Annotated in this window: 57 protein-coding genes and 1 pseudogene (1 of these 58 only partly in view); 35 read left to right on the top strand and 23 right to left on the bottom strand. The window is 60.5% G+C overall.

Annotated elements, in window-relative coordinates; translation table 11 throughout:
* The 6 genes from HX817_RS07790 to HX817_RS07765 form a co-directional block, all read left to right on the top strand.
* Positions 1–883: the 3' portion of a glycosyltransferase family 4 protein gene (locus HX817_RS07790; RefSeq protein WP_177008088.1), read on the top strand. Its footprint begins 335 nt before the window's first position; the window shows 883 of its 1,218 coding nt (coding positions 336–1,218); its start codon lies beyond the left edge, outside the window; the stop codon is at positions 881–883.
* Positions 880–1,476: a sugar transferase gene (locus HX817_RS07785; RefSeq protein WP_177008087.1), complete on the top strand. Its 597-nt coding sequence runs from the start codon at positions 880–882 to the stop codon at positions 1,474–1,476. The genes HX817_RS07790 and HX817_RS07785 overlap by 4 nt, the downstream gene beginning before the upstream one ends.
* On the top strand, positions 1,473–2,099 hold the full coding sequence (locus HX817_RS07780) for an acetyltransferase (protein ID WP_177008086.1): 627 nt from the start codon (positions 1,473–1,475) through the stop codon (positions 2,097–2,099). Before HX817_RS07785 ends, HX817_RS07780 begins: the two co-directional genes overlap by 4 nt.
* Before the next feature lie 99 nt (positions 2,100–2,198).
* Complete coding sequence (locus HX817_RS07775; RefSeq protein ID WP_177008085.1) at positions 2,199–3,377, top strand: DegT/DnrJ/EryC1/StrS aminotransferase family protein; 1,179 nt, start codon at positions 2,199–2,201, stop codon at positions 3,375–3,377.
* Positions 3,378–3,541: 164 nt separating this feature from the next.
* Positions 3,542–5,536, top strand: coding sequence for a nucleoside-diphosphate sugar epimerase/dehydratase (locus HX817_RS07770; RefSeq protein ID WP_177040071.1), 1,995 nt, complete (start codon positions 3,542–3,544; stop codon positions 5,534–5,536).
* 111 nt (positions 5,537–5,647) lie between these two features.
* Entirely contained in the window at positions 5,648–5,980 is a 333-nt protein-coding gene (locus HX817_RS07765) for a ComEA family DNA-binding protein (RefSeq protein WP_008437725.1), read from the top strand.
* Positions 5,981–6,008: 28 nt separating this feature from the next.
* Here the strand turns inward: HX817_RS07765 and HX817_RS07760 are convergent, their stop codons facing one another.
* The 3 genes from HX817_RS07760 to eat form a co-directional block, all read right to left on the bottom strand.
* A complete protein-coding gene (locus HX817_RS07760; RefSeq protein ID WP_177019484.1) occupies positions 6,009–6,587 on the bottom strand; it encodes a TetR/AcrR family transcriptional regulator in 579 nt (192 codons plus the stop codon).
* Positions 6,588–6,686: 99 nt separating this feature from the next.
* Positions 6,687–6,854 carry a DUF2897 family protein gene (locus HX817_RS07755; protein ID WP_008437727.1) on the bottom strand — a complete coding sequence of 56 codons (168 nt, stop codon included), beginning with the start codon at positions 6,852–6,854 and terminating at the stop codon, positions 6,687–6,689.
* A gap of 110 nt (positions 6,855–6,964) precedes the next feature.
* Positions 6,965–8,329, bottom strand: coding sequence for an ethanolamine permease (eat, locus tag HX817_RS07750; RefSeq protein WP_003218757.1), 1,365 nt, complete (start codon positions 8,327–8,329; stop codon positions 6,965–6,967).
* 343 nt (positions 8,330–8,672) lie between these two features.
* On the opposite strand from eat, the gene kdpF reads away from it, so the two are divergent.
* From kdpF to HX817_RS07720, 6 genes are all read left to right on the top strand, one after another.
* On the top strand, positions 8,673–8,762 hold the full coding sequence (gene kdpF, locus HX817_RS07745; protein ID WP_003218754.1) for a K(+)-transporting ATPase subunit F: 90 nt from the start codon (positions 8,673–8,675) through the stop codon (positions 8,760–8,762).
* Positions 8,763–8,771: 9 nt separating this feature from the next.
* On the top strand, positions 8,772–10,466 hold the full coding sequence (gene kdpA / locus HX817_RS07740; RefSeq protein ID WP_003218753.1) for a potassium-transporting ATPase subunit KdpA: 1,695 nt from the start codon (positions 8,772–8,774) through the stop codon (positions 10,464–10,466).
* Positions 10,467–10,478: 12 nt separating this feature from the next.
* Entirely contained in the window at positions 10,479–12,536 is a 2,058-nt protein-coding gene (gene kdpB / locus HX817_RS07735) for a potassium-transporting ATPase subunit KdpB (RefSeq protein ID WP_177019481.1), read from the top strand.
* A 67-nt stretch (positions 12,537–12,603) separates the two neighbouring features.
* Positions 12,604–13,149, top strand: coding sequence for a potassium-transporting ATPase subunit KdpC (kdpC, locus tag HX817_RS07730; RefSeq protein ID WP_087693688.1), 546 nt, complete (start codon positions 12,604–12,606; stop codon positions 13,147–13,149).
* Between the two features lie 143 nt (positions 13,150–13,292).
* Positions 13,293–15,944 (top strand): sensor histidine kinase KdpD, encoded by a 2,652-nt coding sequence (locus HX817_RS07725; RefSeq protein WP_177040070.1) that lies wholly within the window; start codon positions 13,293–13,295, stop codon positions 15,942–15,944.
* Positions 15,945–15,981: 37 nt separating this feature from the next.
* A complete protein-coding gene (locus HX817_RS07720; protein ID WP_003218747.1) occupies positions 15,982–16,677 on the top strand; it encodes a response regulator in 696 nt (231 codons plus the stop codon).
* Between the two features lie 128 nt (positions 16,678–16,805).
* Here HX817_RS07720 and HX817_RS07715 read toward each other — a convergent pair whose 3' ends face one another.
* Positions 16,806–17,843 (bottom strand): patatin-like phospholipase family protein, encoded by a 1,038-nt coding sequence (locus HX817_RS07715; RefSeq protein ID WP_087693690.1) that lies wholly within the window; start codon positions 17,841–17,843, stop codon positions 16,806–16,808.
* Between the two features lie 217 nt (positions 17,844–18,060).
* Here HX817_RS07715 and HX817_RS07710 point away from each other — a divergent pair, with 217 nt between their 5' ends.
* From HX817_RS07710 to HX817_RS07700, 3 genes are all read left to right on the top strand, one after another.
* Positions 18,061–18,339, top strand: a complete 279-nt coding sequence (locus HX817_RS07710) for a hypothetical protein (RefSeq protein ID WP_003218744.1) — start codon at positions 18,061–18,063, stop codon at positions 18,337–18,339.
* 80 nt (positions 18,340–18,419) lie between these two features.
* Positions 18,420–19,184 carry a CHAD domain-containing protein gene (locus HX817_RS07705; RefSeq protein WP_177036261.1) on the top strand — a complete coding sequence of 255 codons (765 nt, stop codon included), beginning with the start codon at positions 18,420–18,422 and terminating at the stop codon, positions 19,182–19,184.
* A 101-nt stretch (positions 19,185–19,285) separates the two neighbouring features.
* Positions 19,286–20,083 (top strand): acyl-CoA thioesterase II, encoded by a 798-nt coding sequence (locus HX817_RS07700; RefSeq protein ID WP_008437738.1) that lies wholly within the window; start codon positions 19,286–19,288, stop codon positions 20,081–20,083.
* Between the two features lie 19 nt (positions 20,084–20,102).
* Here HX817_RS07700 and HX817_RS07695 read toward each other — a convergent pair.
* The 3 genes and pseudogenes from HX817_RS07695 to HX817_RS07685 form a co-directional block, all read right to left on the bottom strand.
* Positions 20,103–20,360: pseudogene (locus HX817_RS07695) on the bottom strand (terminase); the annotation flags it as partial.
* 108 nt (positions 20,361–20,468) lie between these two features.
* Entirely contained in the window at positions 20,469–21,950 is a 1,482-nt protein-coding gene (locus HX817_RS07690) for a methyl-accepting chemotaxis protein (RefSeq protein ID WP_102605081.1), read from the bottom strand.
* 95 nt (positions 21,951–22,045) lie between these two features.
* Positions 22,046–22,852, bottom strand: coding sequence for a TatD family hydrolase (locus tag HX817_RS07685; RefSeq protein WP_003218739.1), 807 nt, complete (start codon positions 22,850–22,852; stop codon positions 22,046–22,048).
* Between the two features lie 238 nt (positions 22,853–23,090).
* On the opposite strand from HX817_RS07685, the gene HX817_RS07680 reads away from it, so the two are divergent.
* The 3 genes from HX817_RS07680 to HX817_RS07670 all read left to right on the top strand — a co-directional run bounded on the left by HX817_RS07680 (position 23,091) and on the right by HX817_RS07670 (position 25,615).
* On the top strand, positions 23,091–24,512 hold the full coding sequence (locus tag HX817_RS07680; protein ID WP_102368437.1) for a transglycosylase SLT domain-containing protein: 1,422 nt from the start codon (positions 23,091–23,093) through the stop codon (positions 24,510–24,512).
* 104 nt (positions 24,513–24,616) lie between these two features.
* Positions 24,617–25,051, top strand: a complete 435-nt coding sequence (locus tag HX817_RS07675) for a DoxX family protein (RefSeq protein WP_003218737.1) — start codon at positions 24,617–24,619, stop codon at positions 25,049–25,051.
* A 255-nt stretch (positions 25,052–25,306) separates the two neighbouring features.
* Complete coding sequence (locus HX817_RS07670) at positions 25,307–25,615, top strand: hypothetical protein (protein WP_010211889.1); 309 nt, start codon at positions 25,307–25,309, stop codon at positions 25,613–25,615.
* A 4-nt stretch (positions 25,616–25,619) separates the two neighbouring features.
* Here HX817_RS07670 and HX817_RS07665 read toward each other — a convergent pair whose 3' ends face one another.
* From HX817_RS07665 to HX817_RS07655, 3 genes are read right to left on the bottom strand one after another with little or no spacing between them, the layout of a single operon-like run.
* Positions 25,620–27,425: a Gldg family protein gene (locus tag HX817_RS07665; RefSeq protein WP_177040068.1), complete on the bottom strand. Its 1,806-nt coding sequence runs from the start codon at positions 27,423–27,425 to the stop codon at positions 25,620–25,622.
* A gap of 15 nt (positions 27,426–27,440) precedes the next feature.
* The gene (locus HX817_RS07660; protein ID WP_008437749.1) at positions 27,441–28,166 is read right to left on the bottom strand and encodes an ABC transporter permease; all 726 of its coding nucleotides are present in this window, start codon (positions 28,164–28,166) and stop codon (positions 27,441–27,443) included.
* A complete protein-coding gene (locus HX817_RS07655) occupies positions 28,163–29,089 on the bottom strand; it encodes an ABC transporter ATP-binding protein (protein ID WP_177040067.1) in 927 nt (308 codons plus the stop codon). Before HX817_RS07655 ends, HX817_RS07660 begins: the two co-directional genes overlap by 4 nt.
* A 303-nt stretch (positions 29,090–29,392) precedes the next feature.
* On the opposite strand from HX817_RS07655, the gene HX817_RS07650 reads away from it, so the two are divergent.
* Both HX817_RS07650 and greB read left to right on the top strand, forming a co-directional pair.
* Positions 29,393–30,622, top strand: a complete 1,230-nt coding sequence (locus HX817_RS07650) for a hypothetical protein (RefSeq protein ID WP_177040066.1) — start codon at positions 29,393–29,395, stop codon at positions 30,620–30,622.
* A 152-nt stretch (positions 30,623–30,774) separates the two neighbouring features.
* Positions 30,775–31,248, top strand: a complete 474-nt coding sequence (gene greB / locus HX817_RS07645) for a transcription elongation factor GreB (protein ID WP_008437752.1) — start codon at positions 30,775–30,777, stop codon at positions 31,246–31,248.
* 46 nt (positions 31,249–31,294) lie between these two features.
* Here the strand turns inward: greB and HX817_RS07640 are convergent, their stop codons facing one another.
* Both HX817_RS07640 and HX817_RS07635 read right to left on the bottom strand, forming a co-directional pair.
* A complete protein-coding gene (locus HX817_RS07640; RefSeq protein ID WP_003218728.1) occupies positions 31,295–33,805 on the bottom strand; it encodes an ABC transporter permease in 2,511 nt (836 codons plus the stop codon).
* Positions 33,805–34,488: an ABC transporter ATP-binding protein gene (locus HX817_RS07635; RefSeq protein WP_003218726.1), complete on the bottom strand. Its 684-nt coding sequence runs from the start codon at positions 34,486–34,488 to the stop codon at positions 33,805–33,807. Before HX817_RS07635 ends, HX817_RS07640 begins: the two co-directional genes overlap by 1 nt.
* Positions 34,489–34,498: 10 nt before the next feature.
* Between HX817_RS07635 and HX817_RS07630 the strand changes: the two genes are divergently transcribed.
* The 3 genes from HX817_RS07630 to HX817_RS07620 all read left to right on the top strand — a co-directional run bounded on the left by HX817_RS07630 (position 34,499) and on the right by HX817_RS07620 (position 36,497).
* Positions 34,499–35,104 (top strand): arylesterase, encoded by a 606-nt coding sequence (locus tag HX817_RS07630; RefSeq protein WP_177040065.1) that lies wholly within the window; start codon positions 34,499–34,501, stop codon positions 35,102–35,104.
* 58 nt (positions 35,105–35,162) lie between these two features.
* A complete protein-coding gene (locus HX817_RS07625; protein ID WP_003218723.1) occupies positions 35,163–35,456 on the top strand; it encodes a hypothetical protein in 294 nt (97 codons plus the stop codon).
* A 72-nt stretch (positions 35,457–35,528) separates the two neighbouring features.
* Positions 35,529–36,497: a L,D-transpeptidase family protein gene (locus HX817_RS07620; RefSeq protein ID WP_017477366.1), complete on the top strand. Its 969-nt coding sequence runs from the start codon at positions 35,529–35,531 to the stop codon at positions 36,495–36,497.
* 132 nt (positions 36,498–36,629) lie between these two features.
* On the opposite strand, the gene oprI is transcribed toward HX817_RS07620, so the two are convergent.
* The gene (gene oprI, locus HX817_RS07615) at positions 36,630–36,881 is read right to left on the bottom strand and encodes an outer membrane lipoprotei OprI (RefSeq protein WP_003172710.1); all 252 of its coding nucleotides are present in this window, start codon (positions 36,879–36,881) and stop codon (positions 36,630–36,632) included.
* A 626-nt stretch (positions 36,882–37,507) separates the two neighbouring features.
* Here oprI and HX817_RS07610 point away from each other — a divergent pair.
* Entirely contained in the window at positions 37,508–37,789 is a 282-nt protein-coding gene (locus HX817_RS07610; protein ID WP_003189869.1) for a GNAT family N-acetyltransferase, read from the top strand.
* A gap of 115 nt (positions 37,790–37,904) precedes the next feature.
* On the opposite strand, the gene HX817_RS07605 is transcribed toward HX817_RS07610, so the two are convergent.
* Positions 37,905–38,981 (bottom strand): 3-deoxy-7-phosphoheptulonate synthase, encoded by a 1,077-nt coding sequence (locus HX817_RS07605; RefSeq protein ID WP_003218719.1) that lies wholly within the window; start codon positions 38,979–38,981, stop codon positions 37,905–37,907.
* Between the two features lie 133 nt (positions 38,982–39,114).
* Positions 39,115–39,549, bottom strand: a complete 435-nt coding sequence (locus tag HX817_RS07600; RefSeq protein ID WP_177040064.1) for a PilZ domain-containing protein — start codon at positions 39,547–39,549, stop codon at positions 39,115–39,117.
* On the opposite strand from HX817_RS07600, the gene HX817_RS07595 reads away from it, so the two are divergent.
* The 5 genes from HX817_RS07595 (at position 39,548) to cysB (ending at position 43,474) form a co-directional block, all read left to right on the top strand.
* Positions 39,548–39,940, top strand: coding sequence for a thioredoxin (locus HX817_RS07595; RefSeq protein WP_102605075.1), 393 nt, complete (start codon positions 39,548–39,550; stop codon positions 39,938–39,940). The genes HX817_RS07600 and HX817_RS07595 overlap by 2 nt on opposite strands.
* A complete protein-coding gene (locus HX817_RS07590; protein ID WP_102368441.1) occupies positions 39,937–40,899 on the top strand; it encodes a putative 2-dehydropantoate 2-reductase in 963 nt (320 codons plus the stop codon). The genes HX817_RS07595 and HX817_RS07590 overlap by 4 nt, the downstream gene beginning before the upstream one ends.
* Positions 40,900–40,913: 14 nt before the next feature.
* The gene (locus HX817_RS07585) at positions 40,914–41,831 is read left to right on the top strand and encodes a 5'-nucleotidase (RefSeq protein WP_003218711.1); all 918 of its coding nucleotides are present in this window, start codon (positions 40,914–40,916) and stop codon (positions 41,829–41,831) included.
* A gap of 63 nt (positions 41,832–41,894) precedes the next feature.
* Positions 41,895–42,395 carry a universal stress protein gene (locus HX817_RS07580; RefSeq protein ID WP_003218709.1) on the top strand — a complete coding sequence of 167 codons (501 nt, stop codon included), beginning with the start codon at positions 41,895–41,897 and terminating at the stop codon, positions 42,393–42,395.
* A 104-nt stretch (positions 42,396–42,499) separates the two neighbouring features.
* Positions 42,500–43,474: an HTH-type transcriptional regulator CysB gene (cysB, locus tag HX817_RS07575; protein WP_003218707.1), complete on the top strand. Its 975-nt coding sequence runs from the start codon at positions 42,500–42,502 to the stop codon at positions 43,472–43,474.
* A gap of 5 nt (positions 43,475–43,479) precedes the next feature.
* Here the strand turns inward: cysB and HX817_RS07570 are convergent, their stop codons facing one another.
* Together HX817_RS07570 and HX817_RS07565 are read right to left on the bottom strand one after the other, a co-directional pair.
* Complete coding sequence (locus HX817_RS07570) at positions 43,480–43,962, bottom strand: GreA/GreB family elongation factor (RefSeq protein WP_177040063.1); 483 nt, start codon at positions 43,960–43,962, stop codon at positions 43,480–43,482.
* Positions 43,963–43,977: 15 nt separating this feature from the next.
* Positions 43,978–44,346: a hypothetical protein gene (locus tag HX817_RS07565; RefSeq protein WP_003218702.1), complete on the bottom strand. Its 369-nt coding sequence runs from the start codon at positions 44,344–44,346 to the stop codon at positions 43,978–43,980.
* 131 nt (positions 44,347–44,477) lie between these two features.
* On the opposite strand from HX817_RS07565, the gene earP reads away from it, so the two are divergent.
* Positions 44,478–45,611: an elongation factor P maturation arginine rhamnosyltransferase EarP gene (gene earP, locus HX817_RS07560; protein WP_177040062.1), complete on the top strand. Its 1,134-nt coding sequence runs from the start codon at positions 44,478–44,480 to the stop codon at positions 45,609–45,611.
* 49 nt (positions 45,612–45,660) lie between these two features.
* Positions 45,661–46,233 carry an elongation factor P gene (locus HX817_RS07555; protein WP_003218698.1) on the top strand — a complete coding sequence of 191 codons (573 nt, stop codon included), beginning with the start codon at positions 45,661–45,663 and terminating at the stop codon, positions 46,231–46,233.
* Between the two features lie 67 nt (positions 46,234–46,300).
* Here the strand turns inward: HX817_RS07555 and HX817_RS07550 are convergent, their stop codons facing one another.
* The 4 genes from HX817_RS07550 to HX817_RS07535 form a co-directional block, all read right to left on the bottom strand.
* On the bottom strand, positions 46,301–47,317 hold the full coding sequence (locus HX817_RS07550; protein WP_177028755.1) for an alpha/beta hydrolase: 1,017 nt from the start codon (positions 47,315–47,317) through the stop codon (positions 46,301–46,303).
* Between the two features lie 25 nt (positions 47,318–47,342).
* A complete protein-coding gene (locus HX817_RS07545; RefSeq protein ID WP_003218695.1) occupies positions 47,343–47,762 on the bottom strand; it encodes an organic hydroperoxide resistance protein in 420 nt (139 codons plus the stop codon).
* A gap of 253 nt (positions 47,763–48,015) precedes the next feature.
* Positions 48,016–48,468 (bottom strand): MarR family winged helix-turn-helix transcriptional regulator, encoded by a 453-nt coding sequence (locus HX817_RS07540; protein WP_003218693.1) that lies wholly within the window; start codon positions 48,466–48,468, stop codon positions 48,016–48,018.
* Between the two features lie 77 nt (positions 48,469–48,545).
* A complete protein-coding gene (locus HX817_RS07535; RefSeq protein ID WP_177040061.1) occupies positions 48,546–49,496 on the bottom strand; it encodes a LysR family transcriptional regulator in 951 nt (316 codons plus the stop codon).
* Between the two features lie 108 nt (positions 49,497–49,604).
* Between HX817_RS07535 and HX817_RS07530 the strand changes: the two genes are divergently transcribed.
* Positions 49,605–50,354: a sulfite exporter TauE/SafE family protein gene (locus HX817_RS07530; RefSeq protein WP_087693650.1), complete on the top strand. Its 750-nt coding sequence runs from the start codon at positions 49,605–49,607 to the stop codon at positions 50,352–50,354.
* Here the strand turns inward: HX817_RS07530 and HX817_RS07525 are convergent.
* Positions 50,344–51,225 (bottom strand): LysR family transcriptional regulator, encoded by an 882-nt coding sequence (locus HX817_RS07525; protein WP_023659060.1) that lies wholly within the window; start codon positions 51,223–51,225, stop codon positions 50,344–50,346. The two genes, HX817_RS07530 and HX817_RS07525, sit on opposite strands and share 11 nt — an antisense overlap.
* A gap of 70 nt (positions 51,226–51,295) precedes the next feature.
* On the opposite strand from HX817_RS07525, the gene HX817_RS07520 reads away from it, so the two are divergent.
* Together HX817_RS07520 and HX817_RS07515 are read left to right on the top strand one after the other, a co-directional pair.
* Positions 51,296–51,502, top strand: a complete 207-nt coding sequence (locus HX817_RS07520; protein ID WP_003218685.1) for a DUF1127 domain-containing protein — start codon at positions 51,296–51,298, stop codon at positions 51,500–51,502.
* A gap of 45 nt (positions 51,503–51,547) precedes the next feature.
* Complete coding sequence (locus HX817_RS07515) at positions 51,548–52,777, top strand: winged helix-turn-helix domain-containing protein (protein WP_177040060.1); 1,230 nt, start codon at positions 51,548–51,550, stop codon at positions 52,775–52,777.
* On the opposite strand, the gene HX817_RS07510 is transcribed toward HX817_RS07515, so the two are convergent.
* Positions 52,757–54,103 (bottom strand): class II 3-deoxy-7-phosphoheptulonate synthase, encoded by a 1,347-nt coding sequence (locus tag HX817_RS07510; RefSeq protein ID WP_003218681.1) that lies wholly within the window; start codon positions 54,101–54,103, stop codon positions 52,757–52,759. The genes HX817_RS07515 and HX817_RS07510 overlap by 21 nt on opposite strands.
* A 118-nt stretch (positions 54,104–54,221) precedes the next feature.
* On the opposite strand from HX817_RS07510, the gene HX817_RS07505 reads away from it, so the two are divergent.
* Positions 54,222–54,977: a spermidine synthase gene (locus HX817_RS07505; RefSeq protein WP_008437778.1), complete on the top strand. Its 756-nt coding sequence runs from the start codon at positions 54,222–54,224 to the stop codon at positions 54,975–54,977.
* Positions 54,978–55,134: the final 157 nt, after the last annotated feature.

Here is a 55,134-nt window from a genome sequence, read left to right as displayed (position 1 = left end):
ATTGACAGCCGGTATCCCCGGGATATTCGCCCGGTGGTTTCGCAATAAGCCGTTTGTATTTGAGGTCCGGGATCTCTGGCCCGAGCTGCCGAAAGCGATGGGCGTCATTCGTAATCCGGTAATCCTTGCCGCCATGTCTTTTCTTGAGTGGGCAAGTTATCGCTCGGCTCACCGGGTCATTGGATTGTCTCCAGGTATTGTGGATGGAATTGCGCACCGCGGTGTGGCGCGTGATCGAATCGAAATGATCCCAAACGGTTGTGACCTTGATATTTTCAACACGCCTGCTGAGCCATGGTTGCCGGCTGGAGTGGATAAAAGCCATCTGGTAGCGGTTTTCGCGGGTACTCATGGAGTGGCCAACAAGCTGGACGCGGTGCTCGATGCGGCTCGAGAGCTTAAACTGCGTAAGCGCGATGATATCCGGCTGGTTTTGATCGGGCAGGGCAAGCTCAAGCCCGCGCTTCAGAAGCGTGCAGCGGAAGAGCAGCTGGACAATGTGATATTTCATGACCCGGTGAACAAGGCCCGGTTGTCCGGTTTGATGGCCAGCGCGGACCTGGGGCTGCAGATATTGGCAAACGTACCGGCCTTTTACTACGGAACGTCGCCTAACAAGTTTTTCGACTATATCGCGTCAGGGTTGCCTGTTTTAAATAACTACCCGGGCTGGCTCGCCGAGATGATTTCCACCGAGAACTGCGGTTTTGTCGTACCTCCAGATGATGCTGCGCTTTTCGCAGATGCGTTGATACAGGCGGCAGATGATCGTGACGAGCTGCGGGCGAAGGGCGCACGAGGCAGAGAATTGGCGGTCAGAGAGTTTGACCGACGTAAATTGGCTGACCGGTTTGTGGATTGGCTGGAGGGTGTTGCCAGATGATCAAGCGTGGTTTTGATTTATTTGCGTCGTTGCTTGGACTAATTCTGCTTTCTCCGGTCATAGCAGTAATTGCCTGGAACATTCGCAAGAAATTGGGATCTCCCGTTCTCTTTCGTCAGGTTCGACCAGGTCGGAATGGCAAACCGTTCGAAATGATCAAGTTCCGTACGATGCGTGATGCTCATGACGCAAACGGTGAGCCTTTGCCAGACTCCCAGCGCATGACAGCCTTTGGCAGTTTTCTGCGATCCAGCAGCCTGGATGAATTGCCTGAGTTGTGGAATGTGGTCAAGGGCGATATGAGCCTGGTGGGCCCGCGACCGTTGCTGATGGAATACCTGCCTCTCTACAGCGCCGAACAATATCGTCGCCATGAGGTTCGCCCTGGCGTCAGCGGCTGGGCACAGGTCAACGGGCGCAACGCAATAGGCTGGGAAGAAAAGTTCAAGCTGGACACCTGGTATGTCGATAATCAGTCTTTTTGGCTGGATATGAAGGTGATTTTCCTGACGATCAAGAAAGTTCTGGTGCGTGACGGTATCAGTGCCGAAGGCGAAGCTACAGCATCGAAGTTCACGGGCTCCAAGCCATGAGCCGCCTTGCGGTGCTGGGTGCAAGCGGCCATGGCAAAGTCGTCGCGGATACGGCCGAATGCTGCGGTTGGGACACGATTGAATTCTTTGATGACGCCTGGCCCGGTTTGCTTCGAAATGGTGCCTGGAGCGTCGTAGGCAACACCGAGAGACTGTTGGCGGCTGTGCATGAATATGACGGTGTGTTGGTGGCGATCGGCAATAATCGGGTTCGCCAGGCAAAACTGGACCAGCTGAAGGCGGCAGGCGCTACGCTGGTAACGCTGCGCCATCCGGATTCAACCGTCAGCCGGTATGCCACGCTTGGTGAGGGGTCGGTGGTGTTTGCTGGCGCGGTGGTAAACGCCGATGCCAAAGTTGGCAGGGGCGCTATTCTCAATACGGGCAGCAGTGTCGACCACGATTGTCTATTGGGGTCGTGTGTGCACATCAGCCCCGGCGCCCGGCTTGCAGGGGGCGTCTGCGTACAGGATCTGAGCTGGATTGGCATAGGTGCCTGCATACGACAACTCGTGAGCATCGGTTCACAGGTCATGGTTGGTGCGGGTGCCGTAGTTGTCAGAGACGTGCCAGACAAGGTTACGGTCGCCGGAGTGCCGGCCAGGTTATTGGACGGCTCTTGAAAAGTCGTCGCCGCGCGAACAGCGGATTGAGCGAATTGCAACGGGGCTCGTAGTGACGAGTCTTTCATATTTTCGAATGAAAACTGACGGGTACTGGTTGTGTTGAATTCACCATTTTCTCCTTGGCCTTCTTTTACTGAAGAGGAAGCTGACGCCGTACGTGATGTGATTCTGTCCAATAAGGTCAACTACTGGACCGGTACACAGGGGCGTGAGTTTGAGAAGGAGTTCGCTGCATGGGCGGGCACCGAATACGCCATCGGCCTGGCTAACGGAACGGTTGCCCTGGACCTTGCCTTGAAGGCGTTGGGTATCGGTGCTGGCGATGAAGTGATTGTCACCTCACGCACGTTTCTTGCTTCCGTCTCGAGCATTGTGAATGCCGGGGCTGTTCCGGTTTTCGCCGATGTGGATCGCGATTCGCAAAACTTCAGCGCGCAGACTATCCGCGCTGTACTGACTCCTCGCACCCGGGCCGTAATCTGTGTGCATTTGGCTGGCTGGCCTTGCGATATGGATCCGATCATGGCCCTGGCCGAGGAATTCGACCTTAAAGTGATCGAAGATTGTGCCCAGGCCCATGGCGCCCGTTACAAGGGGCGCCCGGTGGGGTCAATTGGCCATATCTCTGCCTGGTCCTTTTGTCAGGACAAGATCATGACCACAGGTGGCGAGGGCGGAATGGTCACAACCAACGATCGTAAGTTGTGGTCGGACATGTGGTCGTTCAAGGATCATGGCAAAAGCTGGGAAGCTGTCTACGAACGTAACCATCCTCCTGGTTTTCGCTGGTTGCATGAAAGCTTCGGTACGAACTGGAGAATGCTCGAGGTTCAGGCCGTCATCGGTCGGATTCAGCTCAAGCGCATGACCGATTGGCAGGCCAGCCGGCTGGCGAATGCCGGGCAGATATGGGAGTGCGCCAGCCAACTCAAAGGCTTGCGTGTGCCAATCATGCCTGAGGGCAGTGTTCACGCGGCGTATAAGTGCTACGTGTTTGTCGAGCCTCAGGCTCTCAAGGCCGGATGGGATCGTGATCGTATTCTGGCGGAGATTTCGGCACGAGACGTTCCGGTATTTTCCGGTTCCTGCTCCGAGGTCTATCTGGAGAAGGCGTTTGACAATACTGGCTGGCGTCCGGCGAGCCGGTTGCCGGTAGCACGGGAGCTCGGCGAAACAAGTGTAATGTTTCTCGTGCACCCGACGTTGACGCAGCATGAGATCGACAAGACATGCTCGGTGCTCAAGACCGTTATGCAGTTGGCTACCGAAGAGTAATCAGTTAGACAGTCAGGAATGCCCGTCTTTGTTTGCAACGCAGAAGGATTTGAGCTGCGGGCCAGTCAAATGGAATTTTCCATCATCATGGTATGAAGTCCCTTGGAATCATCCATGGTGGTGGCGGATGTACTTTAGGAGTAACAGAGGTGTTTCAAGGCGTTATGGATAAGTTGAGAACCTTATTACTGGGTTTAACGCGGCGGCAGAAACGTGCCTTCCAGGTAGTGACCGACGTTTTTCTTGTCTGGTTTGCCCTTTGGATGGCCTTTGTCGTTCGTTTGGGGATTGATGAGCTGATCAATCCTTTCACTGAATACCTATGGCTATTCCTGAGCGCCACGGTCATCGCTATTCCGCTGTTTGTACGGTTTGGTATGTACCGTGCAGTCATGCGCTATTTTGGAAACGATGCGCTGATCGCAATTATCAAGGCCGTCAGCCTGTCATCGTTGATTCTCGCGCTGGTTGTTTACTGGAGCGGCAACCATCAGTTGTTTGTTCCACGCTCGGTCATCTTCAATTACTGGTGGTTGAGCATGGTCATGATCGGGGGGCTACGCCTCGCGATGCGCCAGTATTTCCTGGGAGACTGGTTCGCGGCTGCGCAACATGTTCCTTTTACCAATCGAGATGATGGACTGCCGAAGGTGGCCATCTATGGTGCGGGGGCAGCCGGTAATCAATTGGTTGCTGCATTGCGCATGGGGAGGCTGTTGCGTCCTGTCGCCTTTATTGATGATGACAGCAGCATTGCCGATCGTGTGATTTCAGGCTTGCATGTCTATAAGCCAAAGCATATCCAGCAGATGGTTGACGTCACCGGTGCCCAGCAGATTCTTCTCGCCATTCCGTCTGCCAATCGTGGGCGCCGCCGGGAGATATTGACCTTCCTGGAGGGGTTCGCACTCCATGTGCAAAGCGTGCCCGGTTTTATGGATTTGGCCAGCGGGCGAGTGAAAGTCGATGATATCCAGGAAGTTGATATTGCTGACTTGTTGGGCCGTGACTCTGTCCCTCCTCAGGACGAGCTGCTTGAACATTGCATCAAGGAGCAGTCGGTTCTTATAACCGGGGCGGGCGGTTCAATCGGGTCTGAGCTTTGCCGGCAGATTCTCACGCTGCAACCCACGACACTGCTGTTGTATGAGCATAGCGAGTTCAATCTCTACAGCATCCTGCAAGAACTTGAGCAGCGAATCGTGCGTGAGTCGCTTTCAGTTAAGTTATTGCCAATCCTGGGTTCTGTGCGCAATCAGGAAAAGCTCTTTGACGTCATGAAAACCTGGCGCGTGAACACGGTCTACCATGCGGCGGCTTACAAGCATGTACCGATGGTCGAGCATAATATTGCTGAAGGCGTGCTGAATAATGTGATGGGCACACTGAGCGCCGCGCAAGCCTCTTTACGCGCCAATGTGGCGAACTTCGTGCTGATTTCTACTGATAAGGCGGTGCGTCCCACCAATGTAATGGGAAGCACCAAGCGTCTCGCAGAAATGACACTGCAGGCGCTCAGCAGTGAAATTGCTCCGGTGCTATTCGGTGAGACTTCGAATGTTTCCCGTGTGAACAAGACCCGCTTTACCATGGTGCGGTTCGGCAATGTGCTGGGCTCATCAGGATCAGTGATCCCGTTGTTCCACAAGCAAATCAAATCCGGTGGCCCGCTGACGGTTACGCACCCCAAGATTACCCGGTATTTCATGAGCATCCCTGAAGCCGCTCAATTGGTTATCCAGGCGGGCTCCATGGGGCTGGGCGGTGACGTATTTGTTCTGGATATGGGCGAGCCGGTGAAAATCGTCGAGCTGGCCGAGAAGATGGTGCACCTTTCCGGCTTGAGTATTCGCTCTGATAAAAATCTTCAAGGTGACATCTCCATTGAGTTTACGGGGCTGCGTCCCGGCGAAAAACTTTATGAGGAACTGTTGATCGGCGACAACGTAGTCACGACGCCGCACCCGATGATTATGAGTGCCAATGAAGACTACTTGCCCTGGGAGGTGTTGAAGGCCCGTTTAACGGAGCTGCTCAGCGCCGTTGAACAGGATGACTACACGCGTGTGCGTCAGCTGCTGCGCGAAACGGTCAGCGGCTATTCCCCGGACGGTGAAATCGTCGACTGGATCTACCAGCAGCGTCGTCTTGAGCCCTGAGCTCACACCCTGTAACTCACCCATTTTTGACTCTCCCCAAACATCGCCTAAGTTTGAAAAGCAGCTTCGGAAAAGCTGCTTTTCCCTTATCGATGTCATGGAGTGTCACCTATGCGTAAAGCTTATTTCTCATCCTTTGTCTTTGCCTTTCTTGCCAGCCTCTCCCTAGCCACTACTGCCGCACCTTCCACCAAACCCGAAACGCCAACCTCCATTTCCACACAAATGACCAAGGTCGACCACACCACCAAGGTCAGCCTCAACTCCGCAGACGCCGAAACCCTGCGCCGGGACCTCTTCGGCATTGGCGCAGCCAAAGCCAAGGCCATCGTCGCTTACCGCGAAACCAACGGGCCCTTCACTGCGATAGATGAGTTGCTGGAAGTAAAAGGTATCGGCAAGGCATTGCTGGAGAAGAACCGCGACAGGCTTGAGGTCAATTGAACATCTGAAAAGCAGGCGAGGAGGCCGGTCATTGACCGGCTTTCTTCTGGCCGCAGAACCCCGCTTTCAAGCTCCCCCGCACCACATCAAGAATCCGCGTGGCCAATTCGGCGCTCTCCACACTTCTTGCCAACACCAACGCTCCCACCAGCGTCGACATCAGCACAAGGCCCTGTTCGCGGGCATTCGGGCTCTCGAGGGCGGCTTCGACCTGCTTGAGCCGGGCGTTAAGCACCTCATCCGTCGTCCTGCTGTTCTGCCCGCGCAACCCCAGCTCGGAAGACATCGTGGGCAGCGGGCACCCCTCATGAGGTGATGTCTGATGCCATTGCGACAGGTAGCTATCAATGAACGCGTCCAACGGTCGCTGTTGGCTGAACAGCTTTTTGCAATGTTCATCCAGTTGAGCTGCGGCCTCTTGCAACGCCTTTTCCACCAACTCGTCCTTTGACCTGAAGTGCGCGTAAAACCCGCCATGCGTCAGGTTCAGCGACTTCATCAGCGGCTGCAGGCCGGTCGCACCAATGCCGTCGCGGCGAAAGCGTACCGAGGCCTCCTTGATGATGCGCCGGTGGGTTTGGGCTTTGTGGTCTTGTGAATAGCGCATGGGAAGGCCTCCGAAACATCAGGCCATATTAACCAAGCTTGGCGGGGCATACGCGGGTGTTTACAAAATTGTGCGGCTCAACGGGGAGCCGCTTCAGTCTCAGCGATCCTGCGCATCCTTGGCGTCCGCTTGGGCATTGCGTTCTGCCACGCGCTTACGTTGTTCATCAGTCAATTCAACCTTGTTGGCGCTGTCTCGCAGCATCAACAAACCACCGACGATCGAACCGATCGCGACCACTAAAATCAACCAGGCATACCACGGCATAGGGCTCTCCTTGAGGCAGCAAACCGTGGGGAAATTTCCCACGGTAATGACTGCTTTGAGTAACGGGCTTTCTTAGTAGTTCATTGTAGGCCCGTTCTGCCCCGGTAGCCTTACAGCCCGGTCAACATAGCGTCCGCCGGTGCATCGGCGCGGTCTTGCGCGGTCAGTTGGAAGTACACAAAACCCACCACCATGAAGCCCAGGAAGATCAGCCCGATCAGCGCGTTGAACCACGCCATGGCCACCAGGCAGACCACGGCCAGTACCAGCGCAATCCCCGGCACGATTGGATAGCCCGGGGCGCGGAAGGTCCGCTCCAGCAGTGGCTCGGTCTTGCGCAGTTTGAACAGGCTGAGCATGCTCATGATGTACATGACGATGGCACCGAACACCGCCATGGTGATCATCGCGGCGGTCAGGGTCATGCCGCCCAGGTTGATCAGCCCGTCGCTGTAGATGGCGGCGATGCCGACGATGCCGCCGGCGATGATTGCCCGGTGCGGCGTCTGGAAGCGCGACAGTTTGGCGAGGAAGGAGGGCAGGTAGCCCGCGCGCGCCAGGGCGAAGAATTGGCGGGAGTAACCCAGGATGATCCCGTGGAAGCTGGCCACCAGGCCGAACAGGCCGATCCACACCAGCATGTGCAGCCAGCCCGAGCTGTCGCCGACCACGGTTTTCATCGCCTGGGGCAGCGGGTCGTTGATGTTCGACAGGGTGCGCCAGTCACCCACGCCACCGGCAAAGAACATCACGCCCATGGCCAGAATCACCAGGGTGAGGATGCCGCTGATGTAGGCCTTTGGAATAGTGCGCTTGGGATCTTTCGCCTCTTCGGCCGCCATGGCGGCGCCTTCGATGGCGAGGAAGAACCAGATGGCAAAGGGTATGGCCGCAAACATTCCGGCGATCGCCGGTGCGCCGAAGGTGTCGGAGCCGGCCCAGCCGTTGAGGGCGAAGTTGCTGAAGCTGAAGGCGGGAGCGACCACGCCCATGAACACCAGCAACTCGGCCACGGCAAGCACGCAGACCACCAATTCAAAGGTGGCGGCGAGCTTCACCCCGAGGATGTTCAGGCCCATGAACACAATGTAGGCGCCGACGGCCGCATGTTTCGGATCGAGGGCCGGAAACTGCACGTTCAGGTATGCGCCGATGGCCAGGGCGATCGCGGGTGGGGCGAAGACGAACTCGATCAGCGTCGCCAGCCCGGCAATCAAGCCACCTTTCTCGCCGAACGCCCGGCGGCTGTAGGCAAAAGGGCCGCCAGCATGAGGAATCGCGGTGGTCAGCTCGGTGAAACTGAATATAAAGCAGGTGTACATGGCGGCGACCATCAACGAGGTCACCAGGAAGCCCAATGTTCCCGCCACGCCCCAGCCATAGCTCCAGCCGAAATACTCTCCGGAAATCACCAGCCCGACTGCGATGCCCCACAAATGCAGAGTGCCCAAGGTGGGTTTGAGTTGTGTGTTCATCGTGTAGCGCTCCCTGAACGGTTTGGAATGTTTCAGGGCATTGCAGCGGACATGCCATTAACCAAAGCCGTGTCGTAAAGGCGCCGAACTGTCGCCGAGGGAACGGTTTGGCGTTTGAATCATTTCAAGCGCTGCACCAGATAAGGGCGTTGGTGTCTGGTCTGACGCTATCGCGGGCAAGCCCGGCTCCCACATTTGAAGTGCATACCCCCGTAAACCCCGCATAAACCCACTCTTTACGCCGTCTTTACGCCCCACCCATACCGTCGCTCTCGTTCCTTTACGCCACTCCTGCGGACAATCCTCCTACACGCGGCAGTCGCCGCACGACGGAGAAACTTCCATGAGCGTTCTGGACGGGGTGTCACTGCTGTTGGCTGTGGCGCTGTTCATTTATCTGCTGGTTGCGCTGTTACGCGCGGATCGGAACTAGGAGCAGGCTATGCACAGTTATGACTATTGGCTGATCATCGCCTTCTTTGCCTTGGTGCTGATTCCGGCACCGGCCCTGGGGCGGTTCTACTACAAGGTAATGGAAGGGCAGCGAACCTGGCTCACGCCGGTGTTCGGCCCGGTCGAGCGCGTGTGCTATCGCCTTTCGGGTGTCGATGCGGACCAGGAACAGAGCTGGCAGAAATACGCGCTGGCGTTGCTGGCGTTCAACCTTGCCGGTTTCGTGCTGCTGTTCGCGATCCTGCTGTTCCAGGAATACCTGCCGCTGAACCCGCAGAAATTGCCGGGTCAGGAATGGACCCTGGCGTTCAACACCGCCATCAGTTTCATGACCAACACCAACTGGCAGAACTACAGCGGTGAAGCGTCCCTGAGCTACCTCAGTCAGATGGTCGGCCTCACCGTGCAGAACTTCGTCAGTGCCGCCACCGGCCTCGCCGTACTGGTCGCGTTGTGCCGTGGGATCGGTCGCAAATCCACCAAGACTTTGGGCAACTTCTGGGTCGACATGACTCGCGCCACGCTCTACGGCCTGTTGCCGTTGTGCCTGGTGTTCGCGTTGTTCCTGGTCTGGCAGGGCGTGCCACAAACCTTCGCTCACTATGTGAACGCGGTCACCATGCAGGGCGTTGACCAGGTCATCCCACTGGGCCCGGCTGCCAGCCAGATTGCGATCAAGCAACTGGGCACCAACGGTGGTGGCTTCTTCGGCGTCAACTCGGCGCATCCGTTCGAAGACCCGACTGCCTGGGCCAACCTGTTTGAGCTGGGCGCGATCATCCTGATTCCGGTGGCGCTGGTGTTCACCTTTGGCCACTACGTGAAAGACCTGCGTCAGAGCCGGGCGATCCTCGGTTGCATGCTGGCCCTGTTCATCATCGGCGGTGCTACCGCGATGTGGGCCGAGTACCAACCCAACCCGGCGCTGAACAACCCGGCGGTTGAACAGGCCGCGCCGCAGGAAGGTAAAGAAGCGCGCTTCGGCACCACTGGCACCGTGTTGTGGTCGGTGGCGACCACCGCCGCGTCCAACGGTTCGGTCAACGGTATGCAAGACAGCCTCAACCCCCTGAGCGGGATGGTGTCGCTGGTCAACATGATGGTCGGCGAAGTGATCTTCGGCGGCGTCGGCGCCGGCATGTACGGCATGTTGCTCAACGTGTTGATCGCGGTGTTCCTCGCCGGTTTGATGATTGGCCGTACACCGGAATACCTCGGCAAGAAACTCCAGGCCAAGGAAGTGCAGTTGCTGGTCGTGACCTTGCTGGTGATGCCGGTCGGCACCCTGGTACTCGGTGCCATCGCCGCCAGCCTGCCTGGCCCGGCCGGTGCCATCAGTAACCCTGGCCCCCACGGTTTCAGCCAGTTGCTGTACGCCTACACCTCGGCCAGTGCCAACAACGGTTCGGCGTTCGGCGGCTTCAGTGCCAACACCGCGTTCCACAACCTGATGTTGAGCCTGTCGATGTTGCTTGGTCGCTTCGGTTACATCCTCCCGGTACTGGCCCTGGCCGGCAGCCTGGCGATGAAGAAGACCGCACCGATTGGCCAGAACAGCTTCCCGACCCACGGCCCGCTGTTCGTGACCCTGTTGACCGTGACCATTTTGCTGGTGGGCGGCCTGACCTTCCTGCCGACGCTGGCACTTGGGCCTATCGCTGAACATCTGAGCATGGGCTTCTAAGGGGATATGAAAATGAATATGCCTGCAAAAAACGCGGCTCCGGTGAAAACCCAGGAGCCGGCCAAAACCGCAATGTCGGCCCTGTGGCGCCCGGCGCTGGTCCAGGCGTTCGTCAAGCTGGACCCGCGCCAGCTGCAACGCTCGCCGGTGATGCTGGTGGTCGAGCTGACCGCGATCCTCACCACCATCCTGTGCTTCGTGCCGGATGTTGCCGTACCGACCTACGTCGCCGTGCAAATCGCCGTTTGGCTGTGGTTCACCGTGCTGTTTGCCAACTTCGCCGAAGCCTTGGCTGAAGGCCGCGGCAAGGCCCGCGCCGACAGCCTCAAGGCCGGCAGCGAGGGCCTCAGCGCCCGCCGCAAGGAAGCCGACGGCAGCTTCAAGGTCGTGCCGGCCACCAGCCTGCGCAAAGGTGATGTGGTACGCGTGGTCGCCGGGGAAATGATCCCGGGTGACGGCGAAGTCATCGAAGGGATTGCCGCGGTCAACGAAGCGGCCATCACCGGTGAATCGGCCCCGGTTATCCGTGAATCCGGCGGCGACCGCTCGGCCGTCACCGGCAATACCCGCCTGGTCTCGGACTGGTTGATGATTCGCATCACCGCCAACCCGGGCGAGTCGACCCTGGACCGCATGATCGCCCTGGTGGAAGGCGCCAAACGCCAGAAAACCCCCAACGAAATCGCGCTGGACATCCTGCTGATCGGCCTGACGCTGATCTTCCTGCTGGTGGTGGTGACCCTGCAGCCGTTCGCCCACTTCGCCAATGGCAACCTGCCGCTGGTGTTCCTGGTGGCGCTGCTGGTGACGCTGATCCCGACCACCATCGGCGGCCTGTTGTCGGCCATCGGTATTGCCGGCATGGATCGCCTGGTGCGTCTGAACGTGATCGCCAAGTCCGGCCGCGCAGTGGAAGCGGCGGGGGACGTGCACGTGCTGTTGCTGGACAAGACCGGCACCATCACCTTCGGTAACCGTCGTTGCACCAACGTGATCGCCGCGCCGGGTGTCAGCGGCAAGGAACTGGCTGAGGGCGCGCTGCTGGCATCCTTGGCGGACGACACGGCCGAAGGTAAGTCCATCGTCGAATACCTGCGCGGCCAGCACCCACAAGCCGAGCCGTCGACGGATGAGCTGACCTCGGTACCGTTCAGCGCGGAAACCCGCCTGTCCGGCGTCGACTACCAGGGCCGTGTGTTCCGTAAGGGCGCCGTGGATTCGCTGTTGGCGTTCATTGGCCTGCAACGCCGCGACCTGCAACCGGCGCTGTCGCGGGAAATCGACAAGATCGCCCAGAGCGGCGGCACGCCATTGCTGGTGTGTGCCGACGGCAAGTTGCTCGGCGCGATTCACCTCAAGGACGTGGTCAAGCCCGGCATCCGCGAACGGTTTGCCGAGCTGCGCAAGCTGGGGATTCGCACGGTGATGGTGACCGGCGACAACCCGCTGACCGCCGCCGCGATTGCCGCTGAAGCCGGCGTGGATGACGTGCTGGCCGAGGCTACTCCGGAGAAAAAACTCGCGCGCATTCGTCACGAACAGAACGATGGTCGCCTGGTTGCGATGTGCGGCGACGGCGCCAACGACGCCCCGGCGCTGGCCCAGGCTGACGTCGGCATGGCAATGAACGACGGCACGCAAGCCGCCCGTGAAGCGGCCAACATGGTCGACCTCGACAGCGACCCGACCAAGCTGCTGGACGTGGTGCAGATCGGCAAGGAATTGCTGGTGACCCGTGGTGCGCTGACCACCTTTTCCATCGCCAACGACGTGGCCAAGTACTTCGCGATCCTGCCGGCGCTGTTCGCCTCGATCTACCCGCAACTGGGTGTGCTCAACGTGATGCACCTGCAAAGCCCGCAGAGCGCGATCCTCTCGGCCATCGTGTTCAACGCGCTGATCATCGTGGTGCTGATCCCCCTGGCGCTGCGCGGTGTACGCGTACAGGCGGCGAGTGCGGCGGCGTTGCTGCGTCGCAACCTGCTGATCTACGGCCTGGGCGGGATCGTGGTGCCGTTCGTGGGCATCAAGGCGATCGACATGCTGTTGACCGCGCTGCACCTGGTTTGACTCGATGCCCGCAGGTACCGGCAAACCGGTGCCTGCAGGTTGCAATGACCGAATTGAGGAATTTGAAATGTCCAACATTATCCGCCCGGCCCTGAGCCTGCTGGTGTTGATGAGCCTGATCACCGGCGTGGCCTATCCCCTGGTTGTTACCGGCGTGGCGCAAGTCGCGTTCCCTGACCAGGCCAACGGCAGCCTGGTGCACGATGCCAGCGGCAAGGTTCGCGGTTCGAGCCTGATTGCCCAGGATTTCACCGGTGACGGCTGGTTCCACCCACGGCCATCTGCCGGTGCGTTTGCTACGGTTTCCAGCAGCGCCAGCAACCTCGGCCCAAGCAACCCCGCACTGGCCACTCGTGTATTTGACGATGCCAGGAAAATGCTGGTGCCAGACCAGGGACCGGTGCCGATGGCATTGCTGACTACCTCCGGCAGCGGTCTTGATCCACACTTGCCACCGCAGGCAATTGCCTATCAACTGGCCCGGGTAGCCGCCGCGCGTAATCTGCCGGTGGCGACCCTGCAGCGCTTGATGGATGAGCACATCGAAAGCCCGCTGGTGGGGCCGCCGGTGGTGAACGTGCTGGCGTTGAACATGGCCTTGGAAAAACTGTAAGCCGTGGCGCCGCTTTCGCGAGCAGGCCCGCTCCCACATTCGACTGAGTTTCACCTTTGGAATGCGGTCAAATGTGGGAGCGGGCTTGCTCGCGAAGGCGGACTCAAGAAACCCACATCAACACCTGAAGGAAGACCGCCCGCATGAGCGACTCCGGCCGCGCCGATGCCCTGTTAGCCGATCTACCCCGGGACGGCCGTGGCCGGCTCAAAGTCTTCCTCGGCGCCGCGCCCGGCGTGGGCAAGACCTACGCCATGCTCCAGGCCGCCCACACCCAGCTGCGCCAGGGCGTGCGGCTGATCGCCGGCGTGGTGGAAACCCACGGTCGCGCCGAGACCGAAGCCTTGCTCAGCGGCTTGCCACAACAGCCGCTGCTGCGTTCCGAATACCGCGGCGTGATGCTGGAGGAAATGGACCTCGACGGCCTGCTCGCCGCCAAGCCCAAACTGGTGCTGGTGGACGAACTGGCCCACAGCAACGCCCCCGGCAGCCGCCACGAAAAACGCTGGCAAGACATCCAGGAATTGCTCTCGGCGGGCATCAACGTCTTCACCACGGTCAACGTCCAGCACCTGGAAAGCCTCAACGACCAGGTGCGCGGCATTACCGGCGTGCAAGTGCGCGAGACCTTGCCCGACTGGGTCTTGCAGGAAGCCGATGAACTGCTGCTGATCGACCTGCCATCCCGGGAACTGCTGGAGCGCCTGCGGGACGGCAAGGTCTACGTGCCGGAACAGGCCCGTGCTGCCATCGATGCCTTCTTCACCCAGACCAACCTCATGGCCCTGCGCGAGCTGGCGATGCAAACCGCCGCGGCCCATGTCGACGATGACCTGGCCCAGGGTTATCGCCAATTGGGTCAGGCCGCACCGGCTGTGCGTGGCCGCTTGCTGGTGGGCGTGGATGGAGATGCCCAGGCCGAACGCCTGGTGCGTCATGCCAGCCGCGTAGCCCAGCGTCGGCATTTGCCGTGGAGCCTGGTGCATGTGGATAACGGCCGGGTGCGGGATGAACAATCGCGCCTGCGCCTGCAAAACGCCCAGCAACTGGCCGAGCGTCTTGGCGGTGAAGTGGTGTTGCTGCGAGCGGGGGAGGTGGCCAAGACCCTGATCCAGCACGCCGCCGAGCGTCGCGCCAGCTTGATTCTGGTGGGGCAGTCCCGGCCGCGCTGGCATCGCACCGTGTTTGGTGGTGGCCTGGCGTCGCGTTTGTTGCGCAATGCCCGGGGCCTGGAAATCAACGTCCTCGACAGTGACGAAGTGCCGGCTCCGCCACGCCTGCCGGATGTGCGTGGGCTGGTGTGGTTTGACTATGCCCTGGCGGTGGTGGCGACCGTGATCGCGGCCGCAGTCGCATGGGGTGTCGCCAGTGCCTTGCCGTTGCCGAATATCTCGCTGGTGTTCCTCGCCGCCGTATTGCTGGTGGCGGTGCGCAGTAGCCTGGGGCCGGCGCTGGCGTGTGCGGCGCTGTCATTCCTGAGCTACGACTTCCTGTTCATCCCGCCGAATTTCTCCTTCGCGATCCAGCGTGAAGAAGACGTGCTGACGCTGTTGTTCTTCCTGCTGATGGCGGCGCTCACCGGTAATCTCGCTGCACGCCAGCGCCGGCAGTTGCAGGCGTTGCGCGATACCCAGGAAGAAACCACCGAGCTGCTCGACCTGTCCCGCAAACTCACCGCCGCCACCGATCGCCAGGCAGTGATCAGTGCCGCCGCGCATCATCTGGAAGGCTGGAGCGACCTGCAATTGTGCCTGCTCAACCGCGACGGGCAGGGCGACTGGAAGGTCGAGACCGGTGGCCCGATCACCTTTACCGAAGCCGAACGCGCCGCCGCCGACTGGGCCTGGCAGCACGATCAGCCGGCCGGCATGGGCACCGGCACCTTGCCGTTCGGGCGCTGGTGGTGGTGGCCGTTGTCCGGCGAAGAAGGCCCGTTGGGCCTGCTGGGTGTCAGCCCGAAAGCCGGGCTTGAACTGAGCGGCCAGCGCCGTCGCCTGCTCACGGCCTTGAGTCAGCCATTGGCTCAAGCCCTGGCCCGTGCACAACTCGGCCAGGAGCTGGAAGCCGCGCGCCTGCACGGCGAAACCGAGCAATTGCGCAGCGCCTTGCTGGCCTCGGTGTCTCACGATTTGCGCACACCGCTGACCTCCATGCGTGGCAGCATCGACAGCCTGCTGGCCCTCGGCGAGGCGATTCCCCTGGAAGATCGCCGGGAGCTGCTGGAAGGCACTCGCGATGAGGCTGAGCGCCTGGATCGCTACATCCAGAACCTGCTGGACATGACTCGTCTGGGCCACGGCGCGCTGAAGCTGGCGCGGGACTGGGTGTCACCCGGCGATATCGTCGGCAGCTCCCTGGGCCGCTTGCGTGCGGTATTGGCGCCGCTGCAGGTGATCACCGACGTGCCGCCCGAGCTGCCGCTGCTCTACGTGCATGCCGCGTTGATCGAGCAAGCACTGGTCAACGTACTGGAAAATGCCGCACGCTTCTCGCCGCCACAAGGCCGGCTGAAACTCAGCGCGGGCGTGCAGGATAACCAGTTGTTTTTTGCTGTTGCCGATGAGGGACCGGGGATTCCCGAGGAGGAGCGGGCGAAGATTTTCGATATGTTCTACACCGCCGCCAGGGGGGATCGCGGCGGGCAGGGCACCGGGCTCGGCCTGGCGATCTGCCAGGGCATGGTCGGCGCCCACGGCGGGCATATCAGCGTGGCCGACGGCATTGAGGGCCGTGGCACCTGCATCACTTTATTCCTGCCATTGCAGGCTCAGCCTGGCCTGGAAAGCGAACCTTGAGCTACCCTCTTTTCTTCACGGATTTTGATTGGACACCATGAGCCAGACTGCGACGATTTTGGTCATTGACGACGAACCGCAGATCCGCAAGTTCTTGCGTATCAGCCTGGCCTCCCAGGGCTACAAAGTGATCGAGGCCGGCACCGGCAACGAAGGCCTGGCGCAGGCCGCCTTGAGTAAACCGGACCTGCTGGTGCTTGACCTCGGCCTGCCGGACATGGACGGCCAGCAGGTGCTGCGCGAGTTTCGTGAGTGGTCCACGGTACCGGTACTGGTGTTGTCGGTGCGAGCCAGTGAAGTGCAAAAAGTCGAGGCGCTGGACAACGGCGCCAATGACTATGTGACCAAGCCATTTGGCATCCAGGAGTTTCTTGCACGGGTGCGGGCGTTGTTGCGCCAGGCGCCGGCGGGGGAGGCCCAGGAAGCGGCACTACGTTTTGGCCCGCTGACGGTAGACCTGGCTTATCGGCGGGTGCTGCTGGACGGTGTCGAAGTGGCGCTGACCCGCAAGGAATACGCGGTACTGGCGCAACTGGCGCGGCATCCCGGGCGGGTGATCACCCAGCAGCAACTGCTCAAGGATATCTGGGGCCCGACCCATACCGAAGACAGCCATTACCTGCGGATTGTGGTGGGGCATCTGCGCCAGAAACTGGCGGATGATCCGACCCAACCACGGTTTATCGTGACTGAGGCCGGTGTTGGGTATCGGCTATTGAACACCGAAGCCTGAAGCGTTAGCTCACCTGTGGCGAGGGAGCTTGCTCCCGCTGGGCTGCGCAGCAGCCCCAGAATCCTGGGAGCGCTTCGCACTCCAGCGGGAGCAAGCTCCCTCGCCACACAAGCCCTGCTTATAAAACCTCAGTGTTGCTCGCTCTCGTAACGATCCAGCGTATCGCTCGCGATCTCCCGCCCCAGCGCGATCAACTCCGGCGCTTTGTAAAACTCGAAAAACCGGCACACGCGCTTCGGCACGTTGATCAGAATATCCGGCGGATACCCGGCGATCTTGTACTGCGCCAATGACGTCTGCATCACCTCAAAGCTCTGGTTGATCAAATCCAGCAGCGATGCAGGCCCCACGTTATCGATGATGAACGAGCCGGTCGCCGACTTTGGCGCCCCGGCCTTTTCCGGTGCCGCCGCCGGTTGTTGCGCCTCGGGTTCGGCAGAGTCCAGCCACGGGTTGATATCGGCAGCCTGGGCCAGCAGCGCTTCCTGTTCCAGCATCAATAACTGCTCGGCCTGCTTGCGCCGAAACGGCAAGTGCGAACCCAGTGAACGCACCAGGTTGTCGAAGCGGCTCCTGAACGCCGGCGGACGCTGGATCACCGGAAGCTTGTAGTGCTTCTGGTTGGTGGAGTTGAGGTTGACCGCAATGATCAGGTCGCAGTGGCTCGACACCACCGGCACGATCGGCAGAGGGTTCAGCAAGCCGCCGTCCACCAGCATGCGATTGCCCTGCATCACCGGGGTGAACAGGCTGGGAATCGCCGCCGAGGCCCGCATGGCCTGGTGCAGGCAGCCTTCCTGGAACCAGATTTCCTGCTGGTTGGTCAGGTCCGTGGCCACGGCGGTGTAGGGAATGCGCAGGTCTTCGATATTGATCTCGCCGACGATCTTGCGGATCTGCCCGAACACCTTCTCGCCACGGATCGCCCCCAGGCGAAAGCTCACGTCTACCAGGCGCAGTACGTCCAGGTAGTCGAGGCTTTCGATCCAGTTTCGGTACTCTTCCAGCTTGCCCGCGGCATAGATCCCACCCACCACGGCGCCCATGGAGCAACCGGCAATGCAGGCGATGTCGTAGCCGCGTTTTTCGATTTCCTCGATCACGCCGATATGGGCGTAGCCCCGGGCGCCGCCGGAGCCCAGCACCAATGCAACACGTTTCTTCATGACCTGATCCTTCGCAAAACAGGTGACCACAATGCACCCATCGAGGGGCGCGCTTCAATCATCACTGTCACAACCGATTATTTTCGCGAGCGGGCCACCACGCTCGGGTATGCTCTGGCAATCGGGACTGCGGATTCAGGCAGTCGGATAAGGCACTTTTCGGTGTAGGCAACGTCTACACCTGTGACTGTTTTTTCTTTTCTTGAGGTGTCATTTGATGAAAGCCTGGATGTGTGTGCCTGTGATCGTGTTGGCCCTGGCCGGTTGTGCCGGGAAAACCGCTTATCGCGACAGCTGCGGCACGCAACTGGATGCTGCGTGGCACGAGCTGGACCTGGCCAAGGCCGAAGGTTTCGCCGGCACCGTGAGTTACTCCAAGGCTCTGTCGTTGTTGACTGGCGCCAAGACCCAGCAGCAGTTCGAAGCCTTCGAAGGCTGCTCGACCAAGGCCGAGAAAGCCCGCTTCTATATTCGTGAGTCGCGCGCCGGGCGCTAACCCCGCGTAGCAGTTGTCGAGTGCAACGAGGTTGCGTCGGCGGCCTCAAGCCCGAAGGTTTAATCATTGAGGAGGAAAGGATGTCAGCCTTGGTCGATCAGCTAGTCGCGCAGGTCATCGGCCTGGAAGTTGGGTTACTGAGCTGCCAGGCGCGCCTCGCCGCCGTCACGGACGACGAGGCCCTGCATGATCTGCGCACCACGGTGCGGCGCTTGCGCAGCCTGTTGCGGCCATTGCGTGGGTTGCCCGGTGTCGAGCAACTCGAGGCGGCCGCCAGTGCCGTCGGCCAACTGACCACGCCGTTTCGCGACCGCGAAGTGCTGGCGGCGTACCTCCACCAACACGGCCATCATGAGGCGGCCGAGCGGCGTATCCGGCAGCAGCCGGCCACCTACCGCTCGGTTGCACAAGGGCCTGAGCTGGCGCAACTGCTGTTGATCCTCGAAGCATTCCCCCGCTTTATCCGCGCCTCCCAACGGCAGAAATTGCTCAATGGCCTGCGCACGCGCATTGAAAAACGCCTGGCCAAGCAATGGAAGAAGCTCGGCGAAGCGCTGCACGACCCCAACCACGACCGTCATCGCCTGCGCCTGTTGATCAAGCGCGTGCGTTATGCGGCCGAGGCTTATCCCGAGCTGAACAAGCTACCGCCCAAAGCCATATCGCGTCTCAAGGCGGCCCAGGGCGCCCTGGGTGATTGGCACGATTGCTGGCAATGGCTGGCGCAAGCCGGGCACGAGCCCGATTTGCAGCCGTGCGTGCCTGGTTGGCACCGCACCATGGCCGAGGCGGAAGGGCAGGCGGATCGGGTTTTGGATAAGTTGAACGCCGACTGCTTCGCTTGACCCTGCGACCTATCTGTCCGGGATTTTGGCCGGAATAGGCGCTGCATGGTGTAGGCCGGCTGGTTAAGATCCCTCAACTCCTTTTTCAAGTTGAGACCGCCATGCGCTTTAGTGATTTGCTCGACGCTGCCCGCAGCCACCCGTTGGACGTTTCGATCCCGGCCGAATGGGCCCAGGGCCGCGCCAGCTTTGGCGGGCTGGTTGCGGCGTTGGAGTACGAGGCCTTGCGGGCGAAAGTCCCGGCGGATCGCCCGTTGCGCTCACTGGCGATCACCTTTGTGGGCCCGGTGGCGCCGGACGTGCCGGCCCGCTACGAAGTCGAAGTGCTGCGCGAAGGCAAGGCCGTCAGCCAAGTGCTGGGACGTGTGGTGCAGAACGGTGAAACGATGACCCTGGTGCAGGCCAGTTTTGGCGCATCACGGCCTTCGCAGATTGACGTCGCCGCCGAACCGGCGCCCACCTTCAAGCATTGGGATGAATGCCAGGAGTTGCCCTACATCAAAGGTGTGACGCCGGAGTTCATGCGCCACCTGGCGATGCGCTGGAGCGTCGGTGGCCTGCCGTTCACCGGCAATACATCCCGGGAGATGGGCGGCTGGGTGCGCTTGCGTGGCGATGTAAAAGAAGAGCCGCTGACCGAAGCGCACATCCTCGCGCTGGTGGATGCGTGGCCACCGTCGGTGTTGCCGCACCTGAAACAACCGGCGGCCGGCAGCACCCTGACCTGGACCATCGAGTTTGTCCAACCGCTGCAAAACCTGAGCACCCTGGACTGGTGCCAATACCTGGTCCACATCGAGCACGCCCGCGATGGCTATGGCCATGCGGCTGCGCAGTTGTGGAGCCCCGACGGCCAGTTGATCGCTATCAGCCGCCAGTCGGTGGTGGTGTTCGCCTGAGTCCTCAGACCAGCAAGTGTTGATCGCTGGAGGCGTCGCTGCCGCGTGCCTCCAGGCGGCGACCGTGATGCTGCAATGCAAGGGCTGCCAGAATGCCGACGATACCGATGGCGGCACTCGCCAGGTTCTCGCTGAACACGCCCGATGCCATCAACAGAAAACCGATGACCAGGAGTGGCAGCGCTAGCAGCTGCAACACTTGATTGGTCCCGTGCTGGTGATTTTGCGGGTGGGTGCGCCATTGCCAGGCGGGGATATTTGGATGACGTTTGCCCATGATCGTGATTCCTCTGTCCGTTGAAACATCTTGAGCAGAGTTTAGGTCGGGCAGGGTGGGGCCGCGAATCAAGGATGGCTATGGGGGCCATAGCCACCCCTTTAGGGTTTAGAGCCGCAACTGGCCGATGGCTTTGCTCAGTTCCCCGGCCAGGGTCGCCAGCTCATTGCTGGTGGTCGCCGAGTCTACTGTCTGCTGCACGGTGTTTTCGGTGACGTCCCGAATGCTCACCACCGCTCGGTTCATTTCCTCGGCCACATGGCTTTGCTGCTCGGCAGCCACGGCAATCTGCGTGTTGCTCTCGCGCATCTGCGCCACCGCGCCGGTGATCTCGGCGAGGGCAATCCCGGCTTCTTGAGCCTGTTGCACACAGTCGTCGGCCTTGAACGAGCTTTCCTGCATGAAGTCCACCGCGTCCCGGGTGCCGGCTTGCAGGGCGGACACCATGCGGGTGATTTCATCGGTGGAACTTTGCACCCGCTTGGCCAGGTTGCGCACTTCGTCGGCGACCACGGCAAAACCCCGGCCCATTTCGCCGGCGCGGGCGGCTTCGATGGCGGCGTTGAGGGCCAGCAGGTTGGTCTGTTCGGCGATGCTGTGAATCACCCCGACCACGCCATTGATTTTCTGGCTGTCCTCGGCCAGCTTCTGGATCATTTCGGCGGTCTGCTGCACGCCGGTGGACAGCCCGGCAATCGAGCGCTGTACCCGGCTGACCACTTCCTGGCCGCTGCCGGCGAGAGTGTCGGCCGTCTGGGACAGGTCGCGGGTGGCGCCGGCGTGCTGGGCGATGTGGTAGACGGTGGCGGTCATCTCGTTGATCGCCGTGGCGGCCTGGTCGGTTTCGCTTTGCTGGCCGAGCATGCCGTGCTGCACCTCGTTCATGCTGCTGGCCAGGCGTGCGGCGCCGTCGTCCAGTTGCCTCGCGGTGCGCGCAACCGTGTTGACCACCCGTTGATAACCCGCCTGCATCGCGTTGAAGGCGCTGGCCATCTGCCCGACTTCATCCTTGCAGGCCAGGGGGACGCGGGCCGAGAGGTCGCCGGTTTTCTCGACGTGCAGCATCACGTCTTTCAAGGTGTTGAGCTGGCTGAGGAGAAAGCGGATCAGCAGCTGTGAGGCGCCGAGCATGGCCAGCATCAGAATCATCACCGCTACGGCGTAGTTGGCGAAGCGTTCTTCGAACACTTGGCTCAAGCTGGGCCCGTAGGCCAGCACGGCGACCTGTTGACCGTCGGCACGGCTGATTACTTCGGCGCCCATCAGCGGGTTTTCGCCGAGCAGTGGCATGTGATTGAAATCCACCCAGCCACTGGCGTTGGCCAGGGCTGACAGATCTTCGTCGCCCAGTTGTGGGACTTTGCCCCTGGCAAACGTCAGCCAGTGCTCGCCCTTGGGCAGTGGCTGGCCGGCGGGCCAGGCACCGAGCAAGCGCCCCTGGGCTTGCGCCGACGCCTGTGAGGCCTGGCTGCGGGCCTGTTGTTCGAGCTGCACGGCGTACAACACCAGCAGCAGGGTGGTGATGAAGGCGACCGCGTTCACGGCCCAGAATTTATACTTCAGCGAGATGTTGCTAAGCCAGGCACCCATGAAGGTTTTCTCTGATAGCGGAAACAGCATTGGCAAGGTGCCATTATTGTGCCTCTATCGGGATGCCGGGTTTTGATATGGGTCAATGCGCCGCGTCAATCCGGCACAGGCAATCCAAAAAAGGCGCGGGCACAGGCGGTGCTGTGTTGCGCCAGGTCTTCCACGGTTTCTTCGCGGTGCAACGCGACCTCCCGTAGGACTTCCGGCAAATAGGCGGGTTCGTTGCGACCGTTTTTCGGCTTGGGCCGCAGGGTGCGAGGCAGCAGGTAGGGCGCGTCGCTTTCCAGCATCAGACGGCCCCGGGGAATTTCCCTGACCAGTGGATGCAGGTGCGTCCCACGGCGCTCGTCGCAGATCCAGCCGGTGATACCGATATGCAGGTCCAGGTCGAGGTAGCTGAACAGCGCCCGCTGCTCGCCGGTGAAGCAGTGCACCACGGCGGCCGACAGGTGATCGCGGTAGTCCCGCAGGATTTCCAGCAGGCGCTGGTTGGCGTCACGTTCGTGGAGGAATACCGGGAGCTTCAATTCCACGGCCAGGGCCAGGTGTTCTTCGAGGACTTTTTCCTGCTGGGGGCGCGGTGAGAAATCCCGGTTGAAATCCAGCCCGCATTCACCCACCGCACGCACGCGACTTTCCTTGAGCAGGCCGCGCAGGCGCCTGGCGCTTTCGGCGTTCCAGTCACTGGCAGAGTGGGGGTGAATGCCGGCGGTGGCGAACAGGCGTTGGCCACTTTCGTCCAGTTGCTGGCACAGCTCCAGGGCCTGTTCGCTGCCGTCGACACTGGTACCGGTGAGCACCAATTGGCTCACCCCGGCGGCGTAGGCACGGTCGAGAACGGCCTGGTGCTTTTCGTCGAAACTTGGGTTGGTCAGGTTGACGCCGATATCAATGAGTTGCATGGTGCTACCTCCGCCTGCGGTCGGAAAGCATATCAGAGCTGTAGATTTATAAGAAAAGCCAAGAACTACAACGAGTTAAAGCTGTCTTTGAAAGTCGCAAGTAACACCGTGTTTGGTTTGTCGCCATCTGCCGTGCCACCCTTGCGCCCAAAGCCTGCGCTCATGGCGCTCTGTTTCTGTCCCCCAACGCCTCGTTTTTCGCGAAGCAATGGGCAGTATTCTTTCTTCCGGAGAGCGGATGATCCGACCCTCGGCGTTGCTTGTGTTGTGCCTGACGTTACTGTTGCCCATGGCGGCGGTTGCGCGTCTGGACGGGCCGCTGGAAGTGACCCGGCCCGGCAAGGTCCGCGACCTTGCGGAAATCCGCAGCAGCCGCACCTTGCGGGTATTGGTCAACCAGAGCCGCAACAGTTCCGGCGAAGTCCAGGGCCAGGCCATCGGTGTTGAATACCATCGCCTGCGCGCTTTCGAGCAATACCTCAACGGTCACGCCCGTGACGGCGAGGAAATCAACCTCAAGATTATTCCCAAGGCCAAGGATCAGCTGATTGGCGCATTGGCCCGTGGCGAGGGCGACCTGGTGGCACCCGGCGAATTGCTGGATGTGAAGGCCGCCCACAAGATTGCCACCAGCGACCCGATCGCCAGCGACGTGCCGTTATGGCTGGTGGGGCTGAAGGGCGAGCGGCGGTTTACCCGGCTGGAGCAACTGTCCGGGCGCACGCTGGCCTTGACCACGGGCAGTGCCGCGTCGGATGCGATCAGCCAGGTCAACCAGAAGCTGGCGCTGCACAAATTGCCGCCGGTGAAGGTGGAGTGGGTGGATCCGAGCCTCGCGGTAGAGGACGTGCTGGAGATGGTACAGGCCGGGATTTTCCACCTGACCATTGTCGAGCGGCCGATTGCCGAACGCTGGGCGAAGATCCTGCCCAAGCTGCGTTTCGACCGGCAAGTGACCATCAGCGAGCCGGGCGAAGAGTATTGGTTTGTGCGCCAGGATGCCTCGATGCTGCGGGCCAGTATTGATCGCTTCCTCAAGACCTACCGCACGCCGTCCGATCAGGATGTGGCGTTCCAGCGCATCTACCGCCGCCTCTACCAGGTACGTTATCCACTGGCTCGCGTCGACCGCCAGCGCCTGGAAAAACTGCGCCCGGTGCTGCAAAAGCATGCCCGCGAGCAGGGCATGGACTGGCTGAACCTGGCCGCGCTGGCGTTCAAGGAGTCTGCCCTGGACCCTGGCGCTCGCAGCAGCGGCGGCCCCACCGGGCTGATGCAGATCACGCCATCGGCGGCGCAGCGGGTCGGGGTGAACAACATCGAAAGCCTGGACAACAATGTGCAGGCGGGCGCGCGGTACCTGGCGATGATCCGGCGCAAGTTCTTCTCAAGCCCCAAGCTCAACGAGCGCGAGCGCATGGCGTTTGTGCTGGCGGCCTACAACATGGGGCCCGAGCGGGTCCAGGGAATGCGTGCCGAGGCGCGGCGGCGGGGGCTTAACCCAAACCAATGGTTTTTCCAGGTCGAGCGCATTGCCATGGAGCAGGTGGGAATGAGCGGCGTCAGCTATGTTAATAGCGTGAACAAGTATTACCTGGCGTTTGATCGTGAGCGGGAGTCGTTGGAGCCGGCAGCGCCACGGGTTGCCTCACGTAAATAATCTATTAATTCGATAATTATGAGCCGCTTTATCGGCTTTTATCATTGTTTAAACTGATTAATATAGCGGCCAACCCAACCCCTACCTTGAAAAGGATTATCAGCATGAGCCCATTGATCACCCGCATCCTCTCCACCCGCGCCGGCTACGGCCTGACTGTCCTGCGGATTTTTGTCGGGATCATCTTCGCCGCCCACGGTTCGCAAAAACTCTTTGGCTGGTTTGGCGGCGGCGGCCTGGCGGGCACTGCCCAGTGGATGGAAAGTATCGGCCTGGCCCCGGGTACCCTGATGGCGGTGTTGTCCGGTGGTACCGAGTTCTTCGCCGGGCTGGCGCTGATCATTGGTTTGCTGGCACGGCCGGCGGCACTCGGCCTGTCGATCATTTCCCTGGTGGCGATTTTCTCGGTGCATATCCATAACGGTTTGTTCATGGCCAACAACGGCTACGAGTTCGCCCTGGCGCTGCTGGGCGGTACGCTGGCCGTGTTGTTGGAAGGTGCGGGCAAATTGTCCGCAGACCGCGCCATCACTCACTGATACCGCGAACCCCCCTTAAAAGGCCCGCCCAGTGCGGGCCTTTTCGTTGCTCGGGATTCTTGACACCGCCCTACAGGCTTCTCTAGGATGTTGCCCATGCGCCGATTTAAACAGCTAATTGCGGGGCGCCACCGGTGACTGATCACAGTCCCGACAGAAGCCAGAGCCATGGGCCAGCTTCGAAATTCCGCTAAAGCGCTGGTTCGGTGTTGCCTCTCACCTGCCCGCAGACTTTTGAGGCAGAGACACGACACAATGAATGCACTACGCCCCCTCATACGCCTGGCCCCGATCACCGCGGACCTGACCCAACGCAATCCTAAAATCCTCTTGGGCGGCAAGCATCAGCCGACGTTGCTGCGCTATCTGGATGGCTGGCCGCGCCGCACGGGGCGACCTTCGGCCTTTCTGATCCAGTTTGTCGAAGACGGCGACTCCCTTGCGCGCTTTGCGTCCAACAGCTTCGACCTGGCCGTCATTCAGGCGCCCAGTGCCAGCGACGCGGACGAAGTGATACGCCAACTGACCCGCATTGCCCGGCAAGGGCTGATCGCCCGGCGTTGAGCCCTCAGTAGAACGCTGCTGAAGGCAGATGCCGGCGACGGCGACGCAACAGGAAAATACCCCCCGCAATCAGGCACAGTATCAGCGGTACAGGCACGATATTGAGCAGCTTCACTTTGCGTTCCAGGGCGTGAACCTCGGCGTATGACTGGACCTTCAGCGCGTGAATTTCCATGGGGATTCGCAACCGCTCCTTGTTGAGCGCTTGCAGCAGTGTGTTGGAGGTTGCAGCCTGAGGGCCCGGGGAAATTGTCGGGGGGTTGAGCAGTTGCCATTCCTTTTCCGTTTGTTCCAGGCGTTGCGCCAGTTCGGCGGACTTCTCACCGTAGGCCAGTGCCGCGTCTTCGCGCATTGCCTGCAGCACCTGCAGTGATCGAGCACCGCCTGCACGGGGGCGAATGTTCATCAGTGCATCGGGCGCGGCCAGGTTGTCCAGGGTGTTCAATACAAACATCGCGTTATCTGACAACGGGCTACCCGCCGCGCGATGCTTCTGGAGCATTCCAGACACACGATCGCTGAGCAGGTCAGTGTCGGCGACCACGACCACATGGATGTTCGCAGCCTTTTGCAAGCCGGTGTTACGCCCACTGATGCCGTCAGGAAAGGCGGAATAGGCGGGCCCTTCGACGCGGGCGGCGATCACTTGTTGTTGAGCGCGAGTGGCTGTTTCATTGATCAGTGAATTGAGCTGCGCTGTCAGGGCGAAGCGCTCTGCCTCAAACAGCGCGGCGTGCGCGGAGCTTTGCAGCAACGGGGTGAAGGTCATGCGGCTTCTCTTGGCAGGGGCCAGGGCGCCGCTGCTCAAGACGTTGACGTTGTGAAGTTTCCAGGCGCTGATGTCATCCTGTGCCATCGCCTGGCGGGGCAAGGTCAGTGCCGCGGGATGGCGCACAGGCGGCTGGCCTGTGGTCAGGATCACCGAAGTGGCATAGTCGCGATCGGCAATCACCTTGTTCGCGGGCATCTGGATGCCCCAGGCGGACAGCAATGCCTCCAGCCTGGGGTTTTCCGGGGCCGTGACGCTGGTGTCCAGCCCGACAAGCGGGTCGATAAACATCATCAACTTGCCTGCGCCCAATACAAACTGGTCTATTGCGTAGAGGGTTTGGTCAGGCAGGTTGCCGGGATGAATCACCATCAGGGTTTTGACGTGTTCAGGAATTTGCGCGATACCCGGCTCCAGGCTCACCACGTTGAACTGGCGACGGATCTCCTGCAACACCTGCCAGGGAGGCGTATTAACGCCGTTGCGTTCATCTCGCTCACCGTTTATTGGCAGCCGGGAGATCACGCCCATGACGGGTTGCTCGGGGTGGATCACCTTATGAATCAAATGGCTGATTTCATACTCCAGCAGTGACTCCCGGTCCGGGCTGAATGACGGGATGCTATGGGGCGCATGGCCCGCGCTGGTACCCACCAGGCCGAAGAATCCGTGTTGTTCGTCAAGACCCAGTAACCTGGCTTTGTATTCATCTTCAGAAAAAGGGGTGGGGTCGATGAGGTGCAGGTTGATTTTGCCCTTTGCCGCTTTTTCATATTCCTTGAGCAGCAGCTCTACCCGTTTAGCGTAGCTTTCAACGGCGTTGGCTTTGTGTGCACGGTTGCTTGAATTGAAGAAGTACAGATCCACCGGTGTTTCCAGTGAACCGAGCATAGCCTGTACAGGATCGGAAAGTGTATGGATGTTCTGTTCCGAAAAATCCAGCCGTGGATTTGGAAGTTTCAGTGCCCAGACCAGGTTAAAAGCGAGAAACAGTAACAGCAGCGTGATAATTGTGAGGCTGGCACTTAGTCGCGTTTTCATCGTGATGTGTCCTTCTCAACCGTTTCTTACATTCAGGACAATGACCGTCGCGCCAAGAAAGGCGATGATCATACTGATGAAGTACAAACTGTCTTGAAGAGCCAGTACCCCTTGGTCAATGGCGGCAAAACGCGCAGACGGGCTCAGGGAAAGAAGGCGGTCAATCAGCCATACCGGAACTTGATGTTCAATTGCATCAAGAATGGATGACAGGCCACTGGCGGTCAGCAGCAAGCACAGGGTTACGGTGAATATAATCGCGCGATGGTGTGTCAGTGCGCAGATAAAACAGCCCACGGATAGATAACATCCGGCCAATACCCAACTTCCCAGGTATTGTGACGCAATGACTGTATTGTCCGGATTGCCAAAATAGTTGACGGTGATAACTATCGGGAAGGTCAACAGCAGGGCCACGCCAGAAACAATCCAGGCCGCCAGAAACTTTCCGACCACTATCTCGAAACGTGTGACGGGCAGGGTTTTCAGCAACTCCATGGAACCGGTGGTGGGCTCGTCGGCCCAAAGCCGAGTGCATAGAACAGGTGTCAACAGTAAGTAGAGCCAGGGGTGCAACTGGAAGAAGCCCTGCAAGTCGGCACTGCCGACTTCCAGTAACCGGGTTGCATGGAAGCCAAATACAGCAGCGGCGGTCAGGAAAACCGCAGTGCTCAGGTAAGTGAGGGGTGCCGAAAGATAACTGACCAGTTGACGCTTGAATATGACCGGGAGAAGTTTCAAATCGATGCCTCCTGGCTCATATGGTGCACAACGTCATCCAGGCGCCCGGCTTCCAGGCTCAGGGCATTGAGCTTCCAGCGGCGCTGGGTGACCAGTGCATTGATGTGGGGGTAGATGATTTGCCCCGGCAGGGCGAGTACGGTCACTGTGCCGGGAGTCTCGCGGTCTTCCTCGATGCCGGCGACCCCGGGCAATACCGCCAGGGCCAACAGGTCCAGTGGTGTGTCGGCTGCAAGGGTGACCGCCTGGTGATGACGGGAGCTGCGCTGCAGTTCGGGCACCGAAGTGTCTGCCATCAATCGGCCGTCGGCTATCACCAGTGCGCGGGTACAAATACCGGTCAGTTCTTCCGGCGCACGGGACGCGACAATGACCGTCATCTCGTCGCTGAGCGACTTGATGAGCATTCTGACTTTGTGTTTCTGGTCGGCATTCAGACCTTCTGTTGGCTCATCGAGCAACAGCAGGCTGGGGTCATGCAGGATTGCCTGGGCGATGGCTACCTTGCGTTTCAACCCGTCCGTGAGGGTTTCCACCGGGCTTTTGAGTATCCGCCACAACTCAAGCCGTGCAACTGCCCGGTCAATCATCTTGCGTTTTTCCGCGCCGCGGAATCCGCGTATTTCGGCAATGAAACCGAGAAAGGCCTTTACACTCATTGCACCATGGCTCAAGAGTCGCTCTGGCTGGTAGCCGGTGACTTTCTTTGCCTGGAATGCGTTCAGGGCGATATCGTTACCGAATATTTTTATATGGCCTGAAGAGGGTGTAGTCGAGCCTGAGATCATTTTGATAATAGTTGTTTTTCCCGCACCATCATTTCCAAACAGCCCGAGGCATTCCTGGGGTTGGGCGTTGAATGAGAAGTCATGAATAATGTTTTTTCCGCCCATGGTTTTTGTCAGGCTCGTTATCTCGATCATTATGCTTTTCTACTGAATGGATATGGCAAGGCTGGATTAACCTGGGTGAACAGCAGGTTGTGAATGTTCGAAATTCAATGCTTGAAATCTTTTATGTTGAAGCTTTTCCGACGTCGCACTGTTAAAAAATGGTACGTTCAATAAACGCTCTTGGAAATGCTGAGGGGGCTGAATAAGATAAGTCCTACATGCCAGACTATGACTCGCTGAAACAATTGTTTTGCTTTTGATGATTTAATTACAGTCGTTGTTTATTTGGTGTTTATTTAAAGTTTATGCCAATTTGAAATGGAGCCTGATGTCATGCTGCTTCTACGTACCCTTGTTCTTGAACAGTCCGGGCATGATGCGCCGGTCAATGGTGCACTGCTTTGTGGTTTTGCGGTGGCGCAGATCTCTTCAAACTTTCTTGCCTACAGTCTGGATGAAGAAACAGAGCCCGGTAGTTCACGGGTGTACATCGCAGCGTTGCGCAAAAAGTCCCAACGTTACTTTCTGGGGGCGATAGACTCCAAGGAAGACCTGCAAATAGCGACCCATGTCTTCAAGCAAATCCTGACGCTCGCGGCTGCTCCCTGGGCAAAATCTGCAAGCGGCGGCGAAACTCAGATTCCCTTTCATTTTGTTGATTTGAAAGGCTGCAAATTGCCCCCGGCCAGGCCTGAAGATCATCACTCGTTGACGATCAAGAAATCCCTGGTGATGAAGGTGATTACCCTGGGAACGTCGGCGCCCGGTTTGCCCGCCATTGAAAGCAATACGTTGATCGTGCCGTCGATTCGTTTCTCCTCAAGAATGGTGTCTGCTCCCAGGTCCCCCGATCCTTCAGAGCCTGCGCGGTCATTGCCCGAGCCGGTGGCGCAGGCGCCCGAGGCTGAGCTCGAGATATCCGAGCCGCTCGTTGAGGCGCCACTACAGGCACCGATCGAGGCGCCTGCTGTCGCTGCGCCAGTGCCGGCGCCCATAGTCCAACAACCTGAACCGGTCCCCCAGGCGCCGCCGCCCATGCCTGCCCGGAATGAGTCAGCCTCGTTGTTTGAAGTGGACGATACGCTGGCCAATCTTTCCCGATTGTCACAGGAGCTGACGCAGCAAAAGCTCAGCGTGCTCAAGCAGGAAGAAGCGCTTGATCAGTTGCGTCTCGAACTGCGCCAGGAAAGGGCTGACCTTGAGCAGGAGAGTCAGCGGAGTGCCGACAGGATTGCCGAAAAGGAAACGTCCCTGGAACAGTTGGCCCGCACGCTGGCCCTCCGGGAAGAGCATCTGGCTGGCAGCTCGGCGCTGAACCAGACAGAGCAGCGTCGAATGGACGAGCGTGCGCGCTACCTGGAGAGCCAGGAAGCCCAGTTGCATGACCGTGACCTTGCGGTGCGCCTCAAGGAGCAACAGCTGACGGCTGCGCTGTTCCAGTTGCCTGTCCTGCGGGACAACCTGAGGGTTACGCTTCAATCCCTGGATGAGTCACTTGCATGGCTTGGCGAGAACGGGCGCGGCCAGCCTGAATGCGGCCCGACCCAGACGGAGGCTGACTGATACGCGTCGTTGCCGGAATCCGCCGGTGGGTCTGGCTACTTTCCCGAGTTCATTTATCATCGACCCCCACAGCCGACATCGGGCGTTAAATGCGTTGTGCCTGATGCGGCAGCGGGTCTGAAAAATGCAAACTTCCAGGGGATGTAGAGCTTTTGAGCACCAAGCTGATTACCAAAGAAGGTCATGAGGCCCTGAAAAAGGAGCTTGATTACCTGTGGCGAGAAAAGCGCCCTGATACCACCCGCAAAGTGACGTGGGCGGCCTCCCTGGGGGACAGGAGCGAAAACGCCGACTACCAGTACAACAAGAAGCTGCTGCGGGAAATTGATCGTCGGGTGCGTTATTTACGCAAGCGCCTGGAAGACATGCGCGTGGTCGAGTACATGCCCGAGCAGGAAGGGAAGGTGTTTTTCGGCGCCTGGGTGGAGATTGAAAACGAACAGGGCGAGACCAAGCGGTTTCGCATCGTGGGGTACGACGAGATCTATGAGCGTATGGACTACATCTCCATCGACTCACCCATGGCCCGGGCACTGTTGCGCAAGGAAGTGGATGACGAGGCGCTCGTGCAGACCCCGAGTGGCGAAGTGTGCTGGTGGATCACCGCTATCGAATATGTGAAGTGACAACGGATGGCCCGTACGCATGAACGCGTGCGGGCCATTTGCGTTTTCAGCCCTCGCGCAGCACCGTCAACGGGCTGGCATTCAGTGCGCGGCGGGTGCCGAACACGCCGGCACCGCCGATCAGCACGGCGCCGATCACCGGCAGCAGCAAAAGCCACGGATGCGGGTGCCAGGTCAGGTCGAACGCGTAGCGGTACAGCACCAGTGTCACCAGTTCAGTGCCCAGCGCTGCCAACAGCCCGCTGACTGCGCCCAACAACCCGAACTCGATACGCCGGGCCTTGACCAGCAACTTGCGCTCAGCCCCCAGCGCCCGCAGCAGGGCGCCCTGGCGAATCCGCTCATCGAGGGTTGCCTGGAGCCCGGAGAACAACACGGCCATCCCCGCTGCCAGGACAAACAACAGCACGTACTCCACCGCCAGGGTGACCTGGGCCAGGATGCTGCGCAGTTGTTCCAGCAGTGCCTCCACCTGCAGGATGGTCACCGCCGGGAAAGCCCGGGACAGGTCGACGATCTGTTGGTCATGGCCGGGTGCGAGGTAGAAGCTGGTCAGGTAGGTGGCCGGCAGGTCCTTCAGGGTGCCGGGCTGGAAGATCATGAAGAAGTTGGGCTGGAAGTTGTCCCAGTTGATTTCCCGCAGGCTGGTGACCCGCGCTTCGCGGTTTTCCCCGCCGACGGTAAACACCAGGTGATCGTTGAGCTTGAGTTTCAGGCTGTCGGCGACCTTGGCCTCCACCGAGACGCCTGGAATCTCGTCGGTCGGTTGCGCCGTCCACCAGGAGCCCGCCGTCAGCTTGTTGCCCGGTGGCAGGTCGGCGGCCCAGGTCAGGCTCAAGTCTCGCTGTACTGCACGATCGCCGCTGGAGTCCTTGCTGACAATCTCCTGCACTGGCGAGCCATTGATGCTGATCAGTCGTCCCGGTACCACCGGATACAGCGGAGCCGATTGCGCCTGTAATTCCAGCAGGCGTGCGCCGAAGGTGTCTTTGTCGGCGGGCAGGATGTTCAGGGCGAAATAGTTGGGGGCGTCCTTGGGCAACTGGTTCTGCCAGGTGTCCAGCAATTCGCCGCGCAACAACGCGATCAAGCCCATGGATAACAGGATCAGCCCGAACGCCAGTGACTGCCCCGCGGCCGCCAGGGGATGACGCAGCAACTGGCCCAGCCCCAGGCGCCAGGGCAGGGAGGCCCGGGCCAGCAGGCGTCGCAGGCTTTGCAGCAACAGGAGCAGCAGGCCGCCGAGAACCAGCGCGGCAATCACGCCGCCGCCCAGCAGGGCGAAGGTCAGCACCAGGTCGAGGCTCAAGCGCCACATGATCAGGCCCAGGGCGAAGAGCGCCGCACCATAGACCATCCAGGTGCTGGAAGGGATTGGCAGCAAGTCGCGGCGCAATACCCGCAGTGGCGGCACCCGCCCCAGGGCGGCCAGCGGCGGCAGGGCGAAACCGGCGAGGGCTACCAGCCCGGTGCCAATCCCGGCAACGGCCGGCAGCAGCCCGCCGGGGGGAACGTCCGCCGGCAGCAGGTCATGCAACAGCGCAAACAGGCCCAATTGCGCCAGCCAGCCGAGCAGCGCGCCGGTCAGGCTGGCCAGCAACCCCAGCACGGCCAATTGCAGGCTGAACAGCAGCATGGTTTCGCGTCGCGACAACCCGAGGCAGCGCAGCAAGGCGCTGGCATCAAAGCGTCGGCTGGCGAAGCGATTGGCCGAGAGCGCCACGGCCACGCCGGAGAGCAGCACCGCCACCAGGCTGGCCATGTTCAAGTAACGTTCGGCCTTGCCCAGCGCGCCGCCGATCTGCTGGTTGCCGTCGCGCGCATCCTGCAGCCGCTGGTTGGCAGCCAGGCCGGGCTTGACCAGGTCGCGATAGGTTTGCAGCACGGTGCCGCCTTGTGGCGCGCGCCACAGGTCGCGATAACTCACGCGACTGCCGGGCTGCACCACGCCGGTGGCGTCAAGGTCGGCCAGGTTGATCATCACCCTGGGCGTCAGGCTATAGAAGTTGCCGGCGCGATCCGGCTCATAGGTCAGCACGCGGGAAAGGCGCAGGGTCTTCATGCCGACGTCGATGCTGTCGCCGATTTTCAGGTTCAGTGCCGTCAACAGCCGTGCTTCCACCCAGGCTTCACCGGGTTTGGGGCCACCTCCGGCAGTTTCTTCGGCGAAGGGTTCGGCGGCGCTCTTCAGCTCGCCGCGCAACGGATACGCCTCGTTGACCGCCTTGATGCTGGACAGCTGGATGCCAGCGTCAGTGGCAATCACGCTGGAGAATTCCACCACCCTGGCGTGCTGCAGGCCCAGCTCGGTGCCACTCTGGATTTGCTCGGTGCGGGCGGGTGAACTGCCTTCCAGCACCAGGTCGGCCGCCAGGAACTCGGTGGCGCGCAACATCATCGCGCCGTTCAGGCGGGCACCGAAGTAACCGATGGCGGTGCTGGCGGCCACGGCCACCAGCAGGGCGAAGAACAGCACACGCAGTTCGCCGGCGCGGGCATCGCGCAGCAACTGGCGAAGGGCAAGGCTGAACAGGCGCAACAAGGGCAAGCGTGCCATCAAGGCTCCAGGGGCGCGACCATCAGGCCGGCTTCAAGACGGATCAGGCGACGGCAACGGTGGGCCAGGCGCTCGTCATGGGTCACCAGCACCAGGGTCGTGCCGCTCTCTTTGTTGAGTTCGAACAGCAGGTCGCTGATGCGCTCGCCGGTATGGCTGTCGAGGTTGCCGGTGGGTTCATCGGCAAACAGCACGTCTGGTTCGGCAGCAAACGCCCGGGCAATCGCTACCCGTTGCTGCTCACCCCCCGAGAGTTGGCGCGGCGAGTGGGTGAGACGCTGGCCCAGGCCGACACGCTCCAGCAGGTGTTTGGCGCGCTCGCGGGCGTCCTTGCGACCGTCCAGCTCCAGGGGCAGCATCACGTTTTCCAGCGCGTTGAGGCTGTCGAGCAACTGGAAGGACTGGAACACAAATCCCACGTGCTCGGCGCGGATGCGTGCACGCTGGTCTTCGTCGAGGGTACTCAGGGCCTGGCCGGCGAGGGTGACTTCGCCACTGCTGGGCAGGTCGAGGCCGGCCAGCAGGCCGAGGAGGGTGGATTTGCCGGAACCGGAGGCGCCGACGATAGCCAGGCTATCGCCCTTGTTCAGTTCCAGGCTCAGTTCGTGCAGGATAGTCAGTTCACCTTCCGCGCTGGGAACCACTTTGCTAAGGTTTCGCGCGGTGAGAATGCTTGCGCCCATGGAGAATCCAATGCGAATGTGTTTTTTGAGTGCTGGCCTGGCCTTGATGTGCATGGCCCAGAACGCAGCGGCGGGTACAGTCCTGATCGTTGGCGATAGTATCAGTGCCGGTTTCGGGCTGGATACCAGCAAAGGGTGGGTAGCGTTGTTGGGACAACGGCTCAAGAGCGAAGGTTTCGACGATAAAGTGGTCAACGCCTCTATCAGCGGCGACACCAGTGCCGGGGGCCTGGCACGGCTGCCGGCGGCGCTTGCAGAGCATAAGCCGGACCTGGTGATCATCGAGCTGGGCGGCAATGACGGCCTGCGTGGGCAGCCCCCCGAGCAATTGAAACAAAATCTTGCATCGATGATTGAACAGTCCAAGGACAGTGGTGCCAAGGTGCTGCTGCTGGGCATGCAGTTGCCGCCTAATTACGGGCCGAAATACACCACCGCGTTTGCTAATGTCTACCCGGCCCTGGCCAAGGAAAAAAGCGTCCCGCTGGTGCCGTTTTTCCTTGAAGGCGTCGGTGGTCATCCGGACCTGATGCAGGCTGACCAATTGCACCCGGCGGTTGGCGCGCAGGGCAAGTTGCTGGAAAATGTCTGGCCAACGCTAAAACCACTGCTATGACGCTTTTCTAGCAGCGGTCTTTCGGCTAAGGTGGCGCCCCCCCGATTTGGAGCCCCCGATGTCGCGTCCTGCCTGGTCACTGTTTGCCTACCAACTGATCGAGCCTGACGAACAGCTGGATCTGTTCGCCTGCCAGGAAGTCCGGGTGCATCTGGTGACGCGTCAATTGGAGTTGGGCGGGTCCATCGACCGCACCCTCTGCGGCACGTTGTTGCCTGCCCAGCCGCGCTGGTCATCGGTGGATCGCTCGATCTTCCAGGACCAGCGTTTGTGCCCCCTGTGCCGGGCGATCCTCGAGTCGCAAAAACGCGGCACACCGCCGATCTGGCCAGAGCTGCGCTTCGAGCTTTGAATATGGGTGCCCGCCGGGCAGCCGTGTACAATCCATTTTCTACTACCCGTCGATCTGCGAAGGAATTCCCGGATGTTGTCGCGCCTTTCCGCCGTCACCTGCTGCCTGTCTCTCGCTGCGCTCTGCGCGGCCGGTCCTGCTGCAGCCTTGCAGTTGCCTTTGCCGCCACCGGGTGAAGATATCGTTGGCCAGGTCCAGGTGATCAAGGCCAAGTACGAAGATACCTTCGCGGACCTCGGCACCACCTACGACCTGGGTTATTCGGAGATGGTCGCGGCCAACCCGGGCGTGGATGCCTGGCTGCCGGGAGCGGGTACCGAGATCGTGTTGCCGACGCGCTTCATCCTGCCGCCCGGCCCGCGTGAAGGCATCGTGATCAACCTGGCGGAGTACCGGCTCTACTACTACCCCAAGGGCCAGAACGTGGTGTACACGTTCCCGTTGGGGATTGGCCGTGAAGGCTGGGGCTCGCCAGTGGCCCACACCACCATCACGGGCAAGATCCCGAACCCGACCTGGACCCCGCCAGCCTCGATCAAGGCAGAACACGCCGCCAATGGCGACCCGTTGCCCAACGTCGTGCCGGCCGGCCCGGACAACCCGCTGGGGCCGTTCAAGTTCACCCTCGGCACGCCGGGCTACCTGATCCACGGTTCCAACATGAAGTTCGGCATCGGTACCCGTACCAGCCACGGTTGCTTCCGCATGTTCAACAACAACGTGCTGGAAATGGCCGACATGGTGCCGGTGGGCACGTCGGTGCGGATTATCAACGACGCCTACAAGTTCGGCGCGGCCGGGGGCAAGGTCTACCTGGAGGCCCATACGCCGCTGAACGACGATGGCACCCCATCGGTCGTCGACAAGCACACCGCCGTCATCAACGCCTTGCTCAAGCGTGAAGACCTTTCCAGCAACCTGCGGGTCAACTGGGACCAGGTGCGTGACGTGGTTGCGGCCGAAGACGGTATCCCGACGGAAATCGGTGTGCCGGGCGGGGCGCCGATGGTGTCGAGTACGCCGGTCGATCTGCAGCAGTAAGCCTGCACGATCCATAACCCGTTATCGCCTCGCGCGGTGACGGGTTTTTTATTGTCTGGAATCCAGCCAAATCACAGGCAAAAAAAAGCCGATCCAAGAATGGATCGGCTTGATAACAACCCCGGAGGATTATTACTTGCGGCTTGCTTTTTCAAGCATGCGCAGAGCGCGCTCGTTAGCTTCGTCAGCAGTCTGTTGTGCTTTTTGAGCAGCAGCCAGAGCTTCATCAGCTTTACGGTAGGCTTCGTCTGCACGAGCCTGGGAGCGTGCTGCTGCGTCTTCAGTTGCAGTCAGACGAGCTTCGGTTTCTTTGGAGACGCTGCTGCAACCGGTAGCCAGAACTGCGGCCAGAGCCAGAGCAGAGAATTTCAGAACGTTGTTCATCGTGTTCCCCTTCAAGGACTTTCTATTAAATGGCTACTTTCTCAGAGTGAGCTAATAGCCGGCGTACATACTACCCATTACTTGTAGTAAGTAAACTGACGTAGCGCAAGAAGCAAAAAAAATTCTCGCGCCCAATCTATTTTGGCTAATCTTTCGAGAGTCTGTATAAAAAATATGCAGATTTTTGCACTCGGCCGAGGATTGGATCCAGCCTGAAAGGGCCGGCTGGCATGTGTTAAGCCATGTAAACATAAGTCGTTTTATATATCGTCCCTGACACTATTGTTCAGATTGTCTTTTCGCCATTCGGTATCTTTTGTGCATGTTGAGGTGACTTTAAGAGCGCGTGTTCGTCTCAAGCTTCAACTGCCGGCAATGTTCAGGCCATCGACGTAAGGAATCTCGATTGGCCCTTTCTATGTCCGCCAGCGCAACGGAAGACGAGCGCGTCTTGAGCAATTGTGCGATTGGCGCCTACTATTTCCCTGTGCTGGTTGTGAGCGCTAGTGCAAGGCACTGGCCGCTTTTCTCGTTGTCGAAACCGGCACCGGGTGGCGTAGATGTTCCTTCGCCGGAAAAACATCGGTAAGGTAGGGGTCAGAAACCAAGACCCGCGAGGAGTAGTGATGAGCGAGGCGTTGTCCATCCACCATGACCAGGCTGGTCATCAGTTCGAGACCAATGTGGACGGTCATCGTGCCTATCTGACCTATATGGATCTCGGGAAGCAGACCCTGGATATCTATCGCACCTTCGTGCCCAACGCATTGCGCGGCCGTGGCATTGCTGCCGCGCTGACCGAGGAAGCGTTGAAGTTCGCCGAAGAGGCAGGTTATACGGTGATCCCGTCCTGCTCCTACGTTGAGCGCTACATGGAGCGCCACCAGCGCCATGCCGCGAAGCTTTGAGCATTGAGTAGGGCGGTACGCAGAGCATCCCAGGATGCATTCCCACGCAGGGCGGGGGGAACGATCAAAAAAAACGCCGGGTTTAGCCCGGCGTTTTTGTGTCCGCAGTCTGTGCTCAGCCGCGCTGGCGCTTGGGCAACACGTCCTTGAGCTTGGCGTGCATGCTGCGCAAGGTGGTCTCGGTGGCAGACCAGTCGATGCACGCATCGGTGATCGACACGCCGTATTGCAGGTCGGCCAGGTCCTTTGGAATCGCCTGGCAGCCCCAGTTCAGGTGGCTTTCGACCATCAGGCCGATGATCGACTGGTTGCCTTCCAGAATCTGGTTGGCCACGTTCTCCATCACCAGCGGTTGCAGGGCCGGGTCCTTGTTGGAGTTGGCGTGGCTGCAATCGACCATGATGTTCGGCTTGATCTTCGCCTTGTTCAGCGCCTGTTCGCACAGGGCCACGCTGACCGAATCATAGTTGGGCTTGCCATTGCCGCCACGCAGTACCACGTGACCGTAGGCGTTGCCCTTGGTGGTGACGATGGACACGCCACCTTCCTGGTTGATGCCCAGGAAGCGGTGCGGGCTGGAGACCGACTGCAGGGCGTTGATCGCCACGGTCAGGCCGCCATCGGTACCGTTCTTGAAACCCACGGCCGAGGACAGGCCGGAAGCCATTTCGCGGTGAGTCTGGGATTCGGTGGTGCGTGCACCAATTGCCGACCAGCTGATCAGGTCTTGCAGGTACTGCGGGGAAATCGGGTCCAGGGCTTCGGTTGCCGTCGGCAGGCCCATTTCCGCCAGGTCCAGCAGCAATTGACGACCGATGTGCAGGCCGTCCTGGATCTTGAACGAGTCGTCCAGGTACGGGTCGTTGATCAAGCCTTTCCAGCCGACGGTGGTACGCGGCTTCTCGAAATAGACACGCATCACCAGGTACAAGGTGTCGGACACTTCCGCCGCCAGCACCTTCAGGCGCTCGGCGTATTCGTGGGCAGCCTTGAGGTCATGGATCGAGCACGGCCCGATGACCACGAACAGGCGGTGGTCGGTGCCGTCGAGAATCTCACGGATGACTTCGCGGCCCTTGGTGACGGTCTGCAGGGCAGCGTCGCTCAGGGGGATTTCGCGCTTGAGCTGATCGGGCGTGATCAGGGTCTCGTTGGATTCGACGTTAAGGTCGTTGATCGGTAAATCAGCCATCGTGTTACTCGTCAGGGTCACGGGTGCCGGCCGCCAGCGATCCCCGTGCGGCGGAGCACAGCATGATTTAAGTGCAGCGGGGAGCGGAACCTTAGCGCGTTACAAGGCTGCGAGACAATGGGCAACGTCCGCTTTAATCCAGCGCTGGCAGCACAAAAGCCTCATGGGAGAACTCGCCGGCATGGCGCGTGACCCATTCCCGGGCCAGCGCTTCGCTCTGTCCGGGTGTGGGCTCGGCGCCTTCGTGGAGGCGGCAGTACCGTTCGATCTGGCACACTTGCTCACCCATCCGCGCACCGAACAAGGCCTGCTCATCGGTAAAGGCAATGTCGACGCGGTAGCCGTTTTCGGCCTTGCGGCACCATGCCACATAGCCCGGATAGCGGGCCGTCTGGCCCAGTGAGGGGATGTGCAACTCGATGGCCGCGCCCTGGCGCCAGGCGCGCGGGCAATTGCATGCGACGCCGCCCAGGCCGATAGTGTGCAGCCGTTGGCGGGAAATGCCGGAAATGGGGCGTTGGGTTATTTCGACAGCGACATCATCAGGGTGAGGAAAGAAACGACCCATGCACACGGACTCCGAGCACCGTCCAGTTGACGGCGGTGGCAGCAGTATAGTGAAAGAACTGCAACTTACCGACCTGGATATCGACCAGCAATTACTGGGGCTTCCCGGCACGTCGCTGGTGGTGTTTACCGGTGACGGCTGCTCGCGTTGCCGCTTCCTGCACCAGCAACTGCCGGGGTGGGACTTGCCGGTGGACCGGGTGTGCTGGGTAGATGCGGGTCACAATGGCGGGGCAGTGGAGCGCTACGAGATCTTTCACCTGCCAGCGTTGTTTGTGGTGTGTAACGGGAAATTCCATGGAATATTAGCGTCACTGACGCGTCTGACCGCCAGCGACCTGACTCAAGGTGTGCAGCAGGCGCTCAAACGAATACCAGAGGAGTTGCCATGACCGAAGTAACAAAACAGTCGCCACGGATCGGGATCATCGGCACCGGGGCCATTGGTGGCTACTACGGTGTGATGCTCGCGCGCGCCGGCTTCGATGTGCATTTCCTGCTGCGCAGCGAGTACGCGGCGGTCAGCGAGCGCGGCCTGCAACTCAACAGCACGATCCACGGAACCGTGCACCTTCACCCGGTACAGGCTTATGCCCGCGCCGCCGACATGCCGCCGTGCGACTGGCTGCTGGTGGGCACCAAATCGACCGGGAATGTCGAACTGGCCCCGACCATCGCTCAAGTTGCCGCCCCGGACGCCAGGATAATCCTGTTGCAAAATGGCCTCGACGTAGAGGACAGCCTGCGTGAACACCTGCCGCCGTCGCTGCACCTGCTGGGTGGCCTGTGCTACATCGGCGTGCACCGTTCCGGTCCCGGGATCGTCGAGCATCAGGCGCTGGGCCGGGTCAACCTGGGTTACCACAGTGGCCCCGCGGCCAACGATGACAACGGTCGGCAAGCCATCGTCGAAGAAGGCGCCGCGCTGTTTCACCAGGCCGGTATCGATTCCCAGGCCATGGCCAATGTGCACCAGGCGCGCTGGCATAAACTGGTGTGGAACGTGCCTTACAACGGTCTCTCGGTAGTGTTCGGCACGGGCACCACGGCGATGATGGCGGATGAGTCCAGCCGCGAACTGATCCAGGCGCTGATGGCCGAAGTGGTGCAGGGCGCCCACGCCTGCGGGCATGAGATTCCCGCCAGTTACGCCGGGCAGATGTTCACCATGACCGAGAGCATGGATGACTACTTGCCCAGCATGTATCACGATTACGTGCACAAGCGCCCGCTGGAACTGGCGGCGATCTACGCGCGCCCCTTGGCCGCGGCCAACGCGGCGGGTTGTGAATTGCCACGCATGCAGGCGCTGTATCAGGCCTTGAGTTTTATGGATCGGCATAACCGCTGATTGGGGGGAACACCATGGCGAAGGGATTGGGCGACAAACTGGTGCTGGCGATTTCCTCGCGAGCGCTGTTCGACCTGAGCGAGAGCCACAAGGTCTACCTGGCCCAGGGCGTCGAGGCGTACCGCAAGTACCAGATCGACCACGAGGAAGAAACCCTCGAGCCCGGTGACGCCTTCCCGCTGGTGAAGAAACTCCTGAGCCTCAACGCCAGCCTCGGCCGCGCCCGGGTCGAGGTGGTGCTGGTGTCGCGCAACAGTGCCGACACCGGCTTGCGTGTATTCAATTCGATCCAGCATTACGGGCTCGACATCTCCCGCGCGGCGTTTGTCGGCGGGCGCAGCCCTTATCCTTATCTGGCGGCGTTTGGCTGCCACCTGTTTCTGTCCACCCATGCCGAGGATGTGCGCAGCGCCCTGGATGCCGGGTTTGCCGCAGCGACGATTCTGTCGGGCGGCGCAGGTCGGGCCTCCAGTGCTGAATTGCGGATCGCCTTCGATGGCGACGCGGTGCTGTTTTCCGACGAGTCCGAGCGCGTTTATCAGTCGGGTGGCCTTGAAGCCTTCCAGGCCAGCGAGCGCGAATCCGCCCGCGAGCCGTTGCGCGGCGGCCCGTTCAAGGGCTTCCTGGCGGCACTCAACCTGTTGCAGCGCGAGTTCCCCGACGAGTCCTGCCCCATCCGCACTGCGCTGGTGACTGCCCGTTCGGCGCCTTCCCACGAGCGGGTGATTCGCACGCTGCGCGAGTGGGATATCCGTCTCGACGAGTCGCTGTTTCTTGGTGGCCTGGAGAAGTCGGCGTTCCTCGAAGCCTTCGCCGCCGATGTGTTTTTCGATGACCAGGAAGGGCATTGCGAGAAGGCCCGGGAGTTCGTGGCTACCGGTCACGTCCCCCATGGCATCAGTAACGAGTTGAAAATTCAGACCGAGGGCTGAGCACTGCCAAAGGCGCTGCTAAGCTGAATCAATCCCCGCCATCCTGGCTGCCCAGGAGGTTCTATGATTCGTTCGATGCTGTACGCCACTGACCTCGGTCTGTATGCCCCCTATGTGATGCAACATGCCCTGGCGCTGGCGCGAACGTTCAAGGCTGATCTGTATGTGATTCACGTGGTCGAGCCCATCGGGCTGTTCGCCGAATCGGTGTTGCAGAGCTACCTTGATGAGAAGGCCTTGAGTGAATGGCAAAGCCAGGGCCTGACGACGGTGATGGCGACCATCGAGCAACGGGTGCTCGACAGTTTTCGCGAGGAGCTGGGGGACGGGGAGCAGGACCTCAAGTTGATCCGTTCGGTGCGGGTGATCCAGGGTGATCCTTGTGAAGTGATTCTCGACCAGTCGCAGAAACTCTCTGTGGATTTGTTGATCGTAGGTAGTCACAGCCAGGCGGTCGGGGTGGCAACACCCCTGGGGAGAACCGCAGCACGGGTGCTGCAGCTGTCCCAGGTGCCGGTGTACCTGGTGCCGCTGTTGCAGCGTCGACGCAGTGACGACGTGTGATTGGTAGAAAACGATAAAAAGTTCTAGATTTATCCGTCTAACCTTTAATATAGTTATATACCGTCGCTGATACCCGTGGCGTCTATCCGCTTTGAGGGACACATATGAAGCTTCAACAACTGCGCTACATCTGGGAAGTGGCGCACCACGACCTCAACGTTTCCGCTACTGCTCAAAGCCTTTACACCTCGCAACCCGGTATCAGCAAGCAGATCCGCCTGCTCGAAGATGAGTTGGGCGTTGAAGTGTTCGCACGCAGCGGCAAGCACCTGACCCGTGTCACCCCGGCCGGTGAGCGCATCATCACCACCGCCGGCGAGATCCTGCGCAAGGTCGAAAGCATCAAGCAGATCGCCCAGGAATTCTCCAACGAGAAAAAGGGCACCCTGTCGATCGCCACCACCCACACCCAGGCGCGTTATGCGCTGCCGCCGGTGATCAGCAGCTTTATCAAGCAGTACCCGGACGTGGCCTTGCACATGCACCAGGGCTCGCCGATGCAGATCGCCGAGATGGCCGCCGACGGCACCGTCGATTTCGCGATTGCCACCGAAGCGCTGGAATTGTTCGGCGACCTGGTGATGATGCCGTGCTACCGCTGGAACCGTTGCGTCGTGGTCCCACAAGGCCACCCATTGGCCAAGCTGCCGAAGCTGACCCTGGAAGCCCTGGCTGAATACCCGATCGTGACTTACGTGTTCGGTTTCACCGGCCGTTCGAAACTCGACGAAGCCTTCAGCCATCGCGGCCTGACGCCGAAAGTGGTGTTCACCGCGGCTGACGCCGACGTCATCAAGACTTATGTGCGCCTGGGCCTGGGTGTCGGTATCGTCGCCAAGATGGCGGTCGACACCAAGCTCGACAACGACCTGGTGGTGCTCGATGCCAGCGAGCTGTTCGAGTCCAGCGTGACCAAGATCGGCTTCCGTCGTGGCACCTTCCTGCGTGGTTTCATGTGCGACTTCATTGAAAAATTCGCGCCGCACCTGACGCGCGAAGTGATGGCCAAGGCCATCCAGTGCCACAACAAGCAGGAACTGGAAGAGCTGTTCGACGGCGTTGAACTACCGGTTCACTGATCGGCTTACTTCACCTCGGTAACAGCAAACTGTTGCCGAGCGCCCCCCACCAGAATCTCCACCTCATCCCCTTCGAACTTGCCCAACAGGCTTTTGCCCAGGGGCGAGCGTGGGGTGATGACGGTCACTGGTTGCCCCACCACATCGACCTTCAAGCCTGCGCCGTCCGGCGCCAGGAATAGCCACTGCTGGCGATCGTTTTCATCTGCCAACCCCAGTAATGCGCCCACTTCGATGCCGCGCTGGTCATCGTAGGCCCGCAGCTGTATGTTCTGGCAGAGCGTCAGCGCCTGCCGGATCTCCTCGACGCGTCGGGCCTGGCCGGCTGCCAGGTAAGAAGCCTCCAGGCCCAGGGTGTCGTACTTGTTCTCGGCGATGTTTTCTTCGTGGGTCGCGGTTTCGTACGCGGTTTGCGCGGCGCGCTGGGCGATATCGAGATCGACCGCGAGCTTGTCCAAAACCAACTGGTGAACGGCGTGTTTATTCATGGGCGGCTTTCGTGATCAATCGCAAAATTGCAGGACGTTGGCCCGGCTCTTGTCGTTGGGGGCGTTCTGGTCCTGTTGCAGCCAGAACTGGCATTTGGGGTTGGACAGGTTGCGCGGGTTGTTGCGGGCCTGGTCCAGGGTTTGCTGTTGCTCCTGCTTGCGCAGGTTCTCCTGGTACTGCTCGAACATCCGGTTCGGCGGCTCCGGTGCAACCACCTCCGGCTTGCCCAGTTGCTGCACCACTCGGGCCACCGGCGCCACGGTTTGCTCGGGCAGGTAGCGGGAAGCCAGCCACACGCTCAGCACAATGGCGATAAACCCCAGCCACAGGCCGAAGGCCACAGCGATACTGAGCTTGAACAGCGAGAACGAACGATCAGACATGGTGGCCTCCTGGCAGGCACGTGCGGCATGGCGCCGATTGTCCCACAGCCGCGCGCAGAATAATCGCGATCAACCCTTCTGTATCGAGGCATTTATACGGACAATCGAGCCTTTGAGCGTTGGAGCCCGGAATGAAAGCCCGCTGGGATATTTTTTGCAGCGTCGTCGATAACTACGGCGACATCGGCGTGACCTGGCGCCTGGCCCGGCAATTGGTGGCGGAACAAGGGTGTGCGGTGCGCTTGTGGGTCGATGACCTGCGGGCGTTCGAACGCATGTGCCCCGAGATTGATGTGCAGGTGCACCAGCAATGGCAAGAGGGCGTCGACGTGCGCTACTGGCCCTCCGACTGGCCGGCGACCGACGCGGCAGACGTGGTGATCGCTGCGTTCGCCTGTCAATTGCCGCCTGACTACATGGAGGCGATGGCCGCACGCGACCGCACGCCGCTGTGGATGAACCTGGATTACCTGAGCGCCGAAGACTGGGTGGTCGGCTGCCACGGTTTGCCCTCGGTGAAATTCAAGGGCGTGCAAAAGTACTTCTTCTTTCCCGGATTCCGTCCCGGCACCGGCGGCTTATTGCGTGAGGCGGGGCTGCTGGAACAGCGCGATACCTTCCAGCAAGACGCCGCCGCCCGGCAGCAGTTTCTGCAGGCGCTTGGGGTTTTCCCGGTGGACGGTGCGCGGATGATGTCGTTGTTCGCCTATGAAAACGCCGGGCTGGCCAGTTGGCTCGACGTGCTGGCGGCCGATGGGCGCGCCACTCATCTGCTGGTGCCGGAAGGGCGGATCCTCGGAGATGTGCAGGGCTGGCTGGGGGTCGAGTCATTGGAAGTAGGTGATGTGCACCGGCGCGACGGGTTGACCGTGCAAGTGCTGCCGTTTGTGCGCCAGGAGCAATACGACCGGCTGTTGTGGTGCTGCGACTTCAACGCCGTGCGCGGCGAAGACTCGTTCGTGCGGGCGCAATGGGCCGGGCGGCCACTGTTGTGGCATATCTATCGCCAGGACGAAGACATTCACCTGGACAAGCTCGATGCGTTCCTTGAGCTGTATACCGAAGGTCTGTCTCCGGCTGCGAAAGTCGCGTTGGTCGGCCTTTGGCAGGCCTGGAACGCTGATGGCAATATGGCACTTTGCTGGAAAATGCTGCTGGAACACTGGCCGGAAGTGACCGCGAACGCCGAGAAATGGGCTCTGGAACAAGGCTCGCGGACCGATCTTGCGACGGCGCTGGTACAGTTTTATGTAAATTGGATATGATACGCGACCTTGATTTTTGTAAATCCCATCCAAATTTCGGATATTCGCAATGAAAACTGGTAAAGAACTGAAACCCGGTACAGTGATCCGTCTCGAAAACGACCCTTGGCTGGTTCAGAAAGCTGAGTTCACCAAGTCTGGTCGTAACAGCGCAATCATGAAGACCAAGCTGAAGAACCTGCTGACCGGTTACAAGACCGAGATCGTCTACAGCGCCGATGACAAACTGGACGACGTGATCCTCGACCGCAAAGAAGCGACCCTGTCCTTCATCAGCGGCGACACCTACACGTTCATGGACACCACCGACTACACCATGTACGAGCTGAACGCTGAAGACATCGAAGCCGTTCTGCCGTTCGTGGAAGAAGGCATGGAAGACGTCTGCGAAGCTATCTTCTTCGAAGACCGTCTGGTTTCCGTAGAGCTGCCGACCACTATCGTGCGTAAGGTTGCCTACACCGAAGGTTCCGCTCGCGGCGACACTTCGGGCAAGGTGATGAAGCCTGCCAAGCTGGCTAACGGTACCGAACTGCAAGTAGCCGATTTCATCGAAATCGACGACCTGATCGAGATCGACACCCGTGAAGGTGGTTCGTACAAAGGTCGCGCCAAGAAGTAATTCTTGCGCCACCGGTACGATAAAAAAAGCCCGACCATGCGTCGGGCTTTTTTGTGGGTGCCGGTTTTTACTTCAGGTGTTGCTTCAGTTCCTCGGACGCCTGCAGCAGCGCCGAACGAACCTCCGGTACCTGGCTGACGACATTCAGCAAACCGTAGTCATGGATCATGCCGTTGTAGCGCACGGCGGTCACCGGTACACCGGCCTCATCCAGCTTGCGGGCATAGGCTTCGCCTTCGTCACGCAGCACGTCCGAGCCGGCGGTCTGAATCAACGCAGGTGGCAAACCCTTGAGCTGCGCGGTGCTTGCCCGCAGGGGCGACGCATAGATCTCGGCGCGCTGGTTGGTGTCGGTGGTGTAGTTGTCCCAGAACCACTTCATCATGTTGCGGGTCAGGAAGTGGCCTTCGGCAAACTGGTTGTAGGACCCGGTGTCGAAGTTGGCGTCGGTCACCGGCCACAACAGCAGTTGGAACTTGATTGACGGAGTGCCCCTGTCCTTGGCCATCAGGCTGACCACCGCTGCCATGTTGCCGCCGACGCTGTTGCCGGCGACGGCCAGGCGTTTGCCATCGACGTTGATCTCGCTACCGTGTTCGGCCACCCACTTGGTTGCCCCGTACGCCTGGTTGATCGCCACCGGGTAGTGCGCTTCAGGTGATGGCGTGTAGTTGACGAACACCGCCGCCGCTCCCGACCCCACCACCAGGTCACGTACCAGACGCTCGTGGGTCGGGAAATCCCCGAGTACCCAGCCACCGCCGTGGAAGAACATGAACACCGGCAATGTGCCCTTGACCCCGGCCGGACGCACGATGGTCAGGCTCAGCGGCTGGCCATCGACCTGAATGGTCTTCTGGCTCACGTCGGCCTTGGGCAGCGTCAGTTTCACGCCTGACTGTGCACCTGTCAGCACCGCACGGGCTTCCCTGGGCGTCAGTTGCTCCATCGGTTTGCCGGTGCCGGCGTTCAGTACATCGAGAAACGCCTGGGTGTTGTGCTCCACGTCACCGCCGGCCGCAAAGGCATTGGTGATCGAGAAGGCGAGCAGGGTGCCGGTGAGTACTTTGCCAAATGTGTTCATGTTCTTCTCCAAAAAACCGCGTGGGTCAGACGGTTACGTGCAGGCGTACATCGACGTTGCCACGGGTGGCGTTGGAGTAAGGGCAGACCTGGTGCGCAGCGTCGACCAGGCTTTGCGCGTCGTCCTGGGCCAGGCCGGGCAAGCTGACGTGCAGGTCGATGTCCAGGCCGAAACCGCCGGGGATTTGACCGATGCCGACGTGGGCAGTGATCGAAGCGTCATCCGGGATTTTGCGTTTGGTCTGGCTGGCGACGAATTTCAGGGCGCCGATGAAGCAGGCTGAGTAGCCGGCGGCGAACAGTTGTTCCGGGTTGGTGGCCTGGCCACCCGCGCCGCCCAGTTCTTTTGGCGTGGAGAGTTTTACATCGAGGATGTTGTCGCTGGAAACAGCACGACCATCACGGCCGCCGGTGGCGGTGGCTACTGCGGTGTAGAGAGCTTGCATGGTGATTTCCTCGTCAGTGTTTGCGCTAAATGTTTGTGCGCTAAGTAAGTGGCGAGGTGAATGTATCGCGCTAATAGTTAGCGCGCAAGATATATTTGGAAAATATTTTGCGTGCTTTGATAGCCAGGCATTGCACAAACAAATGTGGGAGCGGGCTTGCTCGCGAATGCGGTGTGACAGTCACTAGATGCATTGACTGATCCACCGCATTCGCGAGCAAGCCCGCTCCCACATTTTTTGATGCGTGGTGCCTTTAGAGGGAGACTTGCAGGTTTTTTCGCAGTGCCAGTAAATCGCCCTGCAGCTTGCGCAACTGCTCGATGTCCAGCCCGCTGGCGCCCAGGATGCACTGTGGAATATCCATGGCTTTGTCCCGCAGGGCGCGCCCGGCCTCGGTCAATTCAACCACCACCACGCGCTCGTCTTCGCGGCTGCGGGTGCGGCTGAGCAGGCCTTCGGCTTCCAGGCGCTTGAGCAGCGGCGTCAGGGAGCCGGGATCCGTCAGCAGGCGATTGCTGATTTCGCCTACGGTCAAGCCATCCTCTTCCCACAGCACCATCATGGCCAGGTACTGCGGATAGGTCAGGCCGAGGGCTTGCAGCAGCGGTTTGTAGACCTTGGTCATCAACAACGAGGTGGAATGCAGGGCAAAACACAGCTGGTTGTCGAGCAACAAGGATTCGCAGGTATCGAGGGGCTTGGTCATGGCAGTGCCTTAAAACGTGTCTGGTTTCGAATCTAGCGGGCAAATCTTTAACGCGCCAGACAATTCTGTCCGGCCGGTCAACCCAGGCCGCTTTGCAGTGCCAGGTCCCAGGGCGGCACAGGGCTGAAGCGCGCCTTGAGGTATTCCAGCAACAAGCGGCTGCGGGCGTTGGCGTGTTGCTCCAGGCGTAGCGCATAGATGCCCGCGGTTTCAGGAGTCGGCAGGCCGTTCTCGCAGAACAGCGGGACCAGTTCACCGCGCACCAGGTATTCACTGGCGAGCCAGGTGGGCAGGTGGGCAACACCCAGTCCGGCCAGCGCGCCTGAAAGCAGGGCTTCGGCGTTATTGGCGCTCATGCGAATGCGCTGCGGGCGGTAGGTGGATTTGCGCCCATCGAGCTCAAAACGCCAGGCGAACATCGGTGCCAGGCCTTCCCAGTCCAGGCCGTCATGCTCGCTTAACTGGCTGGGATGGGTCGGCGTGCCACGGCTTTTCAGGTAGGCCGGGCTTGCGCAAGCGATACGCACGATGCTGGCCAGTGGCGTGGCAATCAGCCGGGTGTCGACGATATGCCCGGCCCGCAGCACCAGGTCGACCTTGCCCAGATGCTCGCCCTGCATGTCGACAAAGCTGTCGATCAAGTGCAGGTGCACGTCCAGTCCCGGATAGACGTTGAGAAAGTCAGCGATGGCAGGCGCCAAATGCCGCCTGCCGAAAGCCGCCGGTGCGTCCACGCGGATCAAGCCTTCAGGCGCATGACTCAGCGACACCGCTTCGGTCCGCGCCAGTTGCAGTTCGCTGACAATCCGCCGGGCGCGCTCGGCAAACGCCAGGCCGGCGGGTGTCGGCACCACCGCATGGGTGCTGCGTTGAAACAGCCGGCTACCCACCGAGCTTTCCAGGCTGTCGATGCGCCGCGCCACGGCCGAGGGCGTGAGCGGGTGACGGCGCGCGGCTGCGGAAAAGCTGCCGGCTTCCAGTACGTCGAGAAACAGGCTCAGTTGATCGGTCAATGTATTGGGGTTCATCAGCGTCTGCTTGTGCGAGATTGGCACAGCCATTGTGCGTTGCTGTGCGTTTCCGCACCAGAGCGGACTGCGTAGCATGCAAGGCCTGGGAACAGCAGGAGCGAGCGGGTGGCAGATTTAGCGTTGTATTTAATGCTGGGCGTAGCGTTGGGCACGGTCGGTGGCTTGTTCGGCATCGGCGGCGGGCTGATTGCCATTCCCGTGCTGGGGGTATTTTTCGGCCTCGACCAGCAGATCGCCCAAGGCACGGCCCTGGTGATGGTGGTGCCGAATGTGATGCTGGCGTTGTGGCGTTATCACCAGCGCAACCGGATTGAATTGCGTCATGCACTGCCGTTGGGCGTGATGGGTTTTTCCTTCGCCTGGCTGGGCTCGATCTGGGCGGTGGGGATCGATGCTGACGTGATGCGGGTGGGTTTTATCGCGTTTCTGCTGGTATTGGCGTCCTACAACCTGCTGCGAATGTTTACCCACAATGCACCGCCGTCAGCGCAGATGCGTTATTCCTGGCCGTGGCTTGGGGTGTTGGGCGCGGCGTCGGGCTCCATGGGTGGCTTGTTCGGGGTGGGCGGTGCAGTGGTTGCCACGCCGGTGCTGACCAGCATCTTCGGCACCAGCCAGGTGGTGGCCCAAGGGCTGTCGCTGGCCCTGGCGCTGCCGAGCACCAGCGTGACCCTGGTGACCTACGCCTGGCACCACGAAGTGGACTGGCTGATCGGCGTGCCTTTGGCCGTCGGCGGTTTGCTCAGTATCAGTTGGGGCGTGAAAGTCGCCCACGCCATGCCGGAGCGCATGTTACGCGGGCTGTTCTGCGGGTTCCTGGCGGTGTGTGCGGTGATGCTGACGTTTAAAGTTTGAAGCCTTCGAGGATGTATTCGGCGAGGCATTCGGTAATCGGCGAGGTGGTGCGCGGGTTGCGCAACAGCCGCAGGTTGACCGACGGCAGCGGCGGAAAACCGTCCGCTGTGCCCAATATGCGCAGGTCTTCGGTCACCAGGCTTTCCATATTGATCGTGACGGCCAGGCCGGCACCCACCACTGCCAGGATCGCGGCCCCGTTGGAGCTGTGATACGCCAGTCGGTACTCCTGCCCCTGGGCGTCCAGCGCGGCGCGTGCCCACTGCGTGCAAAAACTGTCGAGGCCGGAAATGGCCAGGGGCAGGGCGCTGTGCTCATCCATGCAGAAGCAGGGCGCCGCCACCCACACCATGCGTTCATGGCGCAGCAGTTCGCCGATTTCATTTCCCGGTTCGCGGCTGATAACGGTCAGGTCGAGGTCCCGGCGCTGCATCAGCACCGGCGACGACTCGCAGTGCATTTCAATCTGGATCAGCGGGTAAGCCTTGGAGAAGCGCTTGAGAATCCCCGGCAAGTAGCGCATCACGTAATCGTCCGGGGTGCCGATGCGCACCAACCCGACCATGTGCGGCTCGCGCAGGGTGTTGAACACCTCGCTGTGCAGCTTCAGGATCCTGCGGGCATAGCCCAATAGCACCTGGCCTTCCGGAGTCAGCCGCACCTGGCGACCATCGCGCTCGAACAACTTGCGCTGCAACACATCTTCTTCCAGGCGTTTCATCTGCATGCTCACCGCCGACTGGGTGCGGTTGACCTGCTCGCCGGCGCGGGTAAAGCCCCCTTGATCAGCGATGGCGACGAAGGTGCGCAGCACCTCGGTGTCGATACTCGGGTAGCTGGACAATTGATCAATCTCCGAGATGTATTGCATAAGAAACATTCGTTGGATTGATCATAGCGCCAGGCACAGACTTCAGTCATCCCCACTGGAGGGCGAGATGATGAAAGGTCAAAGAGGCTTTGTACTGATGGCGAAGCGGCCGTTTTCCGGGCTGCTTCAACTGGGTTCCCGGTGGATGGCCGTGCACCGTGAGCGTCAGCTGTTGATGAGCATGAGCGATGAGGCGCTCAAGGACATCGGGCTCAACCGTGGCGATGTCGAGCAGGAAAGCCGCCGGCATTTTTGGGAAGACCCGCTGCGAAAATGACTCGGGATGCAGTAGGGTGGTTCGCGAGCACACAAGGAGATGCCCATGCCCGCAGAACTGTCCGTTTCCCTCAAGCAGGCGCGACGCCTGGCGCTGGCCGCCCAGGGTTTTTCCGGGCGCCAGCCGCCGGCGTTGATCAAGGCGGCGCAGGTCAATCGCCTGGTTGAGCGTTTGGGCGTGTTGCAGATTGATTCGGTAAATGCGGTGGTGCGTTCGCACTACCTGCCGCTGTTTTCCCGTCTGGGGCATTACTCTCCGTTGATTCTAGAACAGGCCGCCTGGAGTTCGGGGCGGCGCCGCTCGCTGTTCGAATATTGGGGCCATGAGGCGTCGTTGTTGCCAATGGCGCTGTACCCATTGATGCGCTGGCGCATGGAACGGGCGGCCCGGGGGCAGGGGATCTATCAGCAAATGGCGCGTTTTGGTCGCGAGCAGCAGGCCACCATCGCCCGGGTGCTGGGCATCGTCGAACAACAAGGCGCCCTGGGTGCGGGCAGTTTGTCGACCCGCGAGGAGCGCGCCGGCCCGTGGTGGGACTGGAGCGATGAAAAGCATGCGCTGGAATGGTTGTTCGCCGCCGGCCAGGTGACCGTCGCCGGGAGGCGGGGTTTTGAGCGTTTGTATGACCTGCCGGAGCGTGTGATCCCGGCCGACATTCTCCAGCAACCCCCCTTGGACGAGGCTGAGGCGCAACGCGGTTTGCTGCTGCACAGCGCCACGGCGCTGGGGGTGGGCACTGAAAAAGACCTGCGCGACTACTTCCGTCTGGACCCGGCCGACAGCCGTGGGCGCCTGGCGGAGCTGGTCGAGGATGGGCAATTGATCACCTGCGACGTGCAGGGCTGGAAACAGCCGGCTTATTGCCTGCCCGAGCCGAAAGTCCCGCGCAAGGTGCCTGCCAGCGCACTGTTATCGCCTTTTGATTCGCTGATCTGGGAGCGCAGCCGTACCGAGCGGTTGTTCGATTTCCGCTATCGGCTGGAGATCTACACGCCCCAGGACAAGCGGGTATATGGCTACTACGTGCTGCCGTTCCTGCACAACGAGCGGATTGCCGCGCGCGTGGATCTGCGGGCGGAGCGGGCGGCCGGACGCCTGGCGGTGTATGCCGTTCACGAGGAAGAGCCGGGGCTGGACGAGGAGGGCATGCGCGCGCTGGCCCTGAATCTGCGGCAGATGGCCGACTGGCTCGGGCTTGAGCAGATACAGCTCAATTGCCAGCGGGCCAGTGCGGCACGGTTGCGGGTAGAGCTTTTAACGCTTGACCTGTTTTAGCGTCTCGGCAATCAGGAATGCCAATTCCAGCGACTGATCGGCATTCATCCGTGGGTCGCAGTGGGTGTGGTAGCGGTCCGACAGCCCGTCTTCAGTAATCGGCCGCGCGCCACCGATGCACTCGGTGACGTTCTGCCCGGTCATCTCGATATGAATCCCGCCGGCGTAAGTGCCTTCGGCTTCATGCACCTGGAAGAACTCCTTCACCTCACTGAGAATCTGCGCGAAGTCCCGTGTCTTGTAGCCGCTGCTGGCCTTGATGGTGTTGCCGTGCATCGGGTCGGAACTCCACAGCACCTGTTTGCCCTCGCGCTGAACGGCGCGGATAAGGTTGGGCAGATGGTCGCCGACCTTGTTGGCACCCATGCGCGCAATCAGGTTCAGGCGGCCCGGGTCGTTGTCCGGGTTGAGGATGTCGATCAGGCGGATCAGGTCGTCGGGGTTCATGCTCGGGCCGACCTTGACCCCGATCGGGTTGTTCACCCCGCGCAGGAATTCGACGTGGGCACCGTCCAGTTGGCGGGTGCGATCACCGATCCAGAGCATGTGTGCCGAGCAGTCGTAATAGTCGTTGGTCAGGCTGTCGCGGCGCACGAAGGCTTGTTCGTAGTTGAGCAGCAGCGCTTCGTGGGCGGTGAAGAAACTGGTCTCGCGCAGTTGCGGCGAGCTGTCCATGCCACAGGCACGCATGAAGGCCAGGGTTTCGTCGATGCGGTCGGCCAGTTGGCTGTACTTCTCGGCCAGGGCGGAGTTGGCGATGAAGTCCAGGTTCCACTTGTGCACCTGGTGCAGGTCGGCAAAACCGCCCTGGGCAAACGCCCGCAGCAGGTTCAGGGTGGCGGTGGACTGGTGGTAGGACTGCAGCAGGCGGTCCGGATCGGGCACGCGGCTTTTTTCGTCGAAGCCGATACCGTTGACGATATCGCCGCGGTAGGCGGGCAGGGTGATGCCGTCGATGGTTTCATCGTTGGAAGAGCGCGGCTTGGCGAACTGGCCCGCCATACGCCCGACCTTGACCACCGGGCAGCCGGCAGCGAAGGTCATCACAATCGCCATCTGCAGCAGCACCTTGAAGGTGTCGCGGATTTTTGCCGCCGAGAACTCGGCAAAACTCTCGGCGCAATCGCCGCCTTGCAACAGGAAGGCGCGACCCTGGGTCACCTCGGCAAACTGACGGCGCAACTCACGGGCTTCACCGGCAAACACCAGCGGCGGATAGCTCGCCAGGTTTTGCTCGACCTGCGACAAATGCGCGGCGTCAGGGTACTGGGGTTGTTGCTGGATCGGCAGGGCGCGCCAGCTGTCGGGGCTCCAGGGTTGGCTCATCATGAACTCGAGTGATTTGCGGTCGGGCCGTCATGTTATCAGCAATTAGTACGTGACCTGCTGCCGCCGGTTCGCCCACAATCCCGGCTTTCCCGTTGGCACGCCGTTAGGAGTTGCAATGTCTGAGGAGCGCGTCGAGCGCCTGCTGGCCGAGGTCCATGATGACTTCGGCATGATCCGCGTGCTGGAAGTGGCCGATTACCGCTTTCTCGAGTTTGGCGATGCCATCGAGCAGAGTTGTGTGTTTACTGCTGACCCGAGCTGGTTGGAGTATGACTACACCCGCGCGATGCTGATTGGTGCGTTGTGCCATGAGCAGCCGGAGAGTGCGTTGTTCCTGGGGTTGGGGGCTGGGACGTTGACCCAGGCTTGCCTGAAGTTTCTGCCTTTGGATGATGTGGAAGCCATCGAACTGCGGCCTGATGTGCCGCGTCTGGCCATTGAGTACTTGGGGCTGGATGATGATCCTCGGCTGTATATCCGCGTTGGGGATGCGTTGGAATTGCTGCCTTCGGCTGAGTCGGCGGACCTGATTTTTGTCGACCTGTATACGGATGTTGGCCCTGGCGTTGGGCATCTGGCCTGGACGTTTTTGGAGAACTGCCAGAAGAAGCTGAACCCGGGGGGGTGGTTGGTGATTAATCAGTGGGCTACGGATGATGGGAAGCCGTTGGGAGCGGCGTTGTTGCGTGGGTTGTATCACCGGCATTATTGGGAGTTGCCGGTGAAGGAGGGGAATGTGATTTTGCTGGTGCCGGCGGATCTGGATCAGGTGCTTGATGTGGCGGCGTTGTCTGCGCGGGCTGAGGGGTTGGCGTCGCGGTTGGGGTATTCGTTGCAGTCGCTGATCAAGGCGATTCGGCCGGCTACGTAGGGTTTTGATTGTGTACATATCCGTTGCTGCGGTAACGGCCGCTTATGGTTCCGCTCTTACAGCGGGTCACTTTTGGCAAACGCCCCAAAAGTAACCAAAAGGTCTTTGCCCCACCACTCGGTGCCTCGCTTAGGCTCGGCATGCCCGCACTCCGGCC

Source organism: Pseudomonas sp. C6002, assembly GCF_013385805.1.
Classification (GTDB): domain Bacteria; phylum Pseudomonadota; class Gammaproteobacteria; order Pseudomonadales; family Pseudomonadaceae; genus Aquipseudomonas.
This window is presented reverse-complemented; position numbering and strand designations above follow the sequence as displayed.

Excerpts from the sequence above, each read along its gene's own strand:
- HX817_RS07785 (WP_177008087.1), top strand. The coding sequence starts at position 880 with ATGATCAAGCGTGGTTTTGATTTATTTGCGTCGTTGCTTGGACTAATT.
- HX817_RS07780 (WP_177008086.1), top strand. The coding sequence starts at position 1,473 with ATGAGCCGCCTTGCGGTGCTGGGTGCAAGCGGCCATGGCAAAGTCGTC.
- HX817_RS07770 (WP_177040071.1), top strand. The coding sequence starts at position 3,542 with ATGGATAAGTTGAGAACCTTATTACTGGGTTTAACGCGGCGGCAGAAA.
- HX817_RS07765 (WP_008437725.1), top strand. The coding sequence starts at position 5,648 with ATGCGTAAAGCTTATTTCTCATCCTTTGTCTTTGCCTTTCTTGCCAGC.
- HX817_RS07760 (WP_177019484.1), bottom strand. The coding sequence starts at position 6,587 with ATGCGCTATTCACAAGACCACAAAGCCCAAACCCACCGGCGCATCATC.
- HX817_RS07755 (WP_008437727.1), bottom strand. The coding sequence starts at position 6,854 with ATGCCGTGGTATGCCTGGTTGATTTTAGTGGTCGCGATCGGTTCGATC.
- eat (WP_003218757.1), bottom strand. The coding sequence starts at position 8,329 with ATGAACACACAACTCAAACCCACCTTGGGCACTCTGCATTTGTGGGGC.
- kdpF (WP_003218754.1), top strand. The coding sequence starts at position 8,673 with ATGAGCGTTCTGGACGGGGTGTCACTGCTGTTGGCTGTGGCGCTGTTC.
- kdpA (WP_003218753.1), top strand. The coding sequence starts at position 8,772 with ATGCACAGTTATGACTATTGGCTGATCATCGCCTTCTTTGCCTTGGTG.
- kdpB (WP_177019481.1), top strand. The coding sequence starts at position 10,479 with ATGAATATGCCTGCAAAAAACGCGGCTCCGGTGAAAACCCAGGAGCCG.
- kdpC (WP_087693688.1), top strand. The coding sequence starts at position 12,604 with ATGTCCAACATTATCCGCCCGGCCCTGAGCCTGCTGGTGTTGATGAGC.
- HX817_RS07725 (WP_177040070.1), top strand. The coding sequence starts at position 13,293 with ATGAGCGACTCCGGCCGCGCCGATGCCCTGTTAGCCGATCTACCCCGG.
- HX817_RS07720 (WP_003218747.1), top strand. The coding sequence starts at position 15,982 with ATGAGCCAGACTGCGACGATTTTGGTCATTGACGACGAACCGCAGATC.
- HX817_RS07715 (WP_087693690.1), bottom strand. The coding sequence starts at position 17,843 with ATGAAGAAACGTGTTGCATTGGTGCTGGGCTCCGGCGGCGCCCGGGGC.
- HX817_RS07710 (WP_003218744.1), top strand. The coding sequence starts at position 18,061 with ATGAAAGCCTGGATGTGTGTGCCTGTGATCGTGTTGGCCCTGGCCGGT.
- HX817_RS07705 (WP_177036261.1), top strand. The coding sequence starts at position 18,420 with ATGTCAGCCTTGGTCGATCAGCTAGTCGCGCAGGTCATCGGCCTGGAA.
- HX817_RS07700 (WP_008437738.1), top strand. The coding sequence starts at position 19,286 with ATGCGCTTTAGTGATTTGCTCGACGCTGCCCGCAGCCACCCGTTGGAC.
- HX817_RS07690 (WP_102605081.1), bottom strand. The coding sequence starts at position 21,950 with ATGGGTGCCTGGCTTAGCAACATCTCGCTGAAGTATAAATTCTGGGCC.
- HX817_RS07685 (WP_003218739.1), bottom strand. The coding sequence starts at position 22,852 with ATGCAACTCATTGATATCGGCGTCAACCTGACCAACCCAAGTTTCGAC.
- HX817_RS07680 (WP_102368437.1), top strand. The coding sequence starts at position 23,091 with ATGATCCGACCCTCGGCGTTGCTTGTGTTGTGCCTGACGTTACTGTTG.
- HX817_RS07675 (WP_003218737.1), top strand. The coding sequence starts at position 24,617 with ATGAGCCCATTGATCACCCGCATCCTCTCCACCCGCGCCGGCTACGGC.
- HX817_RS07670 (WP_010211889.1), top strand. The coding sequence starts at position 25,307 with ATGAATGCACTACGCCCCCTCATACGCCTGGCCCCGATCACCGCGGAC.
- HX817_RS07665 (WP_177040068.1), bottom strand. The coding sequence starts at position 27,425 with ATGAAAACGCGACTAAGTGCCAGCCTCACAATTATCACGCTGCTGTTA.
- HX817_RS07655 (WP_177040067.1), bottom strand. The coding sequence starts at position 29,089 with ATGATCGAGATAACGAGCCTGACAAAAACCATGGGCGGAAAAAACATT.
- HX817_RS07650 (WP_177040066.1), top strand. The coding sequence starts at position 29,393 with ATGCTGCTTCTACGTACCCTTGTTCTTGAACAGTCCGGGCATGATGCG.
- HX817_RS07640 (WP_003218728.1), bottom strand. The coding sequence starts at position 33,805 with ATGGCACGCTTGCCCTTGTTGCGCCTGTTCAGCCTTGCCCTTCGCCAG.
- HX817_RS07635 (WP_003218726.1), bottom strand. The coding sequence starts at position 34,488 with ATGGGCGCAAGCATTCTCACCGCGCGAAACCTTAGCAAAGTGGTTCCC.
- HX817_RS07630 (WP_177040065.1), top strand. The coding sequence starts at position 34,499 with ATGCGAATGTGTTTTTTGAGTGCTGGCCTGGCCTTGATGTGCATGGCC.
- HX817_RS07625 (WP_003218723.1), top strand. The coding sequence starts at position 35,163 with ATGTCGCGTCCTGCCTGGTCACTGTTTGCCTACCAACTGATCGAGCCT.
- HX817_RS07620 (WP_017477366.1), top strand. The coding sequence starts at position 35,529 with ATGTTGTCGCGCCTTTCCGCCGTCACCTGCTGCCTGTCTCTCGCTGCG.
- oprI (WP_003172710.1), bottom strand. The coding sequence starts at position 36,881 with ATGAACAACGTTCTGAAATTCTCTGCTCTGGCTCTGGCCGCAGTTCTG.
- HX817_RS07610 (WP_003189869.1), top strand. The coding sequence starts at position 37,508 with ATGAGCGAGGCGTTGTCCATCCACCATGACCAGGCTGGTCATCAGTTC.
- HX817_RS07605 (WP_003218719.1), bottom strand. The coding sequence starts at position 38,981 with ATGGCTGATTTACCGATCAACGACCTTAACGTCGAATCCAACGAGACC.
- HX817_RS07595 (WP_102605075.1), top strand. The coding sequence starts at position 39,548 with ATGCACACGGACTCCGAGCACCGTCCAGTTGACGGCGGTGGCAGCAGT.
- HX817_RS07600 (WP_177040064.1), bottom strand. The coding sequence starts at position 39,549 with ATGGGTCGTTTCTTTCCTCACCCTGATGATGTCGCTGTCGAAATAACC.
- HX817_RS07590 (WP_102368441.1), top strand. The coding sequence starts at position 39,937 with ATGACCGAAGTAACAAAACAGTCGCCACGGATCGGGATCATCGGCACC.
- HX817_RS07585 (WP_003218711.1), top strand. The coding sequence starts at position 40,914 with ATGGCGAAGGGATTGGGCGACAAACTGGTGCTGGCGATTTCCTCGCGA.
- HX817_RS07580 (WP_003218709.1), top strand. The coding sequence starts at position 41,895 with ATGATTCGTTCGATGCTGTACGCCACTGACCTCGGTCTGTATGCCCCC.
- cysB (WP_003218707.1), top strand. The coding sequence starts at position 42,500 with ATGAAGCTTCAACAACTGCGCTACATCTGGGAAGTGGCGCACCACGAC.
- HX817_RS07570 (WP_177040063.1), bottom strand. The coding sequence starts at position 43,962 with ATGAATAAACACGCCGTTCACCAGTTGGTTTTGGACAAGCTCGCGGTC.
- HX817_RS07565 (WP_003218702.1), bottom strand. The coding sequence starts at position 44,346 with ATGTCTGATCGTTCGTTCTCGCTGTTCAAGCTCAGTATCGCTGTGGCC.
- earP (WP_177040062.1), top strand. The coding sequence starts at position 44,478 with ATGAAAGCCCGCTGGGATATTTTTTGCAGCGTCGTCGATAACTACGGC.
- HX817_RS07555 (WP_003218698.1), top strand. The coding sequence starts at position 45,661 with ATGAAAACTGGTAAAGAACTGAAACCCGGTACAGTGATCCGTCTCGAA.
- HX817_RS07550 (WP_177028755.1), bottom strand. The coding sequence starts at position 47,317 with ATGAACACATTTGGCAAAGTACTCACCGGCACCCTGCTCGCCTTCTCG.
- HX817_RS07545 (WP_003218695.1), bottom strand. The coding sequence starts at position 47,762 with ATGCAAGCTCTCTACACCGCAGTAGCCACCGCCACCGGCGGCCGTGAT.
- HX817_RS07540 (WP_003218693.1), bottom strand. The coding sequence starts at position 48,468 with ATGACCAAGCCCCTCGATACCTGCGAATCCTTGTTGCTCGACAACCAG.
- HX817_RS07535 (WP_177040061.1), bottom strand. The coding sequence starts at position 49,496 with ATGAACCCCAATACATTGACCGATCAACTGAGCCTGTTTCTCGACGTA.
- HX817_RS07525 (WP_023659060.1), bottom strand. The coding sequence starts at position 51,225 with ATGCAATACATCTCGGAGATTGATCAATTGTCCAGCTACCCGAGTATC.
- HX817_RS07520 (WP_003218685.1), top strand. The coding sequence starts at position 51,296 with ATGAAAGGTCAAAGAGGCTTTGTACTGATGGCGAAGCGGCCGTTTTCC.
- HX817_RS07515 (WP_177040060.1), top strand. The coding sequence starts at position 51,548 with ATGCCCGCAGAACTGTCCGTTTCCCTCAAGCAGGCGCGACGCCTGGCG.
- HX817_RS07510 (WP_003218681.1), bottom strand. The coding sequence starts at position 54,103 with ATGAGCCAACCCTGGAGCCCCGACAGCTGGCGCGCCCTGCCGATCCAG.
- HX817_RS07505 (WP_008437778.1), top strand. The coding sequence starts at position 54,222 with ATGTCTGAGGAGCGCGTCGAGCGCCTGCTGGCCGAGGTCCATGATGAC.